This window comes from Enterococcus villorum, from assembly GCF_007990225.1.
GTDB classification, from domain to species: Bacteria; Bacillota; Bacilli; order Lactobacillales; family Enterococcaceae; genus Enterococcus_B; species Enterococcus_B villorum.
Genome location: NZ_BJWF01000009.1, coordinates 1 through 57449, shown reverse-complemented (window position 1 = coordinate 57449; position 57449 = coordinate 1). Strand labels below are relative to the sequence as shown.

General features: G+C 36.9%; 69 protein-coding genes (1 of these 69 running past the window's edge). 63 read left to right on the top strand and 6 right to left on the bottom strand.

What is annotated here, in order from left to right; all coding sequences use genetic code 11:
• The 7 genes from EVI01_RS05440 to EVI01_RS14260 form a co-directional block, all read left to right on the top strand.
• A protein-coding gene (locus tag EVI01_RS05440) for an ABC transporter permease (RefSeq protein WP_010750815.1) crosses the window boundary here: on the top strand, nt 1-61 show its 3' portion. It extends 1073 nt beyond the left edge of the window; 61 of the gene's 1134 nt are visible here — the last part of the coding sequence; the start codon falls outside the window, past its left edge; it ends in the stop codon at nt 59-61.
• Complete coding sequence (locus EVI01_RS05435) at nt 61-1017, top strand: ABC transporter permease (RefSeq protein WP_010750814.1); 957 nt, start codon at nt 61-63, stop codon at nt 1015-1017. Before EVI01_RS05440 ends, EVI01_RS05435 begins: the two co-directional genes overlap by 1 nt.
• A gap of 97 nt (nt 1018-1114) precedes the next feature.
• Entirely contained in the window at nt 1115-2281 is a 1167-nt protein-coding gene (deoB, locus tag EVI01_RS05430; RefSeq protein ID WP_010750813.1) for a phosphopentomutase, read from the top strand.
• Nucleotides 2282-2481: 200 nt separating this feature from the next.
• On the top strand, nt 2482-3300 hold the full coding sequence (locus EVI01_RS05425) for a purine-nucleoside phosphorylase (RefSeq protein WP_146811557.1): 819 nt from the start codon (nt 2482-2484) through the stop codon (nt 3298-3300).
• Nucleotides 3301-3320: 20 nt separating this feature from the next.
• Nucleotides 3321-4028 (top strand): purine-nucleoside phosphorylase, encoded by a 708-nt coding sequence (deoD, locus tag EVI01_RS05420; RefSeq protein ID WP_010750811.1) that lies wholly within the window; start codon nt 3321-3323, stop codon nt 4026-4028.
• 602 nt (nt 4029-4630) lie between these two features.
• Nucleotides 4631-4957, top strand: coding sequence for a hypothetical protein (locus EVI01_RS13630; protein WP_186808770.1), 327 nt, complete (start codon nt 4631-4633; stop codon nt 4955-4957).
• Between the two features lie 2 nt (nt 4958-4959).
• A complete protein-coding gene (locus tag EVI01_RS14260; protein ID WP_371859412.1) occupies nt 4960-5088 on the top strand; it encodes a CPBP family intramembrane glutamic endopeptidase in 129 nt (42 codons plus the stop codon).
• A 272-nt stretch (nt 5089-5360) separates the two neighbouring features.
• Here the strand turns inward: EVI01_RS14260 and EVI01_RS05410 are convergent, their stop codons facing one another.
• Nucleotides 5361-5987, bottom strand: coding sequence for a hypothetical protein (locus EVI01_RS05410; RefSeq protein ID WP_010750809.1), 627 nt, complete (start codon nt 5985-5987; stop codon nt 5361-5363).
• A gap of 288 nt (nt 5988-6275) precedes the next feature.
• Between EVI01_RS05410 and EVI01_RS05405 the strand changes: the two genes are divergently transcribed.
• Nucleotides 6276-6866, top strand: coding sequence for a response regulator transcription factor (locus EVI01_RS05405; protein ID WP_025480626.1), 591 nt, complete (start codon nt 6276-6278; stop codon nt 6864-6866).
• Nucleotides 6867-7266: 400 nt separating this feature from the next.
• Here EVI01_RS05405 and gpmA read toward each other — a convergent pair whose 3' ends face one another.
• From gpmA to rpiA, 3 genes are all read right to left on the bottom strand, one after another.
• A complete protein-coding gene (gene gpmA / locus EVI01_RS05400; protein ID WP_010720464.1) occupies nt 7267-7953 on the bottom strand; it encodes a 2,3-diphosphoglycerate-dependent phosphoglycerate mutase in 687 nt (228 codons plus the stop codon).
• A 277-nt stretch (nt 7954-8230) separates the two neighbouring features.
• Nucleotides 8231-8812: a recombinase family protein gene (locus EVI01_RS05395; RefSeq protein WP_010750807.1), complete on the bottom strand. Its 582-nt coding sequence runs from the start codon at nt 8810-8812 to the stop codon at nt 8231-8233.
• 126 nt (nt 8813-8938) lie between these two features.
• The gene (gene rpiA / locus EVI01_RS05390) at nt 8939-9622 is read right to left on the bottom strand and encodes a ribose-5-phosphate isomerase RpiA (protein ID WP_010750806.1); all 684 of its coding nucleotides are present in this window, start codon (nt 9620-9622) and stop codon (nt 8939-8941) included.
• 310 nt (nt 9623-9932) lie between these two features.
• On the opposite strand from rpiA, the gene rpsL reads away from it, so the two are divergent.
• The 45 genes from rpsL (at nt 9933) to EVI01_RS05165 (ending at nt 42030) form a co-directional block, all read left to right on the top strand.
• On the top strand, nt 9933-10346 hold the full coding sequence (gene rpsL / locus EVI01_RS05385) for a 30S ribosomal protein S12 (protein WP_002294318.1): 414 nt from the start codon (nt 9933-9935) through the stop codon (nt 10344-10346).
• Nucleotides 10347-10433: 87 nt separating this feature from the next.
• A complete protein-coding gene (gene rpsG, locus EVI01_RS05380; RefSeq protein WP_010720461.1) occupies nt 10434-10904 on the top strand; it encodes a 30S ribosomal protein S7 in 471 nt (156 codons plus the stop codon).
• Nucleotides 10905-10982: 78 nt separating this feature from the next.
• Nucleotides 10983-13067: an elongation factor G gene (gene fusA, locus EVI01_RS05375; RefSeq protein ID WP_010750805.1), complete on the top strand. Its 2085-nt coding sequence runs from the start codon at nt 10983-10985 to the stop codon at nt 13065-13067.
• 171 nt (nt 13068-13238) lie between these two features.
• A complete protein-coding gene (gene tuf / locus EVI01_RS05370; RefSeq protein ID WP_010720459.1) occupies nt 13239-14426 on the top strand; it encodes an elongation factor Tu in 1188 nt (395 codons plus the stop codon).
• A 197-nt stretch (nt 14427-14623) separates the two neighbouring features.
• Nucleotides 14624-16093: a BglG family transcription antiterminator gene (locus EVI01_RS05365; protein ID WP_010750804.1), complete on the top strand. Its 1470-nt coding sequence runs from the start codon at nt 14624-14626 to the stop codon at nt 16091-16093.
• Nucleotides 16094-16095: 2 nt separating this feature from the next.
• Nucleotides 16096-16584 carry a PTS sugar transporter subunit IIA gene (locus tag EVI01_RS05360; protein WP_010750803.1) on the top strand — a complete coding sequence of 163 codons (489 nt, stop codon included), beginning with the start codon at nt 16096-16098 and terminating at the stop codon, nt 16582-16584.
• A 20-nt stretch (nt 16585-16604) separates the two neighbouring features.
• The gene (locus EVI01_RS05355; RefSeq protein WP_010750802.1) at nt 16605-16919 is read left to right on the top strand and encodes a PTS fructose transporter subunit IIB; all 315 of its coding nucleotides are present in this window, start codon (nt 16605-16607) and stop codon (nt 16917-16919) included.
• Nucleotides 16920-16934: 15 nt separating this feature from the next.
• The gene (locus EVI01_RS05350) at nt 16935-18017 is read left to right on the top strand and encodes a PTS fructose transporter subunit IIC (RefSeq protein ID WP_010750801.1); all 1083 of its coding nucleotides are present in this window, start codon (nt 16935-16937) and stop codon (nt 18015-18017) included.
• A gap of 22 nt (nt 18018-18039) precedes the next feature.
• Nucleotides 18040-18891 (top strand): class II fructose-bisphosphate aldolase, encoded by an 852-nt coding sequence (locus tag EVI01_RS05345; RefSeq protein ID WP_010750800.1) that lies wholly within the window; start codon nt 18040-18042, stop codon nt 18889-18891.
• Between the two features lie 18 nt (nt 18892-18909).
• Nucleotides 18910-19809, top strand: a complete 900-nt coding sequence (locus EVI01_RS05340) for a ketose-bisphosphate aldolase (RefSeq protein WP_010750799.1) — start codon at nt 18910-18912, stop codon at nt 19807-19809.
• Nucleotides 19810-20271: 462 nt separating this feature from the next.
• Entirely contained in the window at nt 20272-20580 is a 309-nt protein-coding gene (rpsJ, locus tag EVI01_RS05335; RefSeq protein ID WP_146811555.1) for a 30S ribosomal protein S10, read from the top strand.
• 30 nt (nt 20581-20610) lie between these two features.
• Nucleotides 20611-21240, top strand: a complete 630-nt coding sequence (gene rplC, locus EVI01_RS05330) for a 50S ribosomal protein L3 (RefSeq protein ID WP_002290445.1) — start codon at nt 20611-20613, stop codon at nt 21238-21240.
• A gap of 27 nt (nt 21241-21267) precedes the next feature.
• Nucleotides 21268-21891: a 50S ribosomal protein L4 gene (gene rplD / locus EVI01_RS05325; RefSeq protein ID WP_010750797.1), complete on the top strand. Its 624-nt coding sequence runs from the start codon at nt 21268-21270 to the stop codon at nt 21889-21891.
• On the top strand, nt 21891-22181 hold the full coding sequence (gene rplW, locus EVI01_RS05320; protein WP_002290449.1) for a 50S ribosomal protein L23: 291 nt from the start codon (nt 21891-21893) through the stop codon (nt 22179-22181). The genes rplD and rplW overlap by 1 nt, the downstream gene beginning before the upstream one ends.
• 39 nt (nt 22182-22220) lie before the next feature.
• Complete coding sequence (gene rplB / locus EVI01_RS05315; RefSeq protein WP_010750796.1) at nt 22221-23054, top strand: 50S ribosomal protein L2; 834 nt, start codon at nt 22221-22223, stop codon at nt 23052-23054.
• Between the two features lie 42 nt (nt 23055-23096).
• A complete protein-coding gene (rpsS, locus tag EVI01_RS05310; RefSeq protein ID WP_010720447.1) occupies nt 23097-23375 on the top strand; it encodes a 30S ribosomal protein S19 in 279 nt (92 codons plus the stop codon).
• A 22-nt stretch (nt 23376-23397) separates the two neighbouring features.
• The gene (gene rplV, locus EVI01_RS05305) at nt 23398-23745 is read left to right on the top strand and encodes a 50S ribosomal protein L22 (protein ID WP_002288657.1); all 348 of its coding nucleotides are present in this window, start codon (nt 23398-23400) and stop codon (nt 23743-23745) included.
• A gap of 13 nt (nt 23746-23758) precedes the next feature.
• On the top strand, nt 23759-24415 hold the full coding sequence (gene rpsC / locus EVI01_RS05300; protein ID WP_005880799.1) for a 30S ribosomal protein S3: 657 nt from the start codon (nt 23759-23761) through the stop codon (nt 24413-24415).
• 2 nt (nt 24416-24417) lie between these two features.
• Nucleotides 24418-24852 carry a 50S ribosomal protein L16 gene (gene rplP, locus EVI01_RS05295; RefSeq protein ID WP_010720445.1) on the top strand — a complete coding sequence of 145 codons (435 nt, stop codon included), beginning with the start codon at nt 24418-24420 and terminating at the stop codon, nt 24850-24852.
• Complete coding sequence (gene rpmC / locus EVI01_RS05290; protein WP_002288664.1) at nt 24842-25030, top strand: 50S ribosomal protein L29; 189 nt, start codon at nt 24842-24844, stop codon at nt 25028-25030. The genes rplP and rpmC overlap by 11 nt, the downstream gene beginning before the upstream one ends.
• A gap of 24 nt (nt 25031-25054) precedes the next feature.
• Nucleotides 25055-25321, top strand: a complete 267-nt coding sequence (gene rpsQ / locus EVI01_RS05285; RefSeq protein ID WP_010720444.1) for a 30S ribosomal protein S17 — start codon at nt 25055-25057, stop codon at nt 25319-25321.
• Between the two features lie 57 nt (nt 25322-25378).
• The gene (rplN, locus tag EVI01_RS05280) at nt 25379-25747 is read left to right on the top strand and encodes a 50S ribosomal protein L14 (RefSeq protein ID WP_002288669.1); all 369 of its coding nucleotides are present in this window, start codon (nt 25379-25381) and stop codon (nt 25745-25747) included.
• A 36-nt stretch (nt 25748-25783) separates the two neighbouring features.
• Entirely contained in the window at nt 25784-26092 is a 309-nt protein-coding gene (gene rplX / locus EVI01_RS05275) for a 50S ribosomal protein L24 (RefSeq protein WP_010750795.1), read from the top strand.
• A 28-nt stretch (nt 26093-26120) separates the two neighbouring features.
• Nucleotides 26121-26660, top strand: coding sequence for a 50S ribosomal protein L5 (gene rplE, locus EVI01_RS05270; RefSeq protein WP_002288671.1), 540 nt, complete (start codon nt 26121-26123; stop codon nt 26658-26660).
• Between the two features lie 18 nt (nt 26661-26678).
• The gene (locus tag EVI01_RS05265) at nt 26679-26864 is read left to right on the top strand and encodes a type Z 30S ribosomal protein S14 (protein WP_002356214.1); all 186 of its coding nucleotides are present in this window, start codon (nt 26679-26681) and stop codon (nt 26862-26864) included.
• Nucleotides 26865-26900: 36 nt separating this feature from the next.
• Nucleotides 26901-27299: a 30S ribosomal protein S8 gene (gene rpsH, locus EVI01_RS05260; RefSeq protein WP_002288675.1), complete on the top strand. Its 399-nt coding sequence runs from the start codon at nt 26901-26903 to the stop codon at nt 27297-27299.
• Between the two features lie 31 nt (nt 27300-27330).
• A complete protein-coding gene (gene rplF, locus EVI01_RS05255; protein ID WP_010750794.1) occupies nt 27331-27867 on the top strand; it encodes a 50S ribosomal protein L6 in 537 nt (178 codons plus the stop codon).
• 154 nt (nt 27868-28021) lie between these two features.
• On the top strand, nt 28022-28378 hold the full coding sequence (gene rplR, locus EVI01_RS05250) for a 50S ribosomal protein L18 (RefSeq protein ID WP_002288679.1): 357 nt from the start codon (nt 28022-28024) through the stop codon (nt 28376-28378).
• A 20-nt stretch (nt 28379-28398) separates the two neighbouring features.
• On the top strand, nt 28399-28899 hold the full coding sequence (gene rpsE / locus EVI01_RS05245; RefSeq protein WP_010734456.1) for a 30S ribosomal protein S5: 501 nt from the start codon (nt 28399-28401) through the stop codon (nt 28897-28899).
• 14 nt (nt 28900-28913) lie between these two features.
• On the top strand, nt 28914-29093 hold the full coding sequence (gene rpmD, locus EVI01_RS05240; RefSeq protein ID WP_010734455.1) for a 50S ribosomal protein L30: 180 nt from the start codon (nt 28914-28916) through the stop codon (nt 29091-29093).
• Between the two features lie 49 nt (nt 29094-29142).
• Entirely contained in the window at nt 29143-29583 is a 441-nt protein-coding gene (gene rplO / locus EVI01_RS05235; RefSeq protein ID WP_010750793.1) for a 50S ribosomal protein L15, read from the top strand.
• A complete protein-coding gene (secY, locus tag EVI01_RS05230) occupies nt 29583-30878 on the top strand; it encodes a preprotein translocase subunit SecY (RefSeq protein ID WP_010750792.1) in 1296 nt (431 codons plus the stop codon). Before rplO ends, secY begins: the two co-directional genes overlap by 1 nt.
• Before the next feature lie 59 nt (nt 30879-30937).
• Nucleotides 30938-31585, top strand: coding sequence for an adenylate kinase (locus tag EVI01_RS05225; RefSeq protein WP_010750791.1), 648 nt, complete (start codon nt 30938-30940; stop codon nt 31583-31585).
• 191 nt (nt 31586-31776) lie between these two features.
• Nucleotides 31777-31995: a translation initiation factor IF-1 gene (infA, locus tag EVI01_RS05220; protein ID WP_002288695.1), complete on the top strand. Its 219-nt coding sequence runs from the start codon at nt 31777-31779 to the stop codon at nt 31993-31995.
• A gap of 32 nt (nt 31996-32027) precedes the next feature.
• Entirely contained in the window at nt 32028-32144 is a 117-nt protein-coding gene (gene rpmJ / locus EVI01_RS05215) for a 50S ribosomal protein L36 (protein ID WP_002288710.1), read from the top strand.
• Between the two features lie 17 nt (nt 32145-32161).
• Nucleotides 32162-32527 carry a 30S ribosomal protein S13 gene (gene rpsM, locus EVI01_RS05210; protein WP_010734451.1) on the top strand — a complete coding sequence of 122 codons (366 nt, stop codon included), beginning with the start codon at nt 32162-32164 and terminating at the stop codon, nt 32525-32527.
• A 27-nt stretch (nt 32528-32554) separates the two neighbouring features.
• Nucleotides 32555-32944, top strand: coding sequence for a 30S ribosomal protein S11 (gene rpsK / locus EVI01_RS05205; protein WP_002288714.1), 390 nt, complete (start codon nt 32555-32557; stop codon nt 32942-32944).
• A gap of 79 nt (nt 32945-33023) precedes the next feature.
• Nucleotides 33024-33962, top strand: coding sequence for a DNA-directed RNA polymerase subunit alpha (locus EVI01_RS05200; protein WP_010750790.1), 939 nt, complete (start codon nt 33024-33026; stop codon nt 33960-33962).
• A gap of 27 nt (nt 33963-33989) precedes the next feature.
• Nucleotides 33990-34370 carry a 50S ribosomal protein L17 gene (gene rplQ, locus EVI01_RS05195; protein WP_010734449.1) on the top strand — a complete coding sequence of 127 codons (381 nt, stop codon included), beginning with the start codon at nt 33990-33992 and terminating at the stop codon, nt 34368-34370.
• 274 nt (nt 34371-34644) lie between these two features.
• Entirely contained in the window at nt 34645-35484 is an 840-nt protein-coding gene (locus EVI01_RS05190; RefSeq protein WP_010750789.1) for an energy-coupling factor ABC transporter ATP-binding protein, read from the top strand.
• Nucleotides 35460-36329, top strand: coding sequence for an energy-coupling factor ABC transporter ATP-binding protein (locus EVI01_RS05185; protein ID WP_010750788.1), 870 nt, complete (start codon nt 35460-35462; stop codon nt 36327-36329). The genes EVI01_RS05190 and EVI01_RS05185 overlap by 25 nt, the downstream gene beginning before the upstream one ends.
• Nucleotides 36319-37116: an energy-coupling factor transporter transmembrane component T family protein gene (locus EVI01_RS05180; protein ID WP_010750787.1), complete on the top strand. Its 798-nt coding sequence runs from the start codon at nt 36319-36321 to the stop codon at nt 37114-37116. The genes EVI01_RS05185 and EVI01_RS05180 overlap by 11 nt, the downstream gene beginning before the upstream one ends.
• Before the next feature lie 27 nt (nt 37117-37143).
• On the top strand, nt 37144-37893 hold the full coding sequence (gene truA / locus EVI01_RS05175) for a tRNA pseudouridine(38-40) synthase TruA (protein WP_010750786.1): 750 nt from the start codon (nt 37144-37146) through the stop codon (nt 37891-37893).
• 444 nt (nt 37894-38337) lie between these two features.
• Nucleotides 38338-38538, top strand: coding sequence for a hypothetical protein (locus tag EVI01_RS05170; RefSeq protein WP_025480625.1), 201 nt, complete (start codon nt 38338-38340; stop codon nt 38536-38538).
• A gap of 201 nt (nt 38539-38739) precedes the next feature.
• Nucleotides 38740-42030 carry a hypothetical protein gene (locus EVI01_RS05165; RefSeq protein WP_025480624.1) on the top strand — a complete coding sequence of 1097 codons (3291 nt, stop codon included), beginning with the start codon at nt 38740-38742 and terminating at the stop codon, nt 42028-42030.
• Nucleotides 42031-42153: 123 nt separating this feature from the next.
• On the opposite strand, the gene EVI01_RS05160 is transcribed toward EVI01_RS05165, so the two are convergent.
• A complete protein-coding gene (locus EVI01_RS05160; RefSeq protein ID WP_010750782.1) occupies nt 42154-44778 on the bottom strand; it encodes a YfhO family protein in 2625 nt (874 codons plus the stop codon).
• A 394-nt stretch (nt 44779-45172) separates the two neighbouring features.
• The gene (gene rpmB, locus EVI01_RS05155; protein WP_010750781.1) at nt 45173-45361 is read right to left on the bottom strand and encodes a 50S ribosomal protein L28; all 189 of its coding nucleotides are present in this window, start codon (nt 45359-45361) and stop codon (nt 45173-45175) included.
• A 269-nt stretch (nt 45362-45630) separates the two neighbouring features.
• On the opposite strand from rpmB, the gene EVI01_RS05145 reads away from it, so the two are divergent.
• The 10 genes from EVI01_RS05145 to EVI01_RS05100 all read left to right on the top strand — a co-directional run bounded on the left by EVI01_RS05145 (nt 45631) and on the right by EVI01_RS05100 (nt 57218).
• Nucleotides 45631-45993, top strand: coding sequence for an Asp23/Gls24 family envelope stress response protein (locus tag EVI01_RS05145; RefSeq protein WP_010750780.1), 363 nt, complete (start codon nt 45631-45633; stop codon nt 45991-45993).
• A gap of 52 nt (nt 45994-46045) precedes the next feature.
• Nucleotides 46046-47725, top strand: a complete 1680-nt coding sequence (locus EVI01_RS05140) for a DAK2 domain-containing protein (RefSeq protein WP_010750779.1) — start codon at nt 46046-46048, stop codon at nt 47723-47725.
• Between the two features lie 117 nt (nt 47726-47842).
• The gene (gene recG / locus EVI01_RS05135) at nt 47843-49879 is read left to right on the top strand and encodes an ATP-dependent DNA helicase RecG (RefSeq protein WP_010750778.1); all 2037 of its coding nucleotides are present in this window, start codon (nt 47843-47845) and stop codon (nt 49877-49879) included.
• Between the two features lie 47 nt (nt 49880-49926).
• Nucleotides 49927-50928: a phosphate acyltransferase PlsX gene (gene plsX, locus EVI01_RS05130; protein ID WP_010750777.1), complete on the top strand. Its 1002-nt coding sequence runs from the start codon at nt 49927-49929 to the stop codon at nt 50926-50928.
• A gap of 117 nt (nt 50929-51045) precedes the next feature.
• Nucleotides 51046-51288: an acyl carrier protein gene (gene acpP / locus EVI01_RS05125; protein WP_010750776.1), complete on the top strand. Its 243-nt coding sequence runs from the start codon at nt 51046-51048 to the stop codon at nt 51286-51288.
• 272 nt (nt 51289-51560) lie between these two features.
• Nucleotides 51561-52565, top strand: a complete 1005-nt coding sequence (locus tag EVI01_RS05120) for an ABC transporter ATP-binding protein (RefSeq protein WP_146811554.1) — start codon at nt 51561-51563, stop codon at nt 52563-52565.
• A complete protein-coding gene (locus EVI01_RS05115) occupies nt 52566-53510 on the top strand; it encodes an ABC transporter ATP-binding protein (protein WP_010750775.1) in 945 nt (314 codons plus the stop codon). It abuts the gene before it with no gap.
• Nucleotides 53510-54472, top strand: a complete 963-nt coding sequence (opp4B, locus tag EVI01_RS05110; protein WP_010750774.1) for an oligopeptide ABC transporter permease — start codon at nt 53510-53512, stop codon at nt 54470-54472. Before EVI01_RS05115 ends, opp4B begins: the two co-directional genes overlap by 1 nt.
• Nucleotides 54473-54502: 30 nt before the next feature.
• The gene (locus tag EVI01_RS05105) at nt 54503-55417 is read left to right on the top strand and encodes an ABC transporter permease (RefSeq protein ID WP_010750773.1); all 915 of its coding nucleotides are present in this window, start codon (nt 54503-54505) and stop codon (nt 55415-55417) included.
• Nucleotides 55418-55436: 19 nt separating this feature from the next.
• Entirely contained in the window at nt 55437-57218 is a 1782-nt protein-coding gene (locus EVI01_RS05100) for an oligopeptide ABC transporter substrate-binding protein (RefSeq protein ID WP_010750772.1), read from the top strand.
• Nucleotides 57219-57449: the final 231 nt, after the last annotated feature.

The window sequence follows — 57449 nt, the reverse complement described above, 5'->3', positions numbered from 1 at the left end:
AATCGTAGCGACGATTGAGTCGAACCCAACAAGTCAGAATCAAGAAGGAGGAGATTTATAATGTCAACAGTTGAGTTAATTTCTTTGATCCTCACTTCTACGTTGGTTTATTCAACACCGTTAATTCTCACATCATTAGGCGGAACCTTTTCTGAACGAAGTGGGATTGTCAATGTCGGACTAGAAGGAATTATGGTTATGGGGGCCTTCAGTGCCGTCGTGTTTAACTTAACAATGAGTCCTACATTAGGCAACATGACGCCATGGATTGCTATTTTAGTTGGTGGTGTGGTAGGTGTGTTATTTTCATTACTGCATGCGGTAGCAACCATTAGTTTACGAGCAGACCATATTATCAGTGGGACAGTGATCAATTTGATGGCGCCAGCTTTAGGAGTATTTTTAATCAAAGCATGGTATGGTAAAGGGCAAACAGATAATATTTCCATCAACTTAGGATACTTCTCATTTCCTGGATTATCAAAGATCCCAGTGATTGGCCCAATCTTCTTTAGAAATACATTTTTACCAGCTTATTGTGCGATTTTAATCGCTGTGCTAGCTTGGTTTATTATCTTTAAAACAAAATTTGGGCTTCGCTTGCGATCTGTAGGTGAAAACCCTCAAGCTGCTGATACATTAGGGATCAACGTCTATGCTATGCGTTATTCAGGCGTATTGATTTCAGGTTTACTTGGCGGTATGGGTGGTGCAGTATTTGCTCAGTCTATTTCAGGTAATTTCTCTGCTGGAACGATTGTTGGTCAAGGGTTTATTTCAATGGCGGCAATGATTTTTGGTAAATGGAATCCGTTAGGTGCAATGGGTGCTTCTTTATTCTTTGGTTTTGCCCAAAGTTTAAGTATTATTGGTGCTCAATTGCCAGTGATTTCTTCTATTCCGCCTGTCTTGTTACAGATTGCGCCTTATCTATTGACGATTATCGTATTAGTCGTATTCTTAGGCAAAGCATCTGGACCTAAAGCAAATGGTAAAAATTATATAAAATCAAAATAAACTTTTAGTGAATAAAAAAGGGTGGGTTACGGGAAATGTTTTTTCGACTCGCCCTTTTTAATTTAATAGCAATAATAAAAAGAAAGAAGGAATAATCATGTTTAAACGCGTACATTTGATTGTCATGGATTCAGTAGGGATCGGCGAAGCACCAGATGCTGAAAAATTCGGTGATAAAGGATCAGATACACTTGGTCATATCGCAAAAGAAGCTGGTTTAACCATTCCTCACCTCGAACAGCTTGGGTTAGGCACGATCCGTCCATTAGAAGGCGTAGAAAATGTAGAAGATCACTTGGGCTATGCCACAAAACTAGAAGAAGTATCGGTCGGTAAAGATACAATGACAGGGCATTGGGAAATCATGGGTCTAGACATCAAGACACCATTTCGTGTGTTTCCTAATGGGTTTCCTGAAGAACTTTTACAACAAATTGAAGACTTCTCAGGACGCAAAATTGTTTGCAATAAACCATATAGTGGAACCGCTGTTATTGATGATTACGGCGAGCACCAAATAAAAACAGGTGATCTGATTGTTTATACTTCTGCTGATCCTGTCCTACAAATTGCTGCACATGAAGAAATTATTCCTTTAGAAGAACTCTATCGTATTTGTCAATTTGTCCGTGACATTACAAAAGATGACCCTTATATGATTGGGCGAATTATTGCACGTCCCTATGTTGGTGAACCGGGAAACTTCACACGTACAAGTAACCGACACGACTATGCTTTAGATCCTTTTGGGCACACTGTTTTAGACTCATTAAAAGAAGCGGGAAAAGATGTAATTGCAGTTGGTAAAATAAATGATATTTTTAATGGGCAAGGGATTACTGAATTTGTTCGTACAAAGAGCAACATGGACGGTGTTGATCAATTATTGAATGTGATGAAAAAAGAATTTACGGGAATTAGTTTTACTAATTTAGTTGATTTTGATGCGTTATTTGGTCATCGTCGAGATGTCGTAGGTTATGCTCATGCGATTGAAGAATTTGATTTACGTATTCCTGAAATACTAGATGCTATGGCTGAAGATGATTTACTGATGATCACTGCTGATCATGGAAACGATCCAACATTTTCCGGAACAGATCATACGCGTGAATATGTTCCATTACTTGTTTATAGTAAAAAAATGCAAGAACAAGGAAGCTTACCACAAGGTTATTATTCAGATATTGCTGCAACTATTGCTGAAAATTTCGATGTTCCTGCGACTGAAAACGGTGAAAGTTTATTGAAGCTGTTGAAATAAAAATAGTTTTATCGCTCTAACTAGATATAATTTAAAAATAGTTGTAAACGTACCGATTTACTTTAAAAATACACATCTGAAAGGAAGGATGACGATTGACTACTGGTCATTCTAAAAGTAGGTAACTAGCAGAATGTTCTTAACAGCCAATAAGACCTTCCTTTTAACGTAAAGAAAATTTTTTAATAGGAGAAAAATAAATGACCCAATTAAGTGAAATGTTACAAGAAACAACCCAATTTATTTTGTCAAAAGGTGTAAAAGAAATTGATTTTGGACTAATTTTAGGTTCAGGTTTAGGAGAATTAGCAGAAGAAATTGAAGAAGCAATTGTTATTCCTTATGATCAAATCCCATTTTTCCCAACATCAACAGTTGTCGGTCATGCTGGACAACTCGTATACGGGACATTGTCAGGTAAGAAAGTACTAGCCATGCAAGGTCGCTTCCATTTTTATGAAGGACATTCCATGCAGACAGTCACTTATCCTGTTCGTGTAATGGCAGCGCTACATGCCCACTCTGTTATTGTCACAAACGCTTGTGGAGGGGTAAATGAATCATTCGTACCAGGAGATTTAATGCTGATTACTGATCATATTAATTACACTGGACAAAATCCATTGATTGGGCCAAATGAAGATGAGATTGGTCCACGTTTCCCAGATATGAGTGACGCATATACTCATACGTATCGTGAAGTAGCAAAAGAAGCAGCTAAAAAATTAAACTTAGACCTGAAAGAAGGGGTCTATATGGGTTACTCTGGTCCAACTTATGAAACACCAGCAGAAATTCGGATGTCACGTATTGTAGGGGCTGATGCAGTCGGTATGTCCACCGTTCCTGAAGTCATTGTAGCAGCACATAGTGGATTGAAAGTACTAGGCATTTCATGTATTACCAATCTTTCAGCTGGCATGCAAGCGAATCTAAACCATGAAGAAGTCGTAGAAACGACACAACGAGTGAAACAATCGTTTAAAGAATTAATCAAAGAAGCTTTAGTGTTACTATAAAAAATAAAGGAGATTAACAGATGAGCGTACACATTGAAGCAAAACAAGGAGAGATTGCTGATAAAATCTTGCTTCCTGGTGATCCATTACGAGCAAAATATATTGCTGAAACATTTTTAGAAAATCCAGTCTGTTACAATCAGGTTCGAGGAATGCTTGGTTACACTGGAACTTATAAAGGAGAGCGTGTTTCTGTACAAGGGACAGGAATGGGGATGCCTTCAGCTACGATTTATGCGCATGAATTGATTCATTCGTATGGTGTGAAAAAATTGATTCGAGTGGGGACATGTGGCGCTTTGTCAAAAGACGTGCATGTTCGTGATTTAGTGCTTGCACAAGGAGCAGCCACGAGTTCTTCAATGATCGAAAAGAATTTTCAAGCCTTTCATTTTCCACCCATTAGTGATTTCGATCTATTGCTAAAAGCGTATGACTTAGCCAAAGATAAAGGCTATAAGACACATGTCGGAAACGTACTTTCAGAAGATTCTTTTTATAAAGATGATCTAACTGAAACGTTCAAATTAGCAGATCTTGGTGTATTAGGTGTGGAAATGGAAGCAGCAGCACTTTATTATTTAGGTGCGAAATACCAAGTACAAACATTAGCAATCATGACCGTCAGTGATCATTTGATTACTGGAGAAGAAACAACCGCAGAAGAACGACAAACAACATTCAATGAAATGATTGAAGTTGGTTTAGAAACAGCGATCCAAGGGTAAAAAATTAGAATTAAAGAATGCGATTAAACGTAAAAGTCAAAATGGGAAACTATTTTGACTTTTACGTTTTTTTTTTGCGAAGCTATTATTTTAAGCTACTATTGGTTAGAAAAATTTACGAACGTTGCATATATAAAATTTGCCTAAGAAGATTCTTTTTTATGGCACCTTGCTATACAAAAAAAGGAAGCGGTATAATAAATAAGTAATAGTTGATGTTTTGAGATGGATAAGAAAGGAATAATGAAAGCAATAAAGAGTATTTTTAGATAGTAAGTTGATAAATTGGAAGGAAGATATGAAAAGATATTTTTATCTGATAAACATAAGCATTGTATGTTGGGAATACGAGAAGAAAGAGACCTAAAGTATTTCAAGTATCTAAGCGAATTACTACTTGCTTTTTCAGGAGTTGGTGAGAAGGGGGCCAAAATGGCTAATAGTTCGATTGATTGGTAATCAAGATGAAGGTAGATTACATTCGGCTAACTCTAAAAAAGTATCATTCTAACTGTCTGTATAATCTTTTTTTCTATAATAAACTTTGGAATCATAAGAAGTAAAACCATTTTTATACTAATCAATTTGGGCTAAATTTGCGAATGATCCTATTTCATTACCTACTTTGCACGCCCGAATTGAAGCGAGCATTAAAAGGTCTAAATCTGACAATGATGAAACAAGTAGGCTTCACTTTGTTACTTTTGTTATTGGCGAATTTTATGTATATGGTACTTGTATTTTGCAGTTTTGAAGTAGTTTCACAAAATTACGATATTGTTGTTCTATTTCCTGTCATAACTATTGCGCTAGTAAGAGAAGAATTAGTTTGCCGTTATCTATTTTTGAGTATCACTGATTTTAATTGGTTGAAAATAGTGGATTCTTTTTCTATGGGCATAGCTTTACATATAGTGGAAATCTATTAGCAATGGAACAAGTTCTATTTTTGTCTTTAGGTACAACATATCTATACGTGAAAACCAACAATATATTACCTGCCATGATGTTACATAGTTTATATAATCTATTTCTCCTATCGCTGTCGTTATTCCAATAAAAATCCCAGCTTAGAAAGAATATCTAGGCTGGGAGAGAATTAAAATGTCTGACATAATGGATCTTTTGAGTCATGCAGAATTGATTATTGATTGGTTCATAACTTGGAAAAGATGGAAAATTAAAGTATACAAAGACAAATTAGAACAAATAAAGTGTATAGAATTAATTGAATTCTACTGTTTTTTGTTTCATTGCCTCTTTTTATCTTGTAATAGTAGTAACTGTATAACGTGAAGAGGTAAACAACTACTATTAAAATCTTTCCTAATATCATAGCTTTTGAATTGGGCTTTGTGTTAATGTATTTAGACTTGCAATAGGAAACTCATCTGTAGCTGTAATACGACATCCACCTTTTGATGATCCAACGCTGATCCATTTCTTCATATCAGAATTTGCAGCTCTAAAGCGTGTACCCAATATTGTAGAGCCAACTAAGCCTAGTAACGCGCCTGCAGGTCCTCCAGCCATTGCACCTCCGAGAATACCAACAGATTGTAGTAAAGTTGCACAAGTTCCGTAGTCGTCACGAAGATTAGCCATTGAAGATTTCGATGAAGCAAAAGCATTATAACCTCCTGTTTTAAACATCTCTGAGTAGGAAGCTCTGCCTGAAATATAGACAGTTGATTGCGCTCCATCGTATTTGTTTATTAAATAAAATGCTTCTTCTTCAGAAAGCGAAGTATTTCCGGTTAAGTTTTTTTTCGATAGAACCATTTGATTTAATTCTTGTTCAAACGCTTGCCATGTATCATTTGAAACACGTGTTACAGTAGCTTTTTGTCCTTCTTGAAGCTCGGAAGCATAAGCCGTTAAGGTTGATGGGAGTATGACGGATAAAATACAAAGTAGTCCCAAACTAGCAATAAAATACTTTTTTAATATCTTTTTCATGATCAATTATTCCTTCTTTCTAAAAAATTATTTATTTTATAATAGTGTTGTTTTATATCCAAGTATGCTTTTCTTGTATGTAAAAGTGCCCACTACTTTAAAATCTACGCTGAGTTGTTCTATCTCTTGATAACATTAATTGTAGAATAAAAAAAAACTTTTTAAAATAAGCAATATACGTTATTTTATTTCTCGTTTTACCTACTTAAAACGAATAAGCATGAAAGATTATAAAAAATAGAAAATTTTCTTCTGAGCTTTTGCATGGAAAGGGATGATATTATAGTAATGAAAATTATCTTATTTGATGACCATGAACTTTTTTTACAAAGCCTTGAATTATATTTAAGGAAGTATTTTGATCACTTTGTTGCATGTAATCATCGTAAAGATTGTCTTGAAGTAGTCAAGCAAGAAAAACCAGACGTTGTGTTGATGGATATTCGTTTAGGTGAGAAAAATGGTTTAGAAGAAGGAAAAAAAATACTTGAGTCTTTCCCAGAAACAAAACTTATTTTTCTTTCAGGTAGCACATTGATTGGAAATTATGAAGAAGCAATAAAAATTGGGGCAAAAGCATTTGTCAATAAAACAAGTTCAGTGGAAGATCTCGTGACGAAGATTCATCTAGTAAATGGGGGAGATACAATTTTTCCAGAATATGAAAAAATATATGTAAGTTTAACAAAAACGGAAAATAAAATTTTGCAGCTAGTAGCTAAAGGTAAGAGCCAACAAGAAATTGCTGAAATTATTTATAGTAGTCGACGGACGGTTTCAACTCATATGCAACACATTTTAAACAAGTTAAATGTTCATTCTACCGTTTCAGCTGTAGTACGTGGGATTGAGTTAGGAATTATTACAATTAAGATGTAGTTCGTATTTAAAAACAGGAGCATATTTTTTACATAATCAATTATTATCTACTTTATTCAATCTACAATTTCACATTAGGTAGCATATAAGCTTAGATGTCAATCTTACTGTTTATTCATTTAGCTAATTGAGTAATAATAAAACATTCATGAAATTGAACTCTATCACTTTGAGAATAATATAGGTAATGTCTATATTGTTTTTTAGTCATTACTTGTATATGAAGAAGTAAGTGGGGTAGTTGTTTTTCGAAGCTTCTTTACATTATTAGGCACGTTGGTACTCTCAGCATTAGATAGCGAGAACTGCCGTCTATACAATCTCTCAAAAAAACAGCCCCTGTATTTCTTATAATAATAGGAAATACAGGGGCTGTCTTACTTATAATCAATTATCTATTTTATAAATAGTATTTTTTAGCAACTGTTAAATCATCGTTTAATTCATAAACAAGTGGTTGGCCAGTTGGAATTTCAAGATCCATGATGTCTTCATCAGAGATGCCTTCAATGTGTTTTGCCAAAGCGCGTAGAGAGTTACCATGTGCAGCTACTAAAACAGTTTTGTTGTCTAGTAAAGCTGGCGCAATTTCGTCTTGCCAGAATGGTAAAGCACGTTCCAAAGTAACTTTTAAGTTTTCGCCACCAGGAATATCGCGTTTGTCTAGCATTGCATAACGACGATCGTTTGCTGCTGAACCTTCATCACTTTCGTCCATTAATGGAGGAAGAGTGTCGTATGAACGACGCCAGATGTGTACTTGATCATCACCATATTTTTCAGCTGTTTCTTTTTTGTTTAATCCTTGTAATTTACCATAGTGACGTTCGTTTAAGCGCCATGATTTAATTTGAGGAACCCAAAGTTGATCTGAGTGTTCTAAAATCAAGTTACAAGTTTTGATTGCACGAGTTAAAACAGAAGTATAAGCAACATCAAATTCGATTCCAGCTTCTTTGATTTTGCGTCCGCCTTCTTTTGCTTCTTCGATTCCTTCTGGTGCTAAGTTTACGTCAGCCCAACCAGTAAATTGATTTAATGCATTCCATTCACTAAGACCATGACGAGAAAAAACTAATTTTGGCATGTTTAGCTCTCCTTTAAGATAGGTTATATTTCTGAAAATTTCAGTTCTGCTTTATTGTACAATTTTTTGGAACAGATTTCCATTGAAAAATGAAGTTAATAAGACGGAATAACAAAGTAAGAAAGATAAAAACAAAATTAATTTTTCTGAATGAAGAGAAAGAAATAGGCCTACCAACCATTATGGAATCTGTTGGTAAACCTATCTAAGCGATACAGTGATTCATTTGACTGTTTCCCTCAGTCATTTACTTGAAGAAGATGTTGAGAGCCGTCTCTTAATATAATTGCTGGATTTCTTTTTCTGGAAGATTAATATATTTATAACATGTACCGACTGATACACCGCATTTAGTAGAAATTAACTGAATCGTTTCTTTTTTTTCATAATACAGACGACGGATTTTTTTGATTGTTTTAGGGTCAATTTTTGGACGACCACCAATTTTTCCTTTTTTACGTGCTTCGTATAGACCAACAAGTGTGCGTTCTTTGATCAAAGAACATTCCATAGTAGATAAACCATCCATTAATTGAAAATAAATTTTTCCCATAGGTTCACGCGTATCTATTTCTTCTTGGATACTTACTAAGTGTAAGCCGCGGTCTTTGAATAGTTGTGTTAGCTCTGTTAACTGACGAGTGGACTTTCCTAAACGATGGAGTTGACAGATAACTAAAGTATCGCCTGGTTGCATTTCTTTGATTACTTTTTCTAAACAAATATTATTAGACATCGTATCTTTAGACTCGTATGTCTCGTGAAAAATTTCATGACAACCAAAAACTGAGAGTTGCTCCACTTGGGTTGTAAGGTCAACATCATTGATGGTTGTGCGAGCATAACCGATAATCTTCATGGTGATTCCTTTCTAGCAATGTTTTTCTGTCTATATAACAGTAAAAATGTAGCATAAAGTCGGTTGAAAAGATAGTTTTTTTGTGTTTTTTGAACAAGTCATTTTTATCAAGTTTCGTATGGCTGCTTATTTTTGGTGGGGGGTATCAATGATGGATACTCCTTGAGCTGAACCAACAATGATGGTTGAAACCATATTTAAAAATAGTCCATGTTCTACAACGCCTACCAACTGATCAAGATAGGTTGCTAAAGACTCAGGATCATCAATCACTTCTAAGTGTAAATCAATGATGTAATGTCCGCTATCTGTTCTTAAAGTTTCACCAGTGTTTGTTTTACGTAACACAGGATGGTAGTTTTTCTCTTGAAAGATTCGCATCAATTGTTGCGAACCATAAGGAATAACCTCAACCGGAAGAGGAAATTTCCCTAACTGATTGACTAGTTTTGATTCATCAACGATCCAAATAGTTTGTTTGGAATACGTAGCCACGATTTTTTCAAAAAGAAGGGCGGCACCACCACCTTTGATTCCTTGAAAATCTTTGCTGATTTCGTCGGCCCCATCAATTGTTAAATCGACTTCTGAAACTTCATCAATACTCTTTAAAGGAATACCAAGTTTTTCGGCTTGTTCTTTTGTTTGCATTGAAGTGGTAACACCAGTAATAGTTAATCCTTCTTCCCGCATACGACGGCCAATTTCTCCTACCATATAGTAGGCTGTAGAACCTGTGCCTAAGCCGACAATCATTCCATCTTTTACATATTTAGCTGCTTCAATGCCAGCTGCTTTTTTTAAATTCATTCGTTGTGCCCACCTTTTTTAGTCTGTTTTATTTCATAGCTATTTTATATTGAATTTTAAGAAAAAGATAGCATCCATTTTTTGATTCAACTCAAATAAAAAAATACATAACACTAGTTGACAGAGACTTTTATTCATGATATTCTAACCAAGGTGCTTTATCTACAGGTCTCTAGTTAAGAGACGTGCTGACTGTTTATCAAAGCATATTTGATAAAGATGCAGAAATTGCATTTATTTTTTATCGCAAAAAAAGAACCACCTGGATGTGTGGAACTAGACGCGAATCGTGGGAAGGAGGAAACAAGGAATGCCTACAATTAACCAATTAGTACGTAAACCTCGTAAATCAAAGGTGGAAAAATCTAATTCACCTGCTTTGAACAAAGGATATAACAGCTTTAAGAAAACTCAAACAAACGTGAACTCTCCTCAAAAACGTGGGGTAGCAACACGTGTGGGTACAATGACACCTAAAAAACCGAACTCAGCTTTACGTAAATATGCTCGTGTTCGTTTGTCAAACTTAATTGAAGTTACTGCTTATATCCCAGGGATTGGTCACAATTTACAAGAACACAGCGTGGTATTATTACGCGGTGGACGTGTAAAAGACTTACCAGGGGTACGTTACCATATCGTTCGTGGCGCACTAGATACTGCTGGTGTAAACGATCGTAAACAAAGCCGTTCAAAATACGGTACGAAAAAACCTAAAGCTTAATTTTAATTATAAACAAATGAAATTTGTTCTTACTATTTTACAGTAAGACAATTACTATGAAGAATATTTCGGAAGGAGGAGTTACGGATGCCACGTAAAGGTCCTGTTGCAAAACGTGATGTTTTACCAGATCCTATTTATAACTCAAAATTAGTAACTCGCTTGATCAACCGTGTAATGGTTGACGGAAAACGCGGTGTTGCAGCTAGTATTATTTATAACGCCTTTGATTTGATTAAAGAATCTACAGGTAATGATCCATTAGAAGTGTTTGAACAAGCCATGAAAAATGTGATGCCTGTTCTTGAAGTTAAAGCACGTCGTGTTGGGGGTTCAAACTATCAAGTACCAGTTGAAGTTCGCCCTGAACGTCGTACAACTTTAGCTCTTCGTTGGGTAGTAAACTACGCTCGCTTGCGCGGTGAACACACAATGGAAGAACGCTTAGCAAAAGAAATCATGGATGCTGCAAACAACACAGGTGCTTCTGTTAAAAAACGTGAAGACACTCATAAAATGGCTGATGCCAACCGTGCATTTGCTCATTATCGTTGGTAAGATCCTCTCTGCCTGTTGGTTTAAACAACAGCAGAAAGTCAATTTACAATCGATTTAAATAAAGAGAGGAGTAAGAAAATGGCAAGAGAATTTTCGCTAGAAAAAACTCGTAATATTGGTATCATGGCGCACGTTGATGCAGGTAAAACTACAACAACAGAGCGTATCTTGTACTATACTGGTAAAATCCATAAAATTGGTGAAACCCATGAAGGAGCTTCACAAATGGACTGGATGGAACAAGAACAAGAACGTGGTATCACAATTACATCTGCTGCGACTACAGCGCAGTGGAAAGGTTACCGTGTAAACATCATTGATACACCGGGACACGTGGACTTCACAATCGAAGTACAACGTTCTTTACGTGTATTGGATGGTGCGGTAACTGTACTTGATGCACAATCAGGTGTTGAACCTCAAACTGAAACAGTTTGGCGTCAAGCAACTGAGTACCGAGTACCTCGTATCGTATTCTGTAACAAAATGGATAAAATCGGTGCAGACTTCTTATACTCAGTGAAATCATTACATGATCGTTTACAAGCAAACGCGCATCCAATCCAATTGCCAATCGGTTCTGAAGATAACTTCACAGGAATCATTGACTTGGTTAAAATGAAAGCTGAAATCTACACAAATGACTTAGGAACAGATATTCAAGAAACTGAAATTCCTGAAGAATATGCAGAACAAGCTCAAGAATGGCGCGAAAAATTAGTTGAAGCTGTTGCTGAAACAGACGAAGAACTAATGATGAAATATCTTGAAGGTGAAGAAATCACTCAAGAAGAATTGATTGCCGGTATTCGTCGTGCAACAATCAATGTTGAATTCTTCCCAGTGTTAGCTGGTTCTGCATTCAAGAATAAAGGGGTTCAATTAATGTTGGATGCCGTTCTTGATTACTTGCCTTCTCCAGTTGATATTGAAGCAATTAAAGGGATCGATACAAAAACAGACGAAGAAACAACACGTCCGGCTGACGATGAAGCACCTTTTGCTTCATTAGCGTTTAAAGTAATGACTGACCCATTCGTAGGTCGTCTAACTTTCTTCCGTGTTTATTCTGGTGTCCTTGAAAGTGGTTCATATGTATTGAACGCTTCTAAAGGCAAAAAAGAACGTATCGGACGTATCCTACAAATGCACGCCAACACTCGTCAAGAAATTGATAAAGTGTACTCTGGTGATATCGCTGCTGCGGTTGGATTGAAAGATACAACAACAGGTGATACATTATGTGCATTGGATTCACCGGTTATTCTTGAATCAATTGAATTCCCTGATCCAGTTATCCAAGTGGCTGTTGAACCTAAATCAAAAGCTGACCAAGATAAAATGGGTGTAGCATTGCAAAAACTTGCAGAAGAAGATCCATCATTCCGTGTTGAAACAAACGTTGAAACAGGTGAAACTGTTATCTCAGGTATGGGTGAGTTGCACTTAGACGTTTTAGTAGACCGGATGAGACGTGAATTTAAAGTTGAAGCAAACGTTGGTGCTCCACAAGTTTCTTATCGTGAAACATTCCGTGAAGCAACAAAAGCTGAAGGTAAATTTGTACGTCAGTCTGGTGGTAAAGGTCAATACGGTCACGTATGGATTGAATTTACACCAAACGAAGAAGGTAAAGGATTCGAATTCGAAAACGCAATCGTTGGTGGGGTTGTTCCACGTGAATACATCCCAGCGGTTGAAAAAGGATTAGAAGAATCTATGAACAACGGTGTTCTTGCTGGCTATCCATTAGTGGATATTAAAGCAAAACTTTATGATGGTTCATACCATGACGTCGATTCAAATGAAACAGCCTTCCGTGTTGCTGCATCTATGGCTTTAAGAGCTGCTGCAAAACATGCACGTCCTGTTATTTTAGAACCAATGATGAAAGTAACAATTACTGTTCCAGAAGATTACTTAGGTGATATTATGGGTCACGTAACGAGCCGACGCGGACGCGTTGAAGGTATGGAAGCACATGGTAACTCACAAATCGTTAATGCGATTGTTCCATTAGCTGAAATGTTCGGTTACGCTACAACATTGCGTTCAGCAACACAAGGACGTGGTACATTTATGATGGTATTTGATCATTATGAAGACGTACCAAAATCAGTTCAAGAAGAAATCATTAAGAAAAACGGCGGCAAAGCTGAATAATTCTTAAAACAATTGGGGTATAATCGAGAGATTTAACCAAGAGGCTGTATTTTTAATATAGTTTCGTGTAAAATAATTAACGATGATATGGGCATGTGATAGACTTATTGTTTATCATATACCTATCAGAAAAATAAAAAATATATTGGATTTTTAGGAGGACATTTTAAAATGGCAAAAGAAAAATTTGACCGTTCTAAACCACACGTTAACATTGGTACAATCGGACACGTTGACCACGGTAAAACAACTTTAACAGCAGCAATCACAACTGTACTATCTAAGAAAAACGGCGGCCAAGCTATGGCTTACGATCAAATTGATGGTGCTCCAGAAGAACGCGAACGCGGAATCACAATCTCAACAGCTCACGTTGAATACGAAACTGACACTCGTCACTACGCTCACGTTGACTGCCCAGGACACGCGGACTACGTTAAAAACATGATCACTGGTGCGGCTCAAATGGACGGAGCTATCTTAGTAGTATCTGCTGCTGATGGCCCTATGCCTCAAACTCGTGAACACATCCTATTATCTCGTCAAGTTGGTGTTCCTTACATCGTTGTATTCTTGAACAAAGTAGATATGGTTGATGACGAAGAATTACTAGAATTAGTTGAAATGGAAGTTCGTGACTTATTAACAGAATACGAATTCCCTGGCGACGATGTTCCTGTAGTTGCTGGTTCAGCTTTGAAAGCTTTAGAAGGCGACGCTTCATACGAAGAAAAAATTCTTGAATTAATGGCTGCAGTTGACGAATATATCCCAACTCCAGAACGTGACAACGACAAACCATTCATGATGCCAGTTGAGGACGTATTCTCAATCACTGGTCGTGGTACTGTTGCTACAGGTCGTGTTGAACGTGGACAAGTTCGCGTTGGTGACGTTGTAGATATCGTTGGTATCGCAGAAGAAACAGCTCAAACAACTGTAACAGGTGTTGAAATGTTCCGTAAATTATTGGATTACGCTGAAGCTGGAGACAACATTGGTGCTTTACTACGTGGTGTTGCACGTGAAGACATCCAACGTGGACAAGTTTTAGCTAAACCAGGTACAATCACACCTCATACAAAATTCTCTGCAGAAGTATACGTGTTGACAAAAGAAGAAGGTGGACGTCATACTCCATTCTTCACTAACTACCGTCCACAATTCTACTTCCGTACAACTGACGTAACAGGCGTTGTTGAATTACCAGAAGGAACTGAAATGGTTATGCCTGGTGATAACGTAACAATGGAAGTTGAATTAATCCACCCAATCGCTATCGAAAACGGTACTAAATTCTCAATCCGTGAAGGCGGACGTACAGTTGGTGCCGGTGTCGTTACTGAAATCAAAGCTTAATTAAGCTTACTAAAGCTACATTTATTCGGACGTTGAAGTCTGGAATGAAGATCTTTAAGATCCTTCATTCCAGGCTTTTTTTGTTAGTTAAAAGTTTCATATTTTTACAAGTGCATCAAGATGTCCAAAGTAGTGGACAGAACAAAAAATAAACAGTCAGAAAATTCAGTTATAGTATAAACAAGGAGGTTGAACAAATGCAGCTCGGTAAAAGAGAAAAAGAAATGATCGAATACTTTCTTAAATACGGATTGACCCTCACAGCTCAAGAGTTAGCTGGATTTGCCCATGTTTCAACAAAAACAGTGTATCGCACGATAAAAAAAGTAAATGAGGTTTCTGGAAATGGTGATATCATTTTAGCCGTTGCGGGAAAAGGATTTCGCCTAGATTACGACAAGTATTTAAATGAAAGCATCAGGAACGATGAAAGTCGAAAGCACCAGGGACCTCTAGAAAGAAGAAATGCAATTTTAATTAATTTATTGTTTAAATCACCTAAGAAACTATTAATTCATGAATTATTTCAACCTTATTATTTAAGCAATTCGGTCATCAATAACGATTTAACTAAAATCAATTTATTTTTAGCCAACCATCATCTCAAACTCATACGTCAAGGCGCACGTATCGGGGTAGAAGGCGCAGAAAAAAATATTCGGAAAGTTGTCAATATGTTGTTAAGCATCAATTTATTAGATGATAAAAAAATAGTGCCAAGTCAGTCATGGATCCATTCTTTTGACATCAATTTTATTACAACAATCGTAGAGTTTATAGAACAAAAATTAGTTAGCCGGATTGCCTATCCTTATGCAATGAATATTTTTTCTCATCTTTATATTCTAGTTAAACGGTTTCGTGAAGGAGTGGTTTATTTAGAAGAAACCTTTTGGGAATTGAATGAAGAAGACAAGCAAATGATACGTTGTAACCAAGAATTATACCAATTATCAAAACAAACGATGCTCAAAATGAGCCAATACTTAGGCATTTCGTTACCTGAAAGTGAGAGCTTTTATTTATTTCAATACTTAATTTCTTCTAGGATCGAAAATGGCGAGATCAAACATCAAAATGGTTCAGATGAAGCAAAAGAAATTACCTGTTTTTTTTCTACTCATATGAGTCGCTTAATGGGATTGGCAATTGACCAAGAAGAGAATAGACAAGATTTGTATAGGCATATCCAGCCGTTACTCTACCGATTGAAGCATGAAATCATGATAAAAAATGATTTATTGAATGACATTGAATTGGCATATACCGAAACATTTAAGCAAGTTGAAACAGTTAGTAAGATGGTACAAGAAACCTTTCATACGAATCATATATCAAAGAGTGAAATTGGTTTTTTAACATTGTATTTTGTTAAATACAAAGAATTAACACCTGTAAAAAAGCGAGTCGTGATCATGTGCAGTAGTGGAGTCGGCACCTCAGAATTATTGAAAGTCAAAGTAAAAAAAGCATTCCCTGAATTAGAGATTGTCGCTGTTTTGTCTGCACGTCAGTACCAAAAAAAACGAGTAGAATTTGGCGAAATTGATTTGATTCTAACCACTGTCCATTTAAATGAACCAACGAAAGTTCCAATGATTTTAGTCAACTCAGTATTTACCAAGCAAGATGAAAAACGTGTGCAACAACAATTAGGAGAGATGTGAAAATGGTTATGGATAATCCGATGGCAGAATTTAGTATCGCAAATGTGATTAATGAACAACTGATTTGTCTAAAAATGAAAGCGAAAACAAAAGAGGAAGCAATTATTGAATTAAGTAAACGACTCAAAGAAAACAATCTGATTGAAGATGTTGAAGCCTTCTCAAAAGATGTGTTCCAACGAGAAAAAGAAGGGATGACTGGTATTGGTTATGGAGTGGCTATTCCACATGGAAAATCGACGAGCGTCAAACACACTTCATTAGCTGTAGGAAAAGTTCAAACACCCATTCAATGGGAATCACTTGACGAACAACCGGTGCAAATCATTATCTTATTTGCAGTAAAAGATACGGATGCGAACACGGTTCACATCAAATTGTTGCAGAAAGTAGCAATGTTATTAGCAGAAGAAACATTTATTGAAAAACTGAACCAAGCAACAAGTAAAACAGAATTGATGGAGTTATTAGCAAAAGAGCCGACAGAATAGAAGAAATGGAGGAAACAAATATGAAAATCGTTGGAGTAGCAGCATGTACCTCAGGAATTGCTCATACGTATATTGCAAAACAGAAATTAGAAAAAGCAGCGAAGGCACTCGGTCATGAGGTTCACATTGAAACGCAAGGGACAATTGGCACAGAAGATGAACTAACAGCAGAAGAAATTGAAGGAGCAGACGTGGTTATTATCGCAGCAGATATTAAAATTGGGGGGAAAGAACGATTTAAAGGGAAAAAAGTGGTGGAGGTACCAACCAGTATGGTCATAAAAGCACCAAAAGGATTGATCACTAAAATTGCAGAAGAACTCATCAAAACATAAAGGGAGTGGGATTAGATGTATCGTCAATTACAATTAAAAAAACATGCGTTAACGGCTATTTCTTATATGTTACCGGTTGTTGTAACTGCCGGACTCTTGATTGCTATTGGCAATTTAACTGGTGGAAAAGTCATCGAAGATTATCAAACGGCTTATGCTATATCAGATGCGCTCGTTTCTTTAGGTGTTTTAGGGATGGGCTTATTGGCACCAGTCATTTCAGCAGCAATTGCCTATTCCATTGCGGATCGTCCAGGAATTGGACCTGGCTTATTTATGGGATTAATTGCCAATGCGATTGGCGCCGGCTTTTTAGGTGGAATGTTAGGTGGTTATTTTGTGGGGTTCTTTGTTTTATTTTTGGTAAAACATCTAAAGGTTCCAAAATGGGCACAAGGGTTAATGCCGATGATGATCGTGCCACTTTTGGCTACCTTAGTGATTGGTTTGTTACTATTTTTTGTGATTGGTGTGCCGATTGTTTGGGCAACAGAAGCAATGACAGAGTTTTTACAAGGATTACAAGGTTCTGGGAAATTTCTATTTGGTTCGATTGTTGGAGCAATGGCAGCATTCGATTTTGGTGGACCTGTCAATAAAGTAGCTTCGTTGTTTGCTGATGGCTTACTTTTAGAAAGCGTTCAAGAACCAGAAGCAGTTAAAGTACTTGCATCAATGATCCCGCCTTTTGGTGTTGCTATTTCTTGGATTTTATCAAAAGTCTTTCATCAGACAAAATATTCCAAAGAAGAAGAAGATAACATTAAAATTGCTTTTCCTATGGGGTTATGCATGATTACAGAAGGTGTGATCCCGTTAGCTGCTGTTGATCCCATTCGAGTGATTGTTTCTTGTACATTAGGTGCAGCGATTGGTGGCGGGTTAAGTATGACTTGGGGAATAGGATCACCTGTACCATCTGGTGGTGTCTTTATTATTCCAGCTATGACAGACCCCATAAAATTTACTTTTGCATTATTGATTGGTTCAGTAGTTACTGGTGTTTTATTATTTGTTTTGAAAAAGGCACCGAATAACCGACCTGTATTAGAGGAGGAAGAGGAAGAGATTGATTTTTCTTCTATTAAAATAACTTAAATTGTAGGAAGTGAGAACTGTCATGTATGTTTCAATGAAAAAAATGCTACAAAAAGCTAATCAAGAAAACTATGCAGTCATGGCAATCAATTGTTTTAATTTAGAAACGGTTCAAGCGACAATCCAAGCAGCAGAAGAATTAAACGCACCGATCATTATTGATTTATTGCAGGAACACTTAAAGCAACATATTGATTATCGCTATTTGACTCAACCTATCATACGAATGGCGCAAGATGCTAAGGTAGAAGTCGCACTCAATTTAGATCATGGACAAGACATTGCCTTCGTTAAACAATGTTTACAAGAAGGATTTTCTAGCGTCATGATGGATGCGTCCATGTATCCGTTAGAAAAAAATATTGAAGTCACCAAAGCTATGGTTCAGTTTGCGCAAACTTATGATGCGAGTGTCGAAGCAGAAGTAGGAAATATGGGGGCCGTTCTTGGCAACCAGTTGACAAATGACACCATGTATACAGATCCAGATGATGCCATACGTTTAATTAATGAAACGCAAGTGGATTGTTTAGCTATTTCTTACGGTTCCAGTCATGGTGATTATCCAAATGGGTATTGTCCTAAATTTCACTTTGATATTGTACAAAAGATAAAAGAAATGACGCATCTTCCGCTGGTTTTACATGGCGGTTCGGGCGCAGGAAAAGAAAATATTCTTCGTTCAATCGAACTAGGCATTAATAAGATCAATGTGGGTTCTGATTTTATGAAAGCACAAAAGCAAAAGATAAAACAACTATTGAAAGAAGAACCGTCAATCGAGTATCCTTCGTTGATTCAACAAACGGCCGCGTCAGGAAAAATGCTAGTAAAAGAGTATATCGAATTGTCGGGTTCTAAAAATAAATCATAGAAATGGAGAATACCAAAGATGTTAATTAATATGAATCAAATGTTAGAAGTAGCGAAACAAAACCAATTTGCCGTAGGTGCATTTAATGTAGCTGACAGTAACTTCCTACGAGTAGTCATTGAAGCCGCTGAGGAAAATGATGCACCAGCAATTATCGCCGTACATCCAACAGAATTAGATTTTTTGAAAGACGAATTTTTTCAATATGCAGTGAGCCGAGTAAAAAATAGTGCTGTACCATTCGTTATTCATATGGATCATGGAGATAGTTTAGCTAGTATCATGCGAGGGATCCATTGTGGTTTTAGTTCCGTCATGATCGATGGTTCTTTACTATCTTTTGAAGAAAACATTGCTGTAACAAAAGAAGTGGTGGATGTGTGTCACAAAATTGGTGTTTCAGTTGAAGGGGAGTTAGGGACAATTGGGAATACTGGTACTTCCGTAGAAGGCGGAGTGTCAGAAGTCATTTATACCAGACCAGAGGATGCACAAGAATTTGTGGTACGTACAGGTATTGATACTTTAGCTGTTGCAATTGGAACAGCACATGGTATTTATCCTAAAAATGTAAAACCATCATTGAAGATGGATGTTTTAGAAAAGATTAAAGAAAAAGTAGATGTTCCTCTAGTATTACATGGTGGATCAGCCAACCCTGATGAAGAAATTGCAAAAGCGGTAGAAATTGGCATTCAAAAAGTAAATATTTCATCTGATTATAAATATGCTTTTTATAAAAAATGTCGTGAAATTCTAGCATCTACAGAGCTGTGGGATCCAAATGCCATTTACCCTGAATGCATTGAGGCTGCTAAAGAAGTGGTAAAACAAAAAATGACACTTTTTCATTCAATCGGTCAAGCAAAGGTTTATCGCCAAGAAAATACTCAACCATGGCGCCAAGGTTTGAGTTGAAAAGGAATAAAACGATTAAAAAGGTATCCTGAATAAAAACAACGTGATTGAAACTTTAAAGAGGATTAGGTGTTGCTATCAAGTTGTTACTGTGACATAAACCATCGAATCAAAAAACGCAACTGTTCGTTTTTTGATTCGATGGTTTTTAAAGGTGGATAAAAGGAAACTGCGTAGAAGTGAAGAAAGTTTATAAAATAGTTGGTCAAAAAGAAGAAAATGAAAAACAATGAAAACAATTTGCTTTTTACAGGAAAAAAGCCTTGATTTGTAGGTTTAGATGGTTTATACTTACAAAGGTGCGTTTACAAAAGCGTAAATGGCACAGACGTGATCTATTGGATTTCGTCGGCTAAGAAACGAGAGGTTGCGACACGCCCGGACGCTTTGCCACGAACGAGCGTGACGGAAATTTTCGTGGAGCTATGTCTACTTTTCAAAATAGGCGAAGGAGGGAACAAGATGGCAAAACAAAAAATTCGTATCCGTTTAAAAGCGTATGAACACCGTATTTTAGATCAAGCAGCGGATAAAATCGTGGAAACTGCAAAAAGAACTGGAGCTAGCGTGTCTGGACCAATTCCATTACCAACTGAACGCAGTCTTTACACAATTATTCGTGCGACACACAAATACAAATATTCACGCGAACAATTCGAAATGCGTACACATAAACGTCTTATCGACATTGTGAACCCAACACCAAAAACTGTTGATGCTTTGATGAAGCTAGACTTACCATCTGGTGTAAATATCGAAATCAAATTATAAAACTAAAATAAAATTAATGGAGGTGTACTCATGACCAAAGGAATCTTAGGGAAAAAAGTGGGAATGACACAAATCTTCACTGAATCTGGCGAATTAATTCCAGTAACTGTTGTAGAAGCTACGCCAAACGTAGTATTACAAGTTAAAACAATGGAAACGGATGGCTATGAAGCTATTCAAGTTGGTTACCAAGATATGCGTGAAGTTTTATCAAACAAACCTGCGAAAGGTCATGTTGCAAAAGCAAACACGGCTCCTAAGCGCTTCATTCGTGAATTCAAAAATGTTGAGCTAGGAGAATATGAAGTAGGAAAAGAAATTACAGTAGATGTTTTCCAAGCAGGAGACATTATTGATGTAACAGGTACTACGAAAGGTAAAGGATTCCAAGGGGTTATCAAACGCCACGGCCAAAGCCGCGGACCAATGGCTCACGGTTCTCGCTACCATCGTCGTCCTGGGTCAATGGGTCCAGTTGCACCTAACCGTGTATTTAAAAACAAACGTCTTGCTGGCCGTATGGGTGGCAACCGCGTAACAATCCAAAACTTGGAAGTTGTTCGCGTTGATGCAGAAAGAAACGTTATCTTAATTAAAGGAAATGTTCCTGGAGCTAAAAAATCATTAATCACTATCAAATCAGCTGTGAAAGCTAAATAATAGTAGGAAGAAAGGAGGAACTAAGGAATGCCGAATGTAGCATTATTCAAACAAGATGGAAGCCAAAACGGTGAAATCACACTTAACGAAGAAATCTTCGGAATTGAACCAAATGAAAGTGTTGTTTACGATGCAATCGTTATGCAACGTGCATCATTAAGACAAGGAACACATGCGGTTAAAAACCGTAGCGCTGTTCGAGGCGGTGGACGTAAACCATGGCGTCAAAAAGGAACTGGTCGTGCTCGTCAAGGATCAATCCGCTCACCACAATGGCGTGGAGGTGGCGTAGTCTTTGGACCAACACCACGTTCTTACAGCTACAAACTTCCTAAAAAAGTTCGTCGTTTAGCAATGAAATCTGTCTTATCAGAAAAAGTTGCTGAAAACAACTTGGTAGCAATTGAAGGATTAAGCTTCGATGCACCAAAAACAAAAGAATTCAAACAAGTTCTTGCTAACTTATCTATTGACTCTAAAGTATTGGTTGTTCTAGAAAAAGGTAACGACTTTGCTGCTTTATCAGCACGTAACTTACCAAACGTTTCTGTAGTAACTTCTGATAACGTGAGTGTGCTAGATGTTGTTTCAAATACAAAAGTGTTAGCAACACAAACTGCTCTTACTCAAATTGAGGAGGTGCTTGCATAATGAACTTACTAGACGTAATCAAACGCCCTGTGATCACTGAAAAATCAATGCTTGCCATGGATGACAAGAAATATACTTTTGAAGTGGACACTCGTGCAAACAAAACTTTAGTAAAACAAGCGGTTGAAGCTGCTTTTGACGTAAAAGTTAAAAACGTGAACATCGTGAACGTACGTGCGAAATTCAAACGTATGGGCAAATATGCAGGATATACAAAAAAACGTCGCAAAGCGATCGTGACATTAACTGAAGATTCAAAAGAAATCCAATTATTCGAAGCTGCTGAATAAGCACTTACTAGATAACTCATTAAATTAGGAGGGAAAAACGTGGCGATTAAAAAGTACAAACCTACCTCAAATGGTCGTCGTAACATGACAGGTTCTGATTTTGCTGAAATCACAACATCAACACCTGAAAAATCATTGTTACAACCATTGAAAAACCATGCTGGACGTAACAACAACGGCCGCATCACTGTACGTCATCAAGGTGGCGGACATAAACGCCAATATCGCGTGATCGACTTCAAACGTAACAAAGATAACGTTGTTGCAACTGTTCAAACGATCGAATATGATCCAAACCGTTCAGCTAACATCGCGTTAGTACACTATGAAGATGGAGTGAAAGCTTACATCTTAGCACCAAAAGGACTACAAGTTGGTATGAAACTTGTTTCAGGTCCAGATGCAGATATCAAAGTTGGTAATGCTCTTCCTTTAGAAAATATTCCAGTTGGTACTGTTATTCATAACATTGAAATGAAACCTGGTAAAGGTGGACAGTTGATCCGTTCTGCTGGTACAAGTGCTCAAGTACTTGGTAAAGAAGGCAAATACGTATTGATCCGCTTAAACTCTGGTGAAGTTCGTATGATCTTAGCTGCTTGCCGTGCAACAGTTGGGTCAGTAGGTAACGAACAACACGAATTAATCAACATTGGTAAAGCTGGACGCTCTCGTTGGATGCGTAAACGCCCAACTGTACGTGGTAGCGTAATGAACCCTAACGATCACCCACACGGTGGTGGTGAAGGTAAAGCTCCTATCGGACGTAAAGCACCAGTTTCTCCTTGGGGACAACCAGCGCTTGGTTACAAAACTCGTGATAAAAAAGCGAAATCAGACAAACTTATCGTTCGTCGTCGTAAAAATAAATAATTACTTTGACCATGTGTCGCACATTTTGAGAGGAGGTTCACCATGGGTCGTAGTTTAAAGAAAGGACCTTTCGTTGATGAGCATTTAATGAACAAAGTTGAAGCTCAAGCTGGGGTCGAAAAGAAAAAAGTAATCAAAACTTGGTCTCGTCGTTCGACAATTTTCCCAAGTTTTGTTGGATATACCATCGCAGTTTACGATGGACGTAAACACGTACCAGTTTACATCCAAGAAGATATGGTAGGACACAAATTAGGTGAATTCGCACCAACTAGAACTTATCGTGGCCATGCCGCAGACGATAAGAAAACGAAACGCTAATTTGAGGGGAGGATAAAAGCAAATGGCAGAACAAATCACATCAGCTAAAGCAACTGCAAAAACAGTTCGCACTTCACCTCGTAAAGCGCGTTTAGTAATTGACCTTATCAGAGGTAAAAGTGTTGCGGATGCAATTTCAATCTTGAAATTCACACCAAATAAATCTGCTGGAATCATTGAAAAAGTATTGATGTCAGCAGTTGCGAATGCAGAAAACAACTTTGACTTAGATGTTGAAAACTTGGTAGTATCTGAAGCATTTGTCAACGAAGGACCAACAATGAAACGTTTCCGTCCACGTGCAAAAGGTTCAGCTTCTCCAATCAACAAACGTACAAGTCATATCACGGTAGTCGTATCAGAAAAATAAGGAGGGATAATCAGTGGGTCAAAAAGTACATCCAATTGGAATGCGTGTAGGCATCATCCGCGACTGGGATGCAAAATGGTATGCTGAAAAAGAGTATGCAGAGTTCTTACACGAAGATTTAAGAATCCGTAAATTTATTTCAACTAAACTTGCTGATGCTGCTGTATCAACAATTGAAATCGAGCGTGCTACAGGCCGTGTCAATATTTCAATTCACACAGCAAAACCAGGTATGGTTATTGGTAAAGGCGGATCTGAAGTCGAAAACCTAAGAAAAGAATTAAACAAATTAACTGGAAAAAGAATCCATATCAACATCGTGGAAATCAAAAAACCAGATCTAGATGCAAAATTAGTAGGTGAAGGAATCGCACGTCAATTAGAAAACCGTGTTGCTTTCCGTCGCGCGCAAAAACAAGCGATCCAACGTTCAATGCGTTCTGGCGCTAAAGGGATCAAAACTCAAGTATCTGGACGTTTAAACGGTGCGGATATCGCTCGTTCAGAAGGATATTCAGAAGGAACTGTTCCTCTTCACACATTACGTGCGGATATTGATTACGCATGGGAAGAAGCAGATACAACATACGGAAAACTAGGAGTTAAAGTGTGGATCTATCGTGGAGAAATTCTTCCAACTAAAAAAAACACTGAGAAAGGAGGGAAATAATCATGTTAGTACCTAAACGTGTAAAACACCGTCGTGAATTCCGCGGAAAAATGCGTGGGGAAGCTAAAGGTGGTAAAGAAGTAGCATTCGGTGAATACGGTTTGCAAGCTGTTGATTCTCATTGGATCACAAACCGCCAAATCGAAGCTGCTCGTATTGCAATGACTCGTTACATGAAACGTGGTGGGAAAGTATGGATTAAAATTTTCCCTCACAAATCTTATACTGCCAAAGCAATTGGGGTACGTATGGGTTCTGGTAAAGGGGCACCTGAAGGATGGGTTGCACCAGTAAAACGTGGTAAAATCATGTTTGAAATTGCAGGCGTGTCTGAAGAAGTGGCTCGTGAAGCGTTACGTCTAGCTTCTCACAAATTACCAATGAAAACTAAGATCGTAAAACGTGAGGAAATGGGTGGTGAATCGAATGAAGGTTAAAGAAATCAGAGAATTAACCACTGCCGAAATGCTTGATCAAGAAAAACAATTGAAAGAAGAATTGTTTAATCTTAGATTCCAATTAGCAACAGGTCAATTAGAAAACACTGCACGTATTAAAGAAGTACGTAAATCGATTGCACGCATCAAAACTGTATTGCGTGAACAAGCTAAGTAATTATGGAAGGAGGCCATTAAGCGTATGACTGAAGAAAGAAATCAACGCAAAGTTTATCAAGGTCGCGTAGTTTCAGACAAAATGGATAAAACAATTACTGTTTCTGTCGAAACAAAGAAAAACCACCCTATCTATGGTAAACGCATGAACTATTCTAAGAAATACAAAGTACATGATGAAAACAACACAGCTAAAGTTGGCGACATCGTGAAAATTATGGAAACTCGTCCATTATCAGCTACAAAACGTTTCCGTTTGTTGGAAGTAGTCGAAGAAGCAGTTATTATCTAATAACACGAGATTTTCCTATATAGATTGAATGCAAAATCTGAAAGGAGGATACACAACGTGATCCAAGCAGAAAGTCGTTTAAAAGTCGCTGATAATTCAGGCGCACGTGAAATTTTGACGATCAAAGTCCTTGGTGGATCTGGTCGTAAAACTGCTAACATCGGTGATGTGATCGTTGCTACGGTTAAACAAGCAACGCCAGGTGGGGTTGTCAAAAAAGGTGACGTCGTAAAAGCCGTTATCGTTCGAACAAAATCAGGAGCTCGTCGTACAGACGGTTCATATATTAAATTTGATGAAAATGCTGCAGTGATTATTCGTGATGATAAAAGCCCTCGTGGAACGCGTATCTTTGGGCCAGTTGCACGTGAACTACGTGAAAACAACTTCATGAAGATCGTTTCACTAGCACCAGAAGTTTTATAATCTTGAGACACTTATCAAAGGAGGTGCGAAACAGTTATGTTTGTTAAAAAAGGCGATAAAGTTAAAGTTATCACTGGAAAAGACAAAAATAAAGAAGGCGTTGTATTAGCAGCGTTTCCGAAAAAAGATAAAGTCATTGTCGAAGGTGTGAATGTTGTTAAAAAACACCAAAAACCTTCTCAAGCTGCTCCTCAAGGTGGAATTGTTGAGATGGAAGCACCAATTCATGTTTCTAACGTGATGGTGATCGACTCTACTGGCGTAGCTGGCCGTGTTGGCTATAAAGAAGTAGATGGCAAAAAAGTCCGTGTTTCTAAAAAAACCGGTGAAGTTTTAGATAAATAATAAGTTTAAGGAAGGAGGGTCTTACTGAATGAACCGCCTAAAAGAAAAATATCTTAAAGAAGTAACTCCATCATTGATGGAAAAATTTAACTATAGCTCTGTTATGCAAACACCTAAAGTTGAAAAAATCGTCATCAACATGGGTGTTGGTGATGCGGTATCAAACGCTAAAAACTTAGATAAAGCAGTTGAAGAATTAACTTTAATCACTGGACAAAAACCAATGATTACAAAAGCTAAAAAATCAATCGCTGGATTCCGTTTACGTGAAGGAATGCCAATTGGTGCAAAAGTTACCTTGCGCGGAGAAAGAATGTACGAATTCTTAGACAAATTGGTATCAGTTTCTCTACCACGTGTACGTGACTTCCATGGTGTAAGTAAAAAAGCCTTTGACGGTCGTGGAAACTATACTTTAGGTATTAAAGAACAATTGATCTTCCCAGAAGTAGATTACGATTTAGTAGATAAAGTACGTGGTATGGACATCGTTATTGTAACAACAGCAAATTCAGATGAAGAATCTCGTGAGTTGTTGACACAATTAGGCATGCCATTCCAAAAATAATTAAAGGAGGCGAACTACGTGGCTAAAAAATCAATGATTGCTAAAAACAAACGCCCTGCAAAACATTCAACACAAGCTTACACACGTTGCGAACGTTGCGGACGTCCACATTCAGTTTATCGTAAGTTCCATCTTTGCCGTATTTGCTTCCGCGAACTTGCCTATAAAGGTCAAATTCCCGGCGTGAAGAAAGCTAGCTGGTAAAAAAGTAAATTCGCATAAGAAGGAGGTAAAAGCTCAATGGTCATGACAGATCCAATTGCAGATTTTCTAACTCGTATCCGTAACGCAAACATGGTTAAACATGAGTCTTTAGAAGTTCCTGCATCAAAAATTAAACGTGACATCGCTGAAATCTTAAAACGTGAAGGTTTCGTTCGTGATGTTGAATATATTGAAGATGACAAACAAGGCGTAATCCGTGTTTTCCTAAAATTTGGTAAAAACGGCGAACGTGTTATCACTAACTTAAAACGTATCTCTAAACCTGGATTACGTGCTTATGTCAAAGCTGACGAAGTACCAAAAGTATTGAACGGTTTAGGTATCGCAATTATTTCGACTTCTGAAGGTGTAGTTACCGATAAAGAAGCTCGTGAAAAAAATATCGGCGGCGAAGTTATCGCTTACGTATGGTAATCAACTAGAATCTACAAGGAGGTGTCTTTAAGTGAGCCGTATTGGAAATAAAGTTGTTGTGATCCCTGAAGGAGTAACAGTTACTCAAGATGGAAACAACATTACAGTTAAAGGACCAAAAGGGGAATTAACACGTACTTTTTCTTCTGATATCAAAATGAATATCGAAGGAAACGAAGTGACATTCACTCGTCCAAATGACAGTAAAGAAATGAAAACAATCCATGGAACAACTCGTGCAAACTTCAACAACATGGTTGTAGGCGTTAGCGAAGGATTCCAAAAAGTATTAGAATTAATTGGGGTTGGGTACCGTGCACAATTACAAGGATCAAAACTTGTATTGAACGTTGGTTACTCACATCCAGTCGAAATCACACCACCAGCTGGCGTAACTGTTGAAGTACCAGCGAATACGCAAGTAATTGTTAAAGGTGCGAACAAAGAAGAAGTTGGCGAATTAGCTGCGAACATTCGTGGAACTCGTCCTCCAGAACCTTATAAAGGTAAAGGTATTCGTTATGTTGGCGAATATGTACGCCGTAAAGAAGGTAAAACTGGTAAATAGTTTAGAAAAATTTCATAGAAGCCAGCAGCAGGTAAAAGGGATTTTGCAGAAGTTATCCTTCATTCAAAACAACTTAACTTGTGCCGCAGCTTCTATTTTTCGAGACTTCCCGATACTACAATCGTAGTACAATAAAATAAAAGAGGTGACAATTGTGATTACAAAACCAGATAAGAACAAAACACGTCAAAAAAGACATCGTCGTGTACGTAACAATATCTCTGGTACTGCTGAGCGCCCACGCTTGAACGTTTTTCGTTCTAACAAAAACATCTACGCTCAAATTATTGATGACGTAGCGGGTGTAACGCTAGCAAGTGCCTCTACCTTGGATAAAGAAATTTCAGGTGGAACAAAAACAGAAGCAGCACAAGCTGTCGGTAAATTAGTTGCAGAACGTGCAGCTGAAAAAGGCATTAAAGTAGTAGTCTTTGACCGTGGTGGATACCTTTACCATGGCCGTGTGCAAGCTTTAGCTGAAGCTGCTCGCGAAAATGGACTAGAATTTTAAAAAAAGGAGGAATACCATTCATGGTTTATATCGATCCAAAACATTTGGAATTAGAAGACCGCGTTGTTGCAATTAACCGTGTAACAAAAGTTGTTAAAGGTGGACGTCGTCTACGTTTTGCTGCTTTAGTTGTTGTCGGTGACAAAAACGGACACGTAGGATTTGGTACTGGTAAAGCACAAGAAGTACCTGAAGCAATCCGTAAAGCAATTGAAGATGCGAAGAAAAACTTAGTTGAAGTACCTATGGTTGGTTCAACAATCCCACACGAAGTAATCGGTGCTTTTAGTGGTGGTAGAATCCTAATGAAACCTGCTGTTGAAGGTTCTGGGGTTGCTGCTGGCGGACCAGTTCGTGCCGTATTAGAATTAGCAGGGGTAGCAGATATCACTTCTAAATCTTTAGGTTCAAACACACCAATCAACGTTGTTCGCGCAACTGTTGAAGGATTGAAACAATTGAAACGTGCAGAAGAAGTGGCAGCACTTCGTGGCAAATCAGTGGAAGAATTAATCGGATAAGGAGGACAAAAATAATGGCTGAATTAAAAGTTACTTTAAAACGCAGTATTATCGGACGTCCTCAAAACCAACGCGACACAGTTAAAGCGTTAGGTCTTACAAAGATTAACAGTTCAGTGGTTAAGCCTGCTAATGAAGCAATCAAAGGCATGATCAATACTGTTTCTCACTTAGTGGACGTTGAAGAAGTTTAATAAAACAAATAAAAACTAAGAACTAGAATATTAAGGAGGTGCCAAACCTATGAAACTTCATGAATTAAAACCTGCTGAAGGTTCACGCCAAGTACGTAATCGTGTTGGTCGTGGTACTTCTTCTGGTAACGGAAAAACTGCTGGACGCGGACAAAAAGGACAAAAAGCTCGTTCAGGCGGTGGTGTACGTCTAGGATTTGAAGGGGGTCAAACTCCATTATTCCGTCGTTTACCAAAACGTGGATTTACTAATGTAAACCGCAAAGACTATGCAGTCATCAATCTTGATGTCTTGAATCGCTTTGAAGATGGTGCTGAAGTAACTCCTGTTGCTTTAGTAGAAGCTGGAATCGTGAAAAACGAAAAAGCAGGAATCAAAGTATTAGCGAATGGTGAATTAACGAAAAAATTAACAGTGAAAGCCGCAAAATTCTCGAAAGCAGCTGAAGAAGCAATCGTCGCTGCTGGTGGATCAATTGAGGTGATCTAATGTTTAAACTATTAAAAGATGCTTTTAAAGTAAAGGACATTAGGTCGAAGATTCTCTTTACTGTATTTGTTTTACTTGTATTTCGTCTAGGTGCACATATTACTGTGCCAGGTGTGAATGCTAGTTCATTGCAAAATCTTTCTTCTTTACCATTTTTCAATATGTTGAACTTGGTGAGTGGTAGTGCAATGCAAAATTTCTCCATCTTTTCAATGGGGGTTTCGCCTTACATTACAGCTTCCATCGTTATCCAATTGTTACAAATGGATATTGTTCCACGTTTTGTTGAATGGTCAAAACAAGGAGAGGTTGGTCGTAAGAAATTAAATCAAGCAACGAGATACTTAACTTTAGTATTGGCGTTTATTCAATCAGTGGGTATTACTGCTGGATTTAACCAATATGCTCAATTAGGTTTTGTGACGAACCCTAATGTTTCAACTTATGTGACCATTGGGTTAATTTTAACTGCTGGTACAATGTTTGTTACGTGGTTAGGAGAACAAATCACAGAAAAAGGAATCGGTAATGGGGTGTCAATGATTATCTTTGCGGGGATCATCTCTCGATTGCCTGAAAGTGTCAAAGAAATTTATGAAGATTACTTTGTAAATATTGATCCTTCAGATATCTGGAAATCTGCAATTTTTATTGCCATCTTAGTCGTAGCGATTATCTTAATCGTAACGTGCGTAACATTTTTCCAACAAGCTGAACGCAAGATCCCAATTCAATACACGAAACGTGTAGCAGGTGCACCAACAAGTAGTTATCTACCGTTGAAAGTAAATGCTGCTGGGGTTATCCCAGTTATCTTTGCAAGTTCGTTTATTGCGACACCTAATGCTGTCTTACAAGCATTGAGTGGTAGATTTGGGTCTGAAAATTGGTATAAAATTATGATGCAGATCTTTAACTATAATACGGCACCTGGTGCTACGATTTATACGATATTGATCATTGCATTTACCTTCTTCTATGCATTTGTTCAAGTAAACCCTGAGAAATTAGCGGAAAACTTACAAAAGCAAGGAAGCTATATACCAAGCGTACGTCCTGGTAAAGGAACTGAAGAGTATGTCTCAAGCTTATTGATGCGATTAAGTACTGTCGGTGCTATTTTCCTTGGGTTAGTGGCTTTATTACCAATCATTGCACAAATGGTTTGGAATCTGCCTCAATCCATCGGGTTAGGTGGAACCAGCTTATTGATCATCATCGGTGTTGCTTTAGAAACTGCTAAACAGTTAGAAGGCTTAATGCTGAAACGTAAGTACGTTGGATTTATTGAGTAAGAAAGCGTGTTGAGGTTTTTCCTCAACACACGTTCTCACATTTATTAGGAGGGTAAACAATGAACCTCATTTTAATGGGGCTGCCAGGTGCAGGTAAAGGAACACAAGCAGAAAAAATTATTGATGCTTATCATATTCCTCATATCTCAACAGGAGACATGTTCCGTGCAGCAATGCAAAACGAAACAGCTCTTGGCTTGGAAGCAAAGTCTTATATTGATAAAGGTGAATTAGTTCCTGATGAAGTAACAAATGGAATCGTGAAAGAGCGTTTAGCTGAACAAGATACAGAAAAAGGCTTCTTATTAGATGGTTTTCCTCGTACGCTTGAACAAGCTGAAGCGCTAGATGCAATGCTAAAAGATTTAAACAAAAAAATTGATGCAGTCATCGATATCCACGTGGGTGAAGACGTTTTGGTTGAGCGTTTAGCTGGCCGATTCATCTGTAGCAACTGTGGAGCAACTTATCATAAAATTTTTAACCCTACAAAAGTTGAAGATACATGTGATCGTTGTGGTGGGCATGAATTCTATCAAAGAGAAGATGATAAACCTGAGACGGTTAAAAATCGTCTGGCTATCAACATCAAAAATAGTGAGCCAATCTTGGCCTATTATAAAGAACAAGGTTTGCTAAACACTATCGATGGTGATCGTGAAATCGATGCTGTATTTACTGATGTCCAAAAAATCATTGAAAAATAGCACGATTGCCCGTAGCCGACTTGCATTAAGCAGTTACTCTTGTCAAGTTCAATAAATTATGATAGAATATGTCAGTCCGACTTCTAGAGAAATCCTCTAGATGATCCATTTTGAGAATTTTGAGGTGGGAACTGCAGTTTCCGCCATTTTATCGTGTGAAAATGCGAAACAAGTACAAGGAGGTACTGTGCGTGGCAAAAGAAGATATGATTGAAGTCGAAGGTACAGTCGTCGAAACTTTGCCGAATGCAATGTTTAAAGTTGAACTAGAAAACGGACACCAAGTTCTTGCTACTGTTTCAGGTAAAATTCGTATGCATTATATTCGTATCTTACCTGGTGACAAAGTGACGGTTGAATTGTCTCCGTATGATTTAAACCGTGGCCGTATTACTTATCGCTTTAAATAATTGTACTCCGTAAAACTACAGGAGGTATTATCATGAAAGTAAGACCATCAGTAAAACCAATGTGTGAACATTGTAAAGTAATTCGTCGTAAAGGACGCGTTATGGTGATTTGCCCAGCAAATCCAAAACATAAACAACGTCAAGGATAATTGGAGGTGCAATAAATATGGCTCGTATTGCAGGAGTAGATATTCCTCGTGATAAACGTGTAGTAGTTTCTCTTACTTATATCTATGGTATTGGTAACACTACTGCAAAACAAATCTTAGCTAATGCTGGCGTATCTGAAGATGTTCGCGTTCGTGAATTAACGAATGAACAAACAGATGCTATCCGTGCAGAAGTAGATAAATTAAAAGTTGAAGGTGACCTTCGTCGTGAAGTGAACTTAAACATCAAACGATTGATGGAAATCGGTTCATACCGTGGCATCCGTCATCGCCGTGGATTGCCTGTTCGTGGACAAAACACGAAAAACAATGCACGTACTCGTAAAGGCCCAGCTCGCGCTATCGCTGGCAAGAAAAAATAATTCTTAAGTGAAGGAGGTTAGAACTTCATGGCAGCAAAAAAAGTGAATCGTAAACGCCGTGTGAAAAAGAATATAGAAGCAGGTATTGCACATATCCATTCTACATTCAACAACACTATCATCATGATCACTGATACTCACGGGAATGCATTAGCGTGGTCATCAGCTGGTTCATTAGGTTTCAAAGGAAGCAAAAAATCAACTCCTTTTGCCGCTCAAATGGCAGCAGAAACAGCTACAAAAGCAGCAATGGAACACGGATTAAAAACTGTTGAAGTAACAGTTAAAGGACCAGGTTCTGGACGTGAAGCAGCAATTCGTTCATTACAAGCTACAGGTTTAGAAGTGACTGCAATTCGTGACGTGACTCCAGTTCCTCATAATGGTGCCCGCCCTCCAAAACGCCGTCGTGTTTAATGAGTGCCGCTCATTTTGAGTTCTATTAGTAACGTCATTGAACAAGACACTTTTCGTTTTGAAAGGGGTAAAGATAAGAATGATTGAATTCGAAAAACCAAGAATCGCAAAAATTGATGAAGAAAAAGATTATGGCAAGTTCATCGTTGAACCTCTTGAAAGAGGATATGGGACTACTTTAGGGAATTCCCTACGTCGTATTTTATTATCTTCTTTGCCAGGTGCTGCCATCACTAATATTCAAATCGATGGTGTACTGCATGAATTCTCAACCATTAAAGGTGTAAGAGAAGACGTCACTCAAATCATCTTGAACATTAAAGGTTTAGCACTGAAAATGTATGGTCAAGAAGAAAAAACCCTTGAAATCGATATTACCGGACCTGCTACAGTAACTGCTGGCGATATTATCGTTGATAGTGAGGTAGAAATTCTTAACAAAGATATGTACATCTGTAGTGTCTCTGAAGGAGCTACGTTCCATGCTCGCTTAACAGTGAAACCAGGACGTGGTTATGTTCAAGCAGATGAAAACAAAAAAGAAGATATGCCAATTGGCGTTCTTCCAGTCGATTCAATCTACACACCTGTTCGTCGTGTGAACTATCAAGTAGAAAACACTCGTGTTGGACACTGTGAAGATTTTGATAAATTGACGATGGAGATTTGGACAGACGGTTCAATTGAACCATTAGAAGCAATGAGTTTATCTGCAAAAATCATGACTGAACATTTAGATATCTTTGTCAACCTAACAGATGAAGCAAAAAATGCTGAAATCATGGTCGAAAAAGAAGAAACACAAAAAGAAAAAATGTTAGAAATGACAATTGAAGAATTAGACTTATCTGTTCGCTCTTATAATTGTTTAAAACGTGCAGGAATCAATACTGTACAAGAACTTACAAATAAATCTGAACCAGAAATGATCAAAGTCCGTAACTTAGGGCGTAAATCATTAGAAGAAGTGAAAGCAAAATTACACGACTTAGGATTAGGTTTACGTAAGGAAGATTAAAACCTTTTACGAAGGAGGGAAACCAACGTGAGTTATCGTAAACTAGGACGCACATCTAGCCAACGTAAAGCGATGTTGCGTGATTTAACAACTGACTTATTAATTAACGAACGTATTGTGACTACTGAAGCTCGTGCGAAAGAAGTTCGCTCAACTGCAGAAAAAATGATCACTTTAGGCAAACGTGGAGACTTACATGCACGTCGTCAAGCTGCGGCTTTTGTACGTAATGAAGTTGCTAGCGTACGTGAAGAAAATGAGGAAATCGTCATTGAATCAGCTTTACAAAAACTGTTTAATGATATTGCACCTCGTTACGCTGAACGTCAAGGCGGCTACACTCGTATCTTAAAGACAGAACCAAGACGCGGTGATGGTGCACCAATGGTTGTCTTAGAACTTGTCTAAAATCACACTAATAACATCACTTTATAGATGATTCTTTTAGAGTGTTATGATGTTGGAAGTTAACTCTTCCGAGTCTAGCTCAGCGCTACTCCTCAAATCTATCTGATTTGGGGAGTATGCACTCATCATAAAGTGTTTTTTTGTACCTTCAATTATCTGTCTTGACATCTTCTTGAAGGTGTAAAAAAACACTTTAATTAAAACGGAAACAATTGAAAAATCAGGTGTTTTTTGATAGTGTTAGTAGGAACTTTAGGATGGAGAAGGAGTAATTATGGAGCCAATAATTGAATTAGGAAAGATTAATTACAAATATCAACCTGATGACCCTCGTCCAGCATTAAAAGATGTTTCATTTACGATTAATCATGGTGAATGGATCGCAATCATTGGACATAATGGGTCTGGGAAATCAACACTTGCAAAGACAATCAATGGGTTACTTTTACCCGAGTCTGGTACGGTGAAAGTAGGAAACCAAACACTTAATGAAGAAAATATCTGGTCAATTCGACGTATGGTAGGAATGGTTTTTCAAAATCCTGACAATCAGTTTGTTGGATCAACAGTTGAGGATGATGTTGCTTTTGGACTTGAAAATCAAGGAATCCCTAGAGAAGAAATGGTGATGCGCGTTCAAGATGCCTTAGATAAAGTCCGCATGCTTGATTTTGCTAAAAGAGAACCAGCAAGACTATCTGGTGGTCAAAAACAACGTGTAGCGATTGCTGGAGTGGTTGCCTTACGTCCTGATATTATCATTTTAGATGAAGCAACTAGTATGCTTGATCCAGAAGGACGTGAAGAAGTTATTTCCACGATTAAAAAAATTAAAGATGAAAGTAACTTAACAGTTATATCTATTACACACGATATTGATGAAGCAGCAAATGCTAGTCGTATTTTAGTCATGAAACAAGGATCTTTAGTCAATGAAGGAACTCCGCAAGAAATTTTTTCTGCCGGACCTGAACTGATCAATTTAGGATTAGATTTACCTTTTCCTGAAAAATTAAAGAGTGCTTTGAAGCAACGTGGTATAGAGGTTCCTACCGAGTATATGACAGAAGAAAGGATGGTGGACTGGTTATGGACATCCGTTTTGAAAAAGTAGATTTTACTTATCAGCCAAATACGCCATTCGAACAGCGAGCATTATTTGATATCAATTTAACGATTCAAGAAAATAGTTACACTGCTTTAGTTGGACACACTGGAAGTGGTAAATCGACACTACTACAACATTTGAATGCGCTAATCAAACCTACAAGTGGAAGCGTACATATCGGCGATCGAAAAATTATGCCTGATACGAACAATAAAAACTTGAAACCGATTCGTAAAAAAGTCGGAATCGTTTTTCAGTTTCCAGAAGCGCAACTATTTGAAGAAACAGTAGCAAAAGACATTGCCTTTGGACCAAAAAATTTTGGTGTGAGTGAAGAAGAGGCAAGAGAGCTAGCGCAAGAGACACTGGCACAGGTTGGACTAGATGCTTCTTATTTAGAACGATCACCGTTTGAATTATCTGGTGGACAAATGAGACGAGTGGCTATTGCAGGTGTACTGGCTATGAAACCAGAAGTATTAGTGTTAGATGAGCCTACAGCAGGACTCGATCCACAAGGTCGAAAAGAAATGATGGACATGTTTTGGCGGTTGCATAAAGAACAAAATATTACAATTGTGTTAGTTACTCACTTAATGGATGATGTGGCAAATTATGCTGATTATGTGTATGTATTAGAAAAAGGAAGAATTGTAGAAAGCGGTCAACCGCAAGCGGTGTTTCAAAAACTTTCTTGGTTAAAAGAAAAGCAATTAGGTGTACCAACTGCTACCGAATTTGCAGAAAAATTGAACAAACGAGCACCTCTTTTCTCTGAACTTCCCATTACAGCAGAAGAATTAGCGGACAAGATTGTTACGTTAACAGGAGGACATTCTTATGATGAATAAACTGATTTTTGGGCGCTATATGCCTGGTGATTCATTGATTCATCGCTTGGATCCTCGTGCAAAATTATTAGCTAGTTTTTATTTTATTGGCATCATTTTTTTAGCTAACAATTGGCAAACTTATGCTCTTTTAGCCGTTTTTACATTATTATCTGTTTTCCTTTCGAAAGTGGACATCAAATTTTTTATCCGAGGAATTCGACCGTTGATTTGGTTGATTCTTTTTACGGTCGCTTTGCAGGTATTGTTTACAAGCGGTGGCGATACTTATTGGAGTTGGGGAGTTTTCAACATCACAGAATTTGGTGTAATGAATGGCTTGTTTATTTTCTGTCGATTTGTATTGATCATTTTCATGTCAACATTATTAACGTTAACAACTCCTCCCTTAGAACTATCAGATGCTATTGAATATTTATTACGCCCTTTAAAAGTTGTCCGTTTTCCAGTTCATGAAATCTCGTTGATGTTATCAATTGCGCTACGTTTTGTGCCAACTTTAATGGATGAGACAGAAAAAATCATGAACGCACAAAGAGCACGTGGCGTTGATTTTGGAGAAGGAAGTTTAGTACAAAAGATGAAGGCAGTGATTCCTTTGTTGATCCCTTTATTTGTTAGCAGCTTCAATCGAGCAGAAGATTTAGCAACAGCCATGGAAGCTAGAGGCTACCAAGGAGGCGATGGAAGAACAAAGTATCGCATTCTTCATTGGCATAATCGAGATACAATCATACTAATTGTGTTTGTTTTATTAACCATTGCATTGGTCTTTTTGAGAAGTTAGTGAAGTGATAAGTAGGTGAAAGAAAAAATGACGCGCTATAAAGCGATTATTGCGTATGATGGCAGTCGGTTTAATGGATTTCAAAAACAGCCAAATGGACGTACTGTGCAAGAAGAACTAGAAAAAACATTAAAAAAAATGGCTAATGGGGAACAAATCACCATTTTTGGTTCTGGCCGTACAGATGCTGGTGTTCATGCTTTGGGGCAAGTGATTCATTTTGATTATCCAGAAGAACGCCCTTTGGAGCGCATGCGCTTTGCTTTAGATACGCAATCGCCAGAAGATATTGCTGTTAAAACAGTTGAAATTGTCCCAGAAGATTTTCACGCCCGCTATTTAGTAAAAGAAAAGACTTATCAGTTTCGAGTCGATATTGGGAAACCTCGAAGTCCATTTCGCCGACATTATGCTAGTTATTTCCCTTATGCACTTGATTTAAAAAAAATTCAAAGAGCATTACCTGATTTATTAGGTACCCATGATTTTACTTCTTTTTGCGCTTCTGGCAGTTCAGTGGAAGACAAAGTACGAACGATTTATGAAGCCAAATTAGAAGTAAATGAAACAGGAGATGAATTATTGTTTACATTTCGGGGAAATGGTTTTTTGTATAAAATGATAAGGATTCTTGTTGGTACTCTGTTAAAAATTGGCAATGGACGTCTACCGGAAGATAGTCTACCTGAAATTATTGCAAAAAAAGATCGAAATGCAGCGGGACCTACAGCGCATCCGGAAGGGTTGTATCTTTACGAAGTAGTATATGACGACTAACAAAAATTGTTAGCAATCTATCAGCATTAACAAATAAATATTTCCATATGTAAATAGATACATGTGGATAAGTATTACTCCTTTCAATTTACTAAATAGCTATCAATCTATTTAGTAAATTGAAAGGAGTTTTTTATGTCTATTACTGATAAGTCTGTCCACTCAAAGTGAAAGCATTGCTATGATAAAGCGTATCTAGCGTATTTATTTAACTAACATAAATTGCCAAAAAAAGAAAAAGTAGGAGAAAGTATTAGCTTAGTTACTTATATAATGGATTTCGATAAAAGAAAGGAGAATGGTCTATGAATAATGAAGAGAAAAATAAAGAACAACAGAGAAATTTTCATAAAGAACTAAATGAAAAAATTCAGCAACAAAATCTCAAAAAAAAATGAATCATACTTATCTAAACAAATTGAAAAAGTTCAAGAGAAAGAACAGATGGTATCTTCTTTAGTAGATGAAACAAGCAGCACAACGGATGCTATACTAGATGAAGAAATCAATGAAATCGTACGTAGAGTAGTAGAAGCTCAAGATACTAGACGAATGGATGTGCCAGAAAATACTCCTTTAGCTAACCAGAATGAAGCAATTAGTACTTTATTTCAAGAAATGGATGTTTTAAACAAGCGTAAATAAGTATTAAATAATGAAATCACTAGATCCTATAAAGAAGGAACGATTTATACAGACGAAACGAAAAAAAATTTACGGGAGTTGCTTGCATTACGTCGTCAAGTCACGATAAGAAAAGAATTACAGTTGATATTTGGTTTTGACGTGATCGATTTTTACAAGGAGGCACATGGTCACAGATATAGTACGGAGAATTTTATCAATATGGTTGAACAAATCGAGAAAACGATGAAAAAAGAATATCCTATTGAAACAACAAATATAAGAAAAACAGAATTTAAAATTACGAATGAAGAGAAAAAGCAACTTAAAGATTTAAATAAGAATTGGAACGAGCGTTTCATTAAACAGAACGATGAACAAAAAGATACGTTTACTAAAATAGAAAATCTATTAACAAATGCCATTCAAAATGGTGCATTGGATCGATTTGAAAAATATGATTACTATGATACAGAGCAAAGTAAGACTTTGACTAAACTAGGCCTCAACAAATGGGATATTAAGGGTTTGCTGTCACATGCTCAGTCTGAGTTAGAAGGTTACTCCTATAAAACAGATCAAGAACTGACCAAACTCAAAAATGAGTTGAATAAAAAAGTGACGAAAGAGTTTAATCAAGGGAAATCAAACACTGGAGAGTTCAAACAAAATTTATTACAGTTGCAAGAAGTACACCATCAGCTAAATATTAGAGAAGCGATTTCAAAAATGACGGGCATCAATCTTGATAAATTTGGTAAAGAATACGTTTTGAGACTGGGCATGGAACCAAAAAAGCAAATGGGACTATTGCGTGAAGAAGTGTCAACTTATTTCAAAGCTAATGAAGGAGACAGCCGTCCTGGGAATCAATTTTCTGAGCAGGAAAATACAAAAATAAACAATGGAAAAGAAGCAATTTTATCCATCTACAACGAGTTAAAGCACTTTGATAATAAGAAAGATTGGAAAAAAGTAAATGCTTGTACCAAAAAATTAATGACAGAAATCAGCCAAGTGCTGAATGAAAATACTGAGATATTGGCTGTATATTACAATTCTAATATTACTAAGAGAAGTAATACATTAAAAAAATTAGGCATTAAAAATTTTGTTATAAATTTAAATGATGAACCTTCCTTGAAAAAACAAGTTTCTTTAGAAGAAACGGTACCTAAAAAAACTGAACAACATTCTCTTGAAGAAGATATTTCTTCAATAATATCAAGTGAAGCTTCTAATACAGTGTTAGGCGAGGATGAACCTATTCCTTTAGATAAACAAGCAAAAACAATAAAAGAGCTCACCGATCATAAAGGCGGGCCAGATTACTTAAGAAAAAGAAAGCAAAAATTAAATAAAAACATCTCTGAAGCCTATAAAAAAGGCAATATTCATACAGAACTAACGAAAGCAGAGTTACGACAATTACTGGAAGTACGCCATCAACTCACATTAAGAAAAGAACTACAATCGATTTTTGGGTTTGATGTGATGGATTTTTATGTAAAGTCGGTGAAGGAACGTAACAATTTAAATATTAAAAATTACATAAAAATGATAGAACAAATCGAAAAAATAACGGGAAAAGTACAGGATAATGCCACAGAGAGAACAAATGAGAAAAGAGCGACATTTGAACTTTCGAAAGTAGAGAAAAAAGAGTTCCAAAAAGCAATTAAAAACTGGAACACTAGCGTAGAAAACGGATCAAACGAAGCGTTTGTTGCTTATGAACTAGATCAGAAGATAGCAAGGGCTATTGAAAACGGTGTGCTCGATCGATTTAAAAAATACCACTACTATGATGTGTCTCAAAGTAAAACATTGACAAACTTAGGACTTAATAAATGGGATATCAAAGGGTTACTATCATACTCACCTGAACCTGAAATAGAAGCAAGAATGGATAGTTATTCACGAATAGAAGAAAAAGAATTGAAGAGAAGAAAAAAAGAAGCACAGAAAATGTTGAAAAGTGGTGTTAATCATCAGAGTAGATTGAACCCTAAAGATTTCAATTATTACTCAGTGGACTTGCGAGAGATTCGCTATCAACAAATGATCCGAAAAGCGATCACAAAAATCACAGGTATTGAGATCGACAAGTTCGGTAAGGAATATATTTCGCGACTGGGGATCAGACCGAATGACAAAATCGATCTGTGGCGATCAGAAGTATCAGCTATCTTCAAAGAAAATGAAGAATCGATGGATAGGAAAGGGTTTTCTGAAGAAGAAAAACAAAAAATAGAAGATGGTAAAAAAAAGATTCGGTCTATTTACAATGAATTGAAGCAGTTTGATAAAAAGAAAGATTGGGAAAATGTGAATGCTTGTACTCAAAAGTTAATGGCAGAAATTGATTACGTAGTTGAAACCAATACTAAGATAATTGCGAAAGAGTATAATTTTGATACCTTTAAAATAGACAAAGTTGTTCAAACTACTTTCGAAGATTTTTCACCTAGAAAAGAAGTCCAGCATCAGTTTAAGGACACTAGTTTGCATGAACCAAAAATAGAAAATAGGGAATCAATAGCGGGATCACCATTACCAGAAGAAAAGACAAACAATGAGCCGTTTATTGATAATTATCAAAGAGACAATCTCTCTCATTTACAAAATAGAAAAGAAGAACTCACCGTACAAATTAAAGAAAAACTTCAAGAAATGATTGATTTAGTAGGGGATAAAAATACAAGAGAAACAAACGTAAATGAAAAAAACATAGAAGAATTACGTATTTTGTTCTCAGAATTATTACACGGAGATTTAGTGACTAAAGTAAATGATTTAATTCGGGAGCGTATTGATTTAATAAAAGAAATGAAAGAAAAAGCAGATCAACTACGAGAAACATTTAAAGATGATATAAAAATATATAACGAACTAAATTACGTGATTAATTTTTATAATGAACATTTCTCAATAGAGAATAGTTCAACCGATCCTAAAGAACAAATTGATCGAATAGATGAATTTACTAAGTATACAGAGAAGTTAAAAGAAGAGAATGGTCCAAATATATTGCAAATTAGGTGGTTAGCCAATAACGGTGACAAACTTATTGATATAAAAGAGCATATGGAAGAAATAGATCTTTTAGAAGATATTATAGAGGATCTGATAAAAGAGGATGCTCCAGAGATTCCATCAAAATTAAATAAAGGACAATCAGAGAATATTCCAAATCCTATGCAAGGGGGAAATGAAAAATTAGATGTTGTAACTCAAGTGAGGAAAAATACAATAGATGAGTTAAAAGAGAAAGTATCGGTAGATCATTCATTACCACCTATGAATCAAACGAGAGTAAATCTCTCATCGGTGCCCCAAAAAAACATGCAAGAGTTAACGGCACCACCTGTCTCGCCTTTTGTCCAAACGGAGCGAAAACAAGAGTCTTTAGACAAAAAAATGGAAGCACTCAGAAACATGGGAAGAACCCAAAGAAGACAAGCCATGATGAAAATAATAAATAGAACAGTAGAGGTAGAACAGTCAATGTAAGTAATTAAGGGGTAATAATTTAAAACAAAAACGTAAGACATACTATCTGACGTGTGTACCCTTAGGTAGCACGCCCATGTTGACTTACGTTTTTTTAATGGGTAACTAAAAATGTTAAATGAATTAACTGTGTTTATATTTTTTATTTGATACAGGCGCTTTTTGCAAATACCATACATAGGTGACAAAGAGCCCAATGCACAGAATAAATAAAATGGCACCGATGGTGAATCCTTGTGGTAAATAACTGAAAGTGACTGTGTGTTTTCCAGCAGGCACCTTGATCATTAAAAAGGCATTTTTAAAATTTTCTACTTTGACAGTTTTACCGTCAATTTTAGCTGTCCAACCGGCATCATAAGGAATCGTTGTCACTAGCATACGTTCTTCTGAAGTGTCAACGGTTCCAGTGGCTGTTCGTCCAGTTGTTTTCATCTCCACACCGTTTTCTTTAATCTGATTCATCGCAGCTTGATAGGCAACAACATCAAGACCAAGTACTTTAGGTTCCATGAAACTTACTTCTTTTGTACCGTAAAAACTTGCTGTAAAGGTCACGGTTGTATCTTGCGGATAGTATCCTAGATCATAATACTGTCCAGAGATACCAATCTGTGTTTTTCTCGATGTGCCATTTACCGTAATTGTAGCAGTGGAACTTTCCAATTGAGAATAGTTAGTAGGAAACAGGCTTAAATAGGCTTGCGTATTTGCGGGAACCCGTACTTCCCAAGTGAGTGTTTTCGGTTGGTTGCTTACATTCTCAGAATAAGTAACGCCTGTTGTTGTTTTGTTTATCGTAACATTTTGCTGACTTTTTAGTGTCGGCGTATAGAAAGTGTAGTAGCGTTGGTCTAAATCAGATAGACGATTTATTAAGTTGGTTTGACTGGTTAAATTATCTGTTAATGGTTGTTCCACTTTATTAATGGATAAAGGTGCTGTAAAAGCTAAAGGTAAAGCATTTAAATTTTTGTAAAGAGTATATTCACCACTTTGGCTTTCTTTAGCGAAACCATACTTACTAAAGCTACTATCATTTTTAGCGATGTTGTATTTTATTCCCGTAAAGCCATCCATTAACAATGTATTATTAGCGTATCGAATATTAAGGTTTGTTCCTCTTGAACGAAATCCTAAAGAATCAAGATAAGAGGAAGAATTTCGATTTCTGATAGAAGAAAACAAACTTATACCGCTGTACCCATAATTAATGGAGTCATTAGGAGAAATAGGATCAAGGTTTTCCAAACGATAAAAGGTATCTGACTCTTGTTTTGTTTGATCAACTAGTGTTTTTATGGCAGGAGAAGGGTCAGTATACAAACTTCTTGAAGCATAATTCCAATCATCTAAAATCCCATGAATCATGCTATTTGTGTTCACACTTGCCTCTGCTGTCATAAGTAATAATAATAATAGGCTAAGATACTTAAGCGGTTGTTTTTGCTGTTGAAAGAAGCCAATCGTCAAAGCGTATAGTCCTAAGAAAACAATAGTTAAAACAAAAGAAGTAGTCGTGATATAAGTGTAGCTATCGTTTGGTTTAAGCCCCCATGCCATAGCGAAAATGGCGGCTAAAACAATGATTATTCCAAGAAGTAGACCTTGATCTTCCTTGGTCAAGTATTCCCAGCCTTTAGCTGCTAGTAAAAGAACTAAGAACGAAAACAAATAAGAGTATCGGAATAAAAACATATTTGGTGCGTGCATGCCATGCCAAAAAAGATTTAAAGGGACGAGATAAAAACTAGCAATCAACAAAGCAAACAAACTACCAAATAAAAGTTTGTTTTTTATTTTGACTTTTTGACTGGCAAAATAGAACAAGCATAAAACTAACGGAAATAACCCAGCATAAATAAAAGGGATAGAGCCATATTTAGTTGTATCGTATACACCAATCATATTTTTCATAATAATATCTAGATAAGAAGTTGCTTCGGTTTTTAACGTAGTGATTTGTGTCAATGCTTCACCATTTGACCGAAGATCAAGAACAGCAGGCAGGATAATAATCATCGAAGCTCCGCCAGCTAGTAAAGAAGTAATCCCATAAGGAAGAATGGATTTTTTATAGACGGACCAATTTGTCAAAAGCCTTACGATAAAGTAAAGGAAAGAAAAAACACCGATCATAAAACCCATATAAAAGCTTGATAGGAATAACAATAAGTAACTAACAAACAACAGTGTGGGGCGTTTCAGATCCATCACACGATGAATCCCTAAAATTACGAGTGGGAGATAAATAAAGGCATCTAACCACATAATAATTTCTGAATGTGCCGTAATAAACGAAATTGATGCATAGCTTATACTTAAAGCTACTTGCCCCCAACGAGGAATTTTATAGGTACTGGCGAGAAACCAAAAAGATAAACCAGCACATCCGACTTTAAGTAAAGTAAGAAAATATAAAGCATCCGGCATCATCTCATTTGGAAATAAAAGGACAAGTGGTGTAAATAGGCCACCAAGATAATAAGAAATCAAAGATAAATAATTCAACCCTAAAGAAGCATTCCAAGTATAAAAAATACTTTGCTTTCCTAAGAGCATATTACGAAAACTTGCATGAAAATTTGAAAATTGAGAAAAGGCATCACTAGCAAGGATACTGCGGCTACTGCCAGGATAGATCCCAATACTTAGATACACTAAAGCAAGGATCAAAAATGGCAAAAGAAAACTAGCTGCTACATAGCGACCATTTTCCTTAAAAAAAAGTTTGATTTTTGTTTTCATTATTTTGTTCACCAAATTTCTATGAATATAAAGATAACTCTAGTGTATCATATTCATATTTTTATCAACATGAAAAGACTTGGCAATTCACAAAAAATAAAAAAACAATAATAAATAACTATAGTCTAAGATTTTTATTTTAGGTTAAAATAAATTTTTGTAAAAATAAAAAAATTGTAAACACTAATAAATAGCTTATTGACACTTGATTAAAAATAAGTTATTATTTAATTAGAATTATTATAAAAAAACATATTTCAATTACCTTAAAAGTGGTGGCACATAAAAAAAGCCTTTAATAACCAACTTTCGCATAAGTTGGTTATTAAAGGCTTTCTATTATTACGTAAAAATAAAAACCGTTCAAAACGTGAACGGTTCAAACTTCATTCAATTAAACGCGTTCAACTTTTCCTGATTTCAAAGCACGAGTAGACACCCAAACTTTTTTAGGTTTTCCATCGATCATAACGCGAACTTTTTGCAAGTTAGGTTTAACAGTACGTTTTGTTGAGTTCATCGCGTGTGAACGGTTGTTTCCACTTTTTGTCTTGCGACCTGTAAAGTAACAAACTTTTGCCATGTAAATTTCCTCCTTTGCCTTGATTTGGAGCAATAGAATAATTCAGCTCATACCAGACTAACATATCATATAGAGGGTGAATTTGCAAGGGAATTTTCATGGATAGAATTGACAATTACATGGAATAATTGTAAATTATACAAGGTTCTTTCTAATTTTTCATTGGTTTTTGAGTACTTTAGAGTAACTGCCTTTTATTTCAGGTGACGCTATGATAAAATATGATAGAAGAAAAATGGGAGTATTTTGCCCGTTAAGGAGGCTCATTCATGGCTGTAAAAATTCAAACGTCAGCTGGAACCATTGAAATTACCAATGATGTGATTGCAACAGTTGTTGGTGGCGCCGCAACGGATGTGTTCGGTGTTGTAGGAATGGCCAGCAAGAATCAAATAAAAGATAATATTACTGAAATTTTACGTAAAGAAAATTACTCTCGAGGAGTAGTAGTTCGTCAAGTAGAAAATGGCATCGCAGTGGATGTTTATACGATCATTAGTTATGGAACGAAAATTTCAGAAGTTTCTCGCAACGTTCAAGACAAAGTAAAATACAACTTGGAAACATTACTAGGTGTAACAGCTAATTCTGTAAATGTTTTCGTACAAGGTGTTCGTGTACTGCCAGACTAGGCAGGAGGCTTGCTGATTCATTCAGCAGTCGATCTGAAGGAGGATTATCTAGGTGAGTGTAACAGAAATCAGTGCAAGCCAATTCCAGGAAATGGTTCAGGCGGGCGCGAATCGTCTGCAAGTAAATGCAGAATATGTCAATTCTTTAAATGTATTTCCAGTTCCCGATGGTGATACTGGAACCAATATGAATTTATCAATGACAAGTGGAGCCAAAGCAGTGGCAGATTCTACTTCTGAAAAAGTTGGAGAATTAGCGGCAATGCTATCAAAAGGGTTACTAATGGGCGCTAGAGGAAATTCAGGAGTAATTTTATCTCAGTTATTCCGAGGATTTTCAAAACAAATTCCTGAAGTGACCGTGTTAAATGCTACAGAATTGGCTGCAGCTTTTACTCACGGGGTAGAAACTGCCTACAAAGCAGTCATGAAACCAGTTGAAGGTACGATTTTAACTGTGGCTCGTGAAGCGGCAAAAGCTGGCGAAAAAAAAGCAAAATCAACCGATGACGTGATAGAAGTCATGACAGCTGTTGTAAAAGGTGGAAGACGTGCTTTAGCTAAAACGCCTGATTTACTTCCAGTATTGAAAGAAGTAGGGGTTGTAGATAGTGGCGGACAAGGATTGCTATTTGTATACGAAGGTTTTTTAAGTGCATTAAATGGTGAATTTCAACTGGAAGAATATGAACCGTCACCGGCTGAAATGGATGAAATGGTCAATGCCGAACACCATCGGAGTGTGCAAGGACAGTTAGCCACAGAAGATATCCATTTTGGGTATTGTACAGAAATTATGGTGAAAATTGGTGAAGGTCCCACTGTGGATAGTTCATTTGATTACGAAGAATTTCGTAATTATTTAGACGGTTTAGGTGATTCATTGTTAGTAGTAAATGATGATGAGATTATCAAAGTACATGTTCATACAGAACATCCTGGTGAAGTATTGAATTATGGACAAAAATTTGGCTCACTAGTGAAAATAAAAGTCGACAACATGCGCTTACAACATGAAACGATTTTAGAACACGACGGACAACCCAAAGAGGCTACACCACGAAAAACTACACGTGCGCCTTACGGGATCGTAGCGATTGCAGCTGGTAAAGGCGTGCAAGAACTATTTGAAAGTTTAGGGGCAAACTATGTCATTAGTGGCGGACAAACCATGAATCCAAGTACAGAAGATATCGTCAAAGCGATTCAAGAAGTAAATGCGGACAAAGTTATTGTTTTACCAAATAATAAAAATATCTTTATGGCTGCAGATCAAGCAGCAGAAGTAGCCGAAATACCGGTAGCTGTTGTGCCATCAAGAACGATCTCTCAAGGATTGACTGCTATGCTTTCGTTTAACGATCAATTATCGTTAGAAGAAAATAAAGACACGATGACGGAGATGCTTTCAAGTGTTGTCAGTGGTCAAGTTACACATGCGATTCGTAACACAACGATTGATGGGGTGAAAATCACTGAGGGGGACTTCTTAGGGATGATTGATGGTAAAATTGTTCTCTCTAATTCAGATATCGCTGTTACTGCATTGGCTACTTTAGAAAAAATGTTAACTGAAGAAACGGAAATTGTGACGATCTTAGCCGGTGAAGGTGGTTCTGTAAGCCAAGCAGAAGAATTTTCTGCACAGTTAATGGCTCAACATCCAGATTTAGAAATTGAGATCCACCAAGGAGATCAACCAGTTTACCCATATCTATTCTCTGCTGAATAGAGACGAAAAAACATTTCGATTTTCATTGTTTGTTAAAGAAATAGGGCTGTGCCATGTCGTTGGTGCAGCCCTATTTCTAAGGAATGAATGACGACTATACGTGAAGGAGGAATATGCATGCGTTCTTTAAGTGATCCAGTAACTATGTTAGCGGGTGTAGGTGGAAAAAGAGCGGAAAGCCTTGCTAGTTTAGGGATACATACAATCGAAGACTTACTGACTTATTATCCTTTTCGTTATGAAGATATTCAAGAAAGAAATTTAAATGAAATCCTCGATCAAGAAAAAGTGACGATAAAAGGATTAGTCGTTTCGCCGCCAGTGATGAGCCGTTTTGGCTATAAAAAGAATCGACTTCAATTTCGTATGATGCAAGATCATGCCGTGTTCAATGTTTCTTTTTTTAATCAGCCTTATTTGAAAGAAAAAATTATTTTATCAGAAGAAATTGCTGTTTACGGAAAATGGGATGCAAAGCGCAAATCCTTAAACGGTATGAAAATCTTAGGCTCCCAATCAGCCGATGATTTTTCTCCGATTTATCATGTCAATAAATCGATTCGTCAAACGACCCTCGTTGACTTAATTAGAAGAGGATTTGAAGAGTATGGCACATTGATAGAAGAAAATCTTCCTGTGAGTTTAGTTGATAAATACCGTTTGCTGGATCGCTCAACGGCTGTAAAAAGTATGCATTTTCCAAAAAATCATGAAGAAAACCATCAGGCCAAGCGAAGAGTTGTATTTGAAGAATTCTTTTTATTTCAAATGAGATTGCAAGGGCTAAAAAAATCAGAAAAAGCAGAATCAAATGGGATTGAAATTTTATACGATATTCAGAAATTGAAACATTTTATCCAAACGCTACCTTTTGAATTGACGAATGCGCAAAAAAGAGTAACAAATGAAATCTGTCGTGATTTAAGAAGTCCATATCATATGCAACGGCTATTGCAAGGAGATGTAGGAAGTGGAAAAACAATCGTCGCAGCGATTGCTTTGTATGCAACGGTTACTGCTGGGTTTCAAGGAGCGTTAATGGTACCCACTGAAATTTTGGCACAACAGCATATGGACAGTCTTCTGAATCTCTTTGACCCTCAAGAAGTAAGAATTGCGTTGTTAACAGGATCAACCAAAGCAAAAGAGCGTAGAGATCTACTTGTGTTATTAGAACAAGGAGAAATAGATATACTGGTGGGTACGCATGCGTTGATTCAAGAAGGTGTTGAATTTCAGAACTTGGGGTTAGTAATTACGGATGAACAACATCGTTTTGGCGTCAATCAACGAAAGGTACTAAGAGAAAAGGGCTGGCGTCCGGATGTTTTATTTATGACGGCTACACCGATTCCTCGAACGTTGGCTATTACGGCATATGGAGAGATGGATGTTTCAATGATTGATGAACTTCCTGCTGGGCGTATTCCCATTGAAACACGGTGGGTACGAACTCCTCAATTGAACAATGTATTAGAATGGACCGGAAAGGAACTAGCTAAGGGGCATCAAATGTATGTTATCTGTCCATTAATTGAAGAATCAGAAGCCTTAGATGTCAAAAATGCCGTCGAAATTTATGAAAAATTAAGTGCGCTATTTGCTCCTCAGTTTGAAGTAGGATTGTTACATGGTAAAATGAAGAACCAAGAAAAAGAAACAATCATGGAAGCTTTCAAAGAAAACAAACTACAGATTCTTGTTTCGACAACGGTGATTGAAGTGGGTGTCAATGTTCCAAATGCTACAGTTATGCTAATCATGGATGCTGATCGTTTTGGATTAGCGCAACTGCATCAATTAAGAGGACGAGTAGGACGTGGCAGTGATGCTTCTTATTGTGTGTTAGTAGCGAATCCTAAAAATGAACTAGGAGTTGAACGGATGAAAATCATGACAGAGACTAACAATGGTTTCGTTTTAAGTGAGAAAGATTTGGAACTGCGTGGACCAGGGGAAGTGTTTGGTTTCCGCCAATCAGGGTTACCACAATTTGCTATTGCTGATCTTGTAGCAGATAGCCATGTATTAGAGGTTGCTCGTGAGGAAGCACAGAAAGTGTGGGAACTGAAAAACTGGCAATTTTTGCCAGAATATCGGAATTTAGTCAACAGCCTAGAAATGGAAATTCAAGATAATCATTATTTTGATTAATAGACTGTGCTATACTTTATAGTGATGATAAAAAAGGAGTGGAAATAATGAGAATTGCCGTAGATGCAATGGGTGGAGATCACGCACCACAAGCAATCGTGGAAGGTGTGGCTTTAGCACAAAAAGATTTCCCAGATGTGGAATTTATCCTTTATGGTAAGGAATCAGAAATTAGAAAATACTTAACAACTGAAAATAATCTCACAATCGTTCATACAGATGAAAAAATCAATAGTGAGGATGAACCAGTTAAGGCGATCCGTCGAAAAAAGAATGCTTCGATGGTTTTAGCAGCACAAGCAGTGAAAAATGGTGAGGCAGATGCGATCTTTTCAGCTGGAAACACTGGAGCGTTATTGGCTGCCGGATTATTTATTGTCGGACGGATTAAGAACATTGAACGCCCAGGATTAATGTCCACTTTACCTGTCGTAGGAAAAACAGATGAAGGATTTGACATGCTTGATTTAGGTGCTAATGCTGAAAATAAACCAGAACATCTGTTGCAGTATGGTATTTTAGGTTCATTTTATGCAAGAAAAGTACGTGGAATCGGTCGGCCTCGTGTTGCCCTATTGAACAATGGGACAGAAGCCACAAAAGGCAGCGAATTGACAAAAAAAGCGTTTGAATTACTCCAAAATGAAACAAGTTTGAATTTCATAGGAAATGTTGAAGCGAGAGAACTATTAAATGGGATAGCAGATGTTGTGGTAACAGATGGTTTTACTGGAAATGCGGTATTAAAATCCATTGAAGGAACTGCTATGAATATGATGAACCTGTTAAAATCAGCTATTTTAAATGAAGGGTTAAAAGGTAAAATGGGGGCGATGCTCTTAAAAGATGGTTTGCGTTCCCTAAAATCAGAAATGGATTATTCCAAACATGGTGGTGCAGTGCTTTTTGGTCTAAAGGCGCCAGTTATCAAGACACATGGAGCAACTGGACCTGATGCAGTGAGATATACTATCCGACAAATTCATACAATGCTTGAAACAAATGTAGTAGGGCAACTAGTAGAGCAATTTGAAAAAAATGCAGAATAGTATTTTTTTATTACAAAAAACGAATAGAAAAAAAGGTGGACATTCCTTTAAAATGCCAGTAAAATGGGCTTGGGTGAAGGAAATCGACAATTTTGATAATTGTTGGAGGTGAAAACATTGTCACGTGAAGATGTATTTAATAAAGTAGCGAAAATTATTTCAAATCATTTTGAAATTGATACAGATAAAGTAACTGATGAATTAAATATCAAAGATGACCTAAAAGCTGATTCAATCAGTATCATGGAATTTGTTTTGGAACTCGAAGATGAGTTTGGAACAGAAATTTCTGATGAAGATGCTGAACAAATTGAAACAGTTGGTGGTGCGGTTGATTATATTAGCGCTCATCTTAATTAATTGTCACTATAAAAGTGAGTAAAGATCTAGTTGGTCTTTACTCACTTTTTTTTTAATTTTTCTATAATATGGTGCGTTTTTTTCATTCATTTTTCTGACAATTCTGTCAGCAATTCGAAATTATCTTGCATTGTGAAAAGGTTTTATATATAATTATTAATAATATATTACACTATCCTTAGAATAACGTTTATTATAAAACGCTTTATTGTGTGTATTATCTTTTTTTATTAATAAAACTTCCATCTAGGGAAGCAGAGAGGGGTATTCGATTGTCAGATAATCAACTATTAGATGTTCAAAACCTACATACAGGCTTCCGTCTTAAAGATGAATATTACGATGCAGTAGACGACGTTTCTTTTACATTAGATAAAAACGAAATCCTAGCCATCGTTGGAGAATCTGGGTGCGGAAAAAGTGCATTGGCTACTACTATTATGGGACTACTTGATCCAAATAACACCAAAATTACCGGTGAAATTCTATATAACGATTTGAACTTGATCGAATTAAACGAAACTTTATATAACAAAATTCGTGGGAATGATATAGGTATGATTTTCCAAGACCCATTATCAGCGTTAAACCCTTTGATGCGAATTGAAGATCAAATCAAAGAAGGTTTGTCGTATCACACAAAAATGAATGCAGAACAACGGCAAGCACGTGCTTTAGAATTATTAGAACAAGTGGGAATTCCTAACCCTGCCAGAGTAGGACGACAATACCCTCACGAATTATCAGGTGGGATGAGGCAACGGGTGATCATTGCTATTGCCATCGCATGTAAACCACCGATCGTTATTGCAGATGAACCAACGACTGCGTTAGACGTAACGATTCAAGCACAAATACTTGATCTATTAAAAGATTTGCAAGAAGAAACCAAGACAGGAATTATTCTCATTACCCATGACTTAGGGGTAGTGGCTGAAATGGCTGATCGTGTAGCTGTTATGTACGGTGGTCAATTTGTTGAAGTGGCCGGAGTCAAAGAATTATTTGAAAATCCAAAACATCCATATACACGTTCATTACTAAATTCGATTCCTCAAGAAGGAAACCATGAAGCAGAATTGCACGTGATTGAAGGTGTCGTTCCTTCTTTAAAGAACATGCCACGCACCGGCTGTCGTTTTGCTCCGCGTATTCCTTGGATCCCCGCAAGTGATCACGAAGAAAACCCTGTACTTCATGAAATTGCCCCGAATCATTTGGTTCGCTGCTCATGTTATAAACATTTCCACTTTAGAGACGAAAAAGGAGAGGTGTAGATGTCAGAATTAATCACAATCAATGATTTGAAAGTTCACTATCCTATTCGCAGTGGGTTCTTTAATCGAGTAACGGATCATGTTTATGCGGTAGATGGTGTTGATTTCATTATTGAAAAAGGAAAAACTTACGGATTAGTTGGTGAATCAGGATCTGGAAAATCAACGACCGGAAAAGCGGTGGTGGGTTTAGAAAAAGTCACCTCTGGTCAAATTATTTATGAAGGCAAAGATGTGACACAAAAAAGTAACCGTAGCAAAATTGGTTATAACAAAGATGTCCAAATGATTTTTCAGGATTCAATGTCTAGTTTAAATCCTAAAAAACGAGTATTAGATATCATTGCTGAGCCCATTCGGAATTTTGAACGCTTGAGCGACCAAGAGGAAAAGAAGAAAGTGAAAAATCTACTGGACATTGTTGGGATGCCAGAAGATGCTTTATATAAATATCCTCATGAATTTTCAGGAGGTCAGCGTCAACGTTTAGGTGTTGCTCGGGCGGTTGCTACAAGTCCTAAATTGATCGTAGCAGATGAACCTGTTTCGGCCTTGGATTTATCTGTACAGGCGCAAGTACTAAATTTCATGAAACGAATCCAACAAGAGTTTGGATTGAGTTATTTATTCATTTCTCACGATTTAGGTGTCGTTAAGCACATGTGTGATAATATCGCTATTATGTATAAAGGAAGATTTGTTGAAATTGGAACGCGTGAAGACATTTATAACGACCCACGTCACATCTATACCAAACGTTTGCTTTCTGCTATCCCTCGCATTGACGTAGAAAATCGCGAATTTCATAAAGAAAATCGTCGAAGAGTAGAACGTGAGTACATCCAAAATCAAAAGGAGTACTATGATGCAACTGGTCGAGTGTACGATCTCCGTACAATTACACCGACGCATAAAGTAGCGTTGAAAGATGGAGGTGCTAGCTAATGTGGAAAACGATTTTACGACGTGTGTTATTAATGATTCCGCAAGTAATTATTCTTAGTGTGTTGATCTTCATGTTGGCCAAAGCAATGCCTGGAGATCCATTTACTGGTTTGATCAATCCAAACCAAGACCCAGCAGTTATTGAACAAATGCGACAAGCCGCTGGTTTAAATGATCCTTGGTATGTCCAATATTTCCGTTGGATCGGAAATGCTTTACAAGGAGATTTTGGTCAAAGTTTCTTATACAAACGTTCAGTTGCTGACTTAATTGGTGAGCGTATCATCAACACCCTTTATTTATCTATTTTAACTGTTATTATTACTTATTTAATTGCTGTGCCATTAGGTATGTTAGCGGGAAGATATCAAAACTCGATTTTAGACAAAGCAGTGGTAATCTACAACTTCTTTAGCTTTGCTGTACCGTTATTTATTTTTGGTTTAATCATGCTATTTGTTTTCGGGTACCGTTTAGGTTGGTTTCCAACGAGTGGCTCTCAAACGCTAGGATTGCAAGGTGGATTTTTCACCCAGTTAATTGACCGGATGAAATATATTATATTACCATCAATCACTCAAGCTTTTTTAGCTACTGCGGTAACGATTCAGTATTTAAGAAGTGAAGTGATCGATTCAAAATCGTTAGACTTTGTGCGAACTGCCCGTTCAAAAGGGGTACCAACCAACAAAGTGTTTAGTCGTCATATTTTCCGAAATGCGGCTTTACCAATGGCTTCACAAATGGGCTACGAAATCACTTCTTTAATTGCTGGTTCAGTAGTTATTGAAAAGATTTTCGGTTATCCAGGTGTCGGGAAATTGTTTATTGACTCTATCGGACAACGAGATTACACCGTTATCACATCCTTAGTATTGATTTTAGGAATTGCGACGTTGATAGGAACATTGCTATCAGATATTATCATGAGCATTGTTGATCCACGTATACGTATCCAATAATAAAATCAATCAGAAAAGGAGGAGAGACAAATGAGTGATAAAAAGAAAGAAGTTGTGCAAGAAAGTATTCCACCAATGGGGATGCGAATGATTGCACGTGAATTTAAAAAAGATAAAATAGCCATTTTTTCGTTAGGCTTACTTGTAGTTTTACTTTTAATCATTTTTATAGGTGCAAAATTTATTGATCAAGATAAAGTAATGTATGTCAGTATCTTTGATAAATACGCTGCTCCAGGCTCTGTTTCTACTGAAGGAACGAAATTTATTTTAGGAGCCGATGAAGGTGGACGTGATGTTTTAGGACAATTGATTATTGGTGCTAGAAACTCTGTTACGATCGGGTTTGCGATCACAGTCATTACCTCAATTATCGGAGTAGGCTTAGGGATTATCTCTGGATTTTATGGAGGCATTATCGATAATATTTTAATGCGTATAGTTGATTTTATTATGATTTTGCCGATTATGTTGATCATTATTGTATTTGTTTCAATTATTTCTAAATACAATGTATATTCCTTCATTTTTATTATGAGTGCATTTTATTGGGTGGCAAAAGCCCGATTATTCAGAAGTAAAACATTATCAGAAGCTAGACGCGATTATGTCAGTGCTTCAAAGACAATGGGAACAAGTGATTTTTACATTATGTTCCGTGAAATCATGCCCAACCTAAGTTCATTGATTATCACCAATTTAACGATGAACTTTGCGGCAAATATTGGGATCGAGACCACTTTGACTTTCTTAGGATTCGGTTTACCAGCCAATGTTCCAAGTTTAGGGACATTGATTGGTTATGCCAGCAACGGAGAAGTTTTAGTGAATCGCCAATGGATCTGGTTACCCGCATCAATCCTAATTTTAGTTTTGATGTTGTGTATAAACTACGTTGGACAAGCATTTAAGCGTTCTGCAGATGCACGTCAACGACTAGGCTAAGAGAATAGGGGGAAATGGAATGAAGAAAACGATTTTGGGTATTGTGTCACTGTTTTCAGTAATGGCTTTAGCTGCTTGTGGAAGTGGCGGAGGCTCTAGCTCTTCAGGAAGTTCAACAAATAATGGGGATAACAAGAAAGATTTAACATTCCCTATTTCAACAAAGAATGATAAAGATGCTGTGAAAGATGGCGAATTGGAAGCTGCAGTAGCGACAGATAGCCAGTTTAAAGGATTATTTCAATGGGAATTTTATCAAGATTCTTATGATGCAGCATTTATGGCACCATCACATGAAGCACTATTTTCAAATGATGCCGACTTTAAAATTACAAATGATGGCGCAGCAACTTTAGATTTAGATCAAGATGCAAAAAAAGCAACGATCAAATTAAAAGACAATGTCAAATGGTCTGACGGAAAAGATGTAACAGCAGATGATATTATTTTCCCTTATGAGATTATCGGAAATAAAGATTATACGGGTATCCGTTATGATGATAATTTCCGAAATATTGTTGGTATGGAAGAGTACCATAGTGGAAGTGCCGATACAATTTCTGGAATCAAAAAAGTCGATGACAAAACAGTTGAAATTGAATATAAAAAAGTGGAACCAAGCATGCTACAAGCTAGTGGTGGGATTTGGTCATATGCAGCGCCAAAACATACTCTTGAAGGCGTAGCAATCAAAGACATGGAATCAAGTGATCAAGTACGTAAACACCCAGTTACTTTTGGACCTTACTACATGAGCAATATTGTTGCGGGAGAATCCGTAGAGTACCTACCAAATAAATATTATTGGAACGGCAAACCACAACTGAAAAAAATTACTATGAAATCATTGCCAATAGCTAGTGCAACGGAAGCTTTGAACTCAAAACTTTATGATATGATCTTCCAAATGCCTACGGATACGTATGATACCTATAAAGAAATTTCAGGTTATACAAACTTAGGACGTGAACAAACATCTTATACTTACTTAGGATTCAAACTAGGTAAATGGAACGCTGATAAGAGCACGGTAGAATATGATCCAAATTCAAAAATGGCAGATAAATCATTACGTCAAGCAATGGGTTATGCCTTAGATAACGATGCAGTCGGCGAGCGTTTCTATGCTGGATTAAGAAGCAATGCAACATCATTGATTCCACCAGTATTTGAATCTTTCCATGATAGTGACCTAAAAGGATTCACACAAGATATTGATAAAGCCAATAAGTTGTTAGATGATGCTGGTTATAAAGATGTTGACAACGATGGTTTACGTGAAGACAAAGATGGAAACAAGCTAACAATCAACTTTGCCTCAATGTCAGGTGGCGAAACTGCACAACCTTTAGCTGACTACTACGTACAACAATGGAAAAAAATCGGTTTAGATGTTAAATACACAACTGGACGTTTAATCGAATTTAACTCATTCTATGATAAATTAGAAAATGATGACCCTGAAATTGATATTTACCAAGCTGCTTGGAGCACAGGAACAGATCCAAATCCAAACGGCCTATGGGGACCAAATGCAGCATTTAACTACACTCGTTTTGAATCAGAAGAAAATACTAAATTAATTAATGATATCAATTCAAGTAAAGCATTTGACGCAGATTATCAAAAAGAAGCTTATGCAAAATGGCAAAAATACGCATTTGAAGAAGCTTACGCAATTCCAACATTGTTCCGTAAAGAAGTGTTACCTGTAAACGATCGCGTAAAAGATTGGGACTGGTCATATGATGTACCAAATGCATGGGCGAAAGTAACAGTAACAGACACCTCTCGTTCTTAAGAAGAGGTTGTGACAGAGGCGGTCAGCTCCGAGCAAATAAGAAATGATTTTCTAAAATAGCTTCTCATATTTTTGAAAATCAGAGCTTATTGTTGAGGAGTTGCTTCTGGAACACCGTGGATAGAGGTTGTGAAAAGAGCGTTTTGTCCTGAGTAATAAGGATGAAAATCTCGAAATAGCTTCTCATATTTTGAGATTTTCATCCTTATTACCGAAGGACAGCTCTTTGAA

Bases quoted from the DNA above. Each gene is read 5' to 3' on its own strand.
- EVI01_RS05395 (WP_010750807.1), bottom strand. From the start codon at position 8,812: ATGAAGATTATCGGTTATGCTCGCACAACCATCAATGATGTTGACCTT.
- EVI01_RS05425 (WP_146811557.1), top strand. From the start codon at position 2,482: ATGACCCAATTAAGTGAAATGTTACAAGAAACAACCCAATTTATTTTG.
- rpmC (WP_002288664.1), top strand. From the start codon at position 24,842: ATGAAGGTTAAAGAAATCAGAGAATTAACCACTGCCGAAATGCTTGAT.
- rplX (WP_010750795.1), top strand. From the start codon at position 25,784: ATGTTTGTTAAAAAAGGCGATAAAGTTAAAGTTATCACTGGAAAAGAC.
- rpsM (WP_010734451.1), top strand. From the start codon at position 32,162: ATGGCTCGTATTGCAGGAGTAGATATTCCTCGTGATAAACGTGTAGTA.
- rpsK (WP_002288714.1), top strand. From the start codon at position 32,555: ATGGCAGCAAAAAAAGTGAATCGTAAACGCCGTGTGAAAAAGAATATA.
- rplP (WP_010720445.1), top strand. From the start codon at position 24,418: ATGTTAGTACCTAAACGTGTAAAACACCGTCGTGAATTCCGCGGAAAA.
- opp4B (WP_010750774.1), top strand. From the start codon at position 53,510: ATGTGGAAAACGATTTTACGACGTGTGTTATTAATGATTCCGCAAGTA.
- rplE (WP_002288671.1), top strand. From the start codon at position 26,121: ATGAACCGCCTAAAAGAAAAATATCTTAAAGAAGTAACTCCATCATTG.
- rpmJ (WP_002288710.1), top strand. From the start codon at position 32,028: ATGAAAGTAAGACCATCAGTAAAACCAATGTGTGAACATTGTAAAGTA.
- EVI01_RS05405 (WP_025480626.1), top strand. From the start codon at position 6,276: ATGAAAATTATCTTATTTGATGACCATGAACTTTTTTTACAAAGCCTT.
- EVI01_RS05170 (WP_025480625.1), top strand. From the start codon at position 38,338: ATGGTATCTTCTTTAGTAGATGAAACAAGCAGCACAACGGATGCTATA.
- tuf (WP_010720459.1), top strand. From the start codon at position 13,239: ATGGCAAAAGAAAAATTTGACCGTTCTAAACCACACGTTAACATTGGT.
- EVI01_RS05180 (WP_010750787.1), top strand. From the start codon at position 36,319: ATGATGAATAAACTGATTTTTGGGCGCTATATGCCTGGTGATTCATTG.
- rpsL (WP_002294318.1), top strand. From the start codon at position 9,933: ATGCCTACAATTAACCAATTAGTACGTAAACCTCGTAAATCAAAGGTG.
- EVI01_RS05340 (WP_010750799.1), top strand. From the start codon at position 18,910: ATGTTAATTAATATGAATCAAATGTTAGAAGTAGCGAAACAAAACCAA.
- rplW (WP_002290449.1), top strand. From the start codon at position 21,891: ATGAACTTACTAGACGTAATCAAACGCCCTGTGATCACTGAAAAATCA.
- rpsH (WP_002288675.1), top strand. From the start codon at position 26,901: ATGGTCATGACAGATCCAATTGCAGATTTTCTAACTCGTATCCGTAAC.
- EVI01_RS05345 (WP_010750800.1), top strand. From the start codon at position 18,040: ATGTATGTTTCAATGAAAAAAATGCTACAAAAAGCTAATCAAGAAAAC.
- EVI01_RS05410 (WP_010750809.1), bottom strand. From the start codon at position 5,987: ATGAAAAAGATATTAAAAAAGTATTTTATTGCTAGTTTGGGACTACTT.
- EVI01_RS05165 (WP_025480624.1), top strand. From the start codon at position 38,740: ATGGTTGAACAAATCGAGAAAACGATGAAAAAAGAATATCCTATTGAA.
- rpiA (WP_010750806.1), bottom strand. From the start codon at position 9,622: ATGAATTTAAAAAAAGCAGCTGGCATTGAAGCAGCTAAATATGTAAAA.
- EVI01_RS05145 (WP_010750780.1), top strand. From the start codon at position 45,631: ATGGCTGTAAAAATTCAAACGTCAGCTGGAACCATTGAAATTACCAAT.
- EVI01_RS05355 (WP_010750802.1), top strand. From the start codon at position 16,605: ATGAAAATCGTTGGAGTAGCAGCATGTACCTCAGGAATTGCTCATACG.
- EVI01_RS05100 (WP_010750772.1), top strand. From the start codon at position 55,437: ATGAAGAAAACGATTTTGGGTATTGTGTCACTGTTTTCAGTAATGGCT.
- plsX (WP_010750777.1), top strand. From the start codon at position 49,927: ATGAGAATTGCCGTAGATGCAATGGGTGGAGATCACGCACCACAAGCA.
- rplD (WP_010750797.1), top strand. From the start codon at position 21,268: ATGCCGAATGTAGCATTATTCAAACAAGATGGAAGCCAAAACGGTGAA.
- rplO (WP_010750793.1), top strand. From the start codon at position 29,143: ATGAAACTTCATGAATTAAAACCTGCTGAAGGTTCACGCCAAGTACGT.
- rplC (WP_002290445.1), top strand. From the start codon at position 20,611: ATGACCAAAGGAATCTTAGGGAAAAAAGTGGGAATGACACAAATCTTC.
- EVI01_RS05225 (WP_010750791.1), top strand. From the start codon at position 30,938: ATGAACCTCATTTTAATGGGGCTGCCAGGTGCAGGTAAAGGAACACAA.
- rpmB (WP_010750781.1), bottom strand. From the start codon at position 45,361: ATGGCAAAAGTTTGTTACTTTACAGGTCGCAAGACAAAAAGTGGAAAC.
- EVI01_RS05365 (WP_010750804.1), top strand. From the start codon at position 14,624: ATGCAGCTCGGTAAAAGAGAAAAAGAAATGATCGAATACTTTCTTAAA.
- EVI01_RS05200 (WP_010750790.1), top strand. From the start codon at position 33,024: ATGATTGAATTCGAAAAACCAAGAATCGCAAAAATTGATGAAGAAAAA.
- truA (WP_010750786.1), top strand. From the start codon at position 37,144: ATGACGCGCTATAAAGCGATTATTGCGTATGATGGCAGTCGGTTTAAT.
- fusA (WP_010750805.1), top strand. From the start codon at position 10,983: ATGGCAAGAGAATTTTCGCTAGAAAAAACTCGTAATATTGGTATCATG.
- deoD (WP_010750811.1), top strand. From the start codon at position 3,321: ATGAGCGTACACATTGAAGCAAAACAAGGAGAGATTGCTGATAAAATC.
- EVI01_RS05350 (WP_010750801.1), top strand. From the start codon at position 16,935: ATGTATCGTCAATTACAATTAAAAAAACATGCGTTAACGGCTATTTCT.
- EVI01_RS13630 (WP_186808770.1), top strand. From the start codon at position 4,631: ATGATCCTATTTCATTACCTACTTTGCACGCCCGAATTGAAGCGAGCA.
- EVI01_RS05190 (WP_010750789.1), top strand. From the start codon at position 34,645: ATGGAGCCAATAATTGAATTAGGAAAGATTAATTACAAATATCAACCT.
- rpsJ (WP_146811555.1), top strand. From the start codon at position 20,272: ATGGCAAAACAAAAAATTCGTATCCGTTTAAAAGCGTATGAACACCGT.
- EVI01_RS05160 (WP_010750782.1), bottom strand. From the start codon at position 44,778: ATGAAAACAAAAATCAAACTTTTTTTTAAGGAAAATGGTCGCTATGTA.
- rplV (WP_002288657.1), top strand. From the start codon at position 23,398: ATGGCAGAACAAATCACATCAGCTAAAGCAACTGCAAAAACAGTTCGC.
- EVI01_RS05105 (WP_010750773.1), top strand. From the start codon at position 54,503: ATGAGTGATAAAAAGAAAGAAGTTGTGCAAGAAAGTATTCCACCAATG.
- rpsG (WP_010720461.1), top strand. From the start codon at position 10,434: ATGCCACGTAAAGGTCCTGTTGCAAAACGTGATGTTTTACCAGATCCT.
- EVI01_RS05435 (WP_010750814.1), top strand. From the start codon at position 61: ATGTCAACAGTTGAGTTAATTTCTTTGATCCTCACTTCTACGTTGGTT.
- rpsE (WP_010734456.1), top strand. From the start codon at position 28,399: ATGGTTTATATCGATCCAAAACATTTGGAATTAGAAGACCGCGTTGTT.
- deoB (WP_010750813.1), top strand. From the start codon at position 1,115: ATGTTTAAACGCGTACATTTGATTGTCATGGATTCAGTAGGGATCGGC.
- EVI01_RS14260 (WP_371859412.1), top strand. From the start codon at position 4,960: ATGGAACAAGTTCTATTTTTGTCTTTAGGTACAACATATCTATACGTG.
- rpmD (WP_010734455.1), top strand. From the start codon at position 28,914: ATGGCTGAATTAAAAGTTACTTTAAAACGCAGTATTATCGGACGTCCT.
- rpsS (WP_010720447.1), top strand. From the start codon at position 23,097: ATGGGTCGTAGTTTAAAGAAAGGACCTTTCGTTGATGAGCATTTAATG.
- gpmA (WP_010720464.1), bottom strand. From the start codon at position 7,953: ATGCCAAAATTAGTTTTTTCTCGTCATGGTCTTAGTGAATGGAATGCA.
- EVI01_RS05360 (WP_010750803.1), top strand. From the start codon at position 16,096: ATGGTTATGGATAATCCGATGGCAGAATTTAGTATCGCAAATGTGATT.
- recG (WP_010750778.1), top strand. From the start codon at position 47,843: ATGCGTTCTTTAAGTGATCCAGTAACTATGTTAGCGGGTGTAGGTGGA.
- rpsQ (WP_010720444.1), top strand. From the start codon at position 25,055: ATGACTGAAGAAAGAAATCAACGCAAAGTTTATCAAGGTCGCGTAGTT.
- EVI01_RS05115 (WP_010750775.1), top strand. From the start codon at position 52,566: ATGTCAGAATTAATCACAATCAATGATTTGAAAGTTCACTATCCTATT.
- EVI01_RS05185 (WP_010750788.1), top strand. From the start codon at position 35,460: ATGGACATCCGTTTTGAAAAAGTAGATTTTACTTATCAGCCAAATACG.
- secY (WP_010750792.1), top strand. From the start codon at position 29,583: ATGTTTAAACTATTAAAAGATGCTTTTAAAGTAAAGGACATTAGGTCG.